Raw genomic sequence first — 53085 nt, forward strand, 5'->3', positions numbered from 1 at the left:
ACGTTGCGACCAGGTGCAAGAGGTGCAAGACCAACGTTGGGATGCTTCCTCAGTTCCAACCTCTTGAAGCCCCGGTTGCAGACAAGCGACAGGGTAAGCACGAAACGGATCGGGGCAGATCGCCGGTTCGCAACATTGCCGAGGGGAGACCTCCCGCAGGGGAGGCGTCACCAGGCCCGTAAGGGCAACTTTTCAGGAGAGATTGCCTTGGCAGTCTTTGTGTTGGACAAGAGCGGCAAGCCGCTCATGCCGTGCAGTGAGAAACGAGCGAAGCTGCTGTTGGCGCGCGGCCGCGCGCGCGTGCACCGCGTGATGCCTTTCGCCATCCGCCTGGTGGATCGGCGACAGGCGGACAGCGTCCTGCAACCGGTCCGTCTTAAGCTGGATCCAGGTAGCAAGGGCACTGGGGTGGCCATCGTACGAGAAGTTGAGTCCGGCGGTGCCGAGCCGGCTCGGCATGCTGCCGTGCTGTCTCTCGCCGAACTGATCCACCGCGGCGCGCAGATCAGCCTGAGCCTGACCGCACGGCGGGCCATGCGACGTGGCAGGCGTGGCCGCAAGACTCGCTATCGTGCCGCTCGTTTCGATAACCGGCGCAAGCCCGTAGGCTGGCTGGCGCCGAGCCTGCAACACCGTGTGCAGACCACGATGGCTTGGGTACGCCGTTTCCGGGCGCTCGCGCCGATTACCGCCGTCAGCACCGAACTCGTCCGCTTCGACATGCAGGCGCTGCAAAACCCGGAGATCTCCGGCGTCGAGTATCAGCAAGGCGAACTGGCCGGCTACCAGGTCCGGGAGTACCTGCTGGAGAAATGGGGCCGGCAGTGCGCGTACTGCGATGCCCGCGATACGCCGCTGGAAATGGAGCATATCGATGCCCGGGCAAGCGGTGGCTCCAACCGGGTCGCCAACCTGACGCTGGCGTGCGTGCCTTGCAATCGGAAGAAGGCCGCACGTCCGCTCTCTGATTTCCTGCGCAAGGACCCGGAGCGTCTCAGACGCATCCTGGCCAAGGCAAAGTCACCGCTTCGCGACGCTGCTGCGGTCAATTCGACCCGGTGGGCTTTGTACAACGCGCTGAAGAGCATGGGGCTTTCAGTGGAGACGGGTTCTGGCGGCCGGACGAAGTACAATCGCCGACGATTCGATCTGCCAAAGACGCACGCGCTGGACGCCGCGTGCGTTGGGGTGATCGACTCGGTTTCGGGATGGCAAAAGCCCACGTTGGCGATCAAGTGCACGGGCCGCGGCGCTTACCAGCGCACGCGACTCACCGCATCCGGCTTTCCTCGCGGCTACCTCATGCGCAGCAAACGCGCCTTCGGCTTTCAGACCGGCGATATGGTGCGGGCCGATGTCCCGTCCGGGAAGAAGGCTGGCAGGCATTTTGGGCGGGTGGCGATTCGCGCCACCGGCTCCTTCAACATTCAGACCGCCGAAGGCGTCGTCCAAGGTGTTTCTCACCGCAATTGCAAGATCATGCAACGCGGCGACGGATATGGTTATTCACTCGTAGCGCCATCCACGAAGGAGAGCGGGCACAGGGACGACGCTTCGCGTCGCGCGCTATCCCTCACCGGCCTGAAGGCCGATGTTTCCCGCGCGAACTGATGAAGGTCAGTGGGTTCACATTCCTGCGGAATGGCACGACCCTGGGATACCCCTACGTGGAAAGCTTGCGCGGCCTCCTGTCGGTATGCGATGAGGTCGTTGTTGCGGTCGGGGCCAGCGAAGACGACACCTTGGAACGCGTGCGCGAGATTGGGGATCCACGCATTCGAATCATCGAAACGGCGTGGAACGAGAGGATGCGTACGGCAGGGTATGTTTATGCGCAGCAAAAAATGGTTGCGCAATTCAACTGTACCGGCGACTGGGCCTTCTACCTGGAGGGTGACGAGATCATTCATGAGGCAGACGCGCCGACGATCCGCGCCGCCATGCATGAACACCTTCATAACCCCGAAGTTGAAGTGCTCGTCTTTGAATACCACCACTTTTACGGTTGTCCGGATTTTGTGGCCAAAAGCCCGGCCTGGTATCGCCACGCGCCCCGGATCATCCGCAACAACATTCGCAGCCTGGCTCCAGACGGACTGTTCTGGATGGTAATGGAGGGGAATCGGCGCAATCGCTATCCCCGTGGAGCGATGGTCGGCTGCCCGATCTACCACTACGGTCACGTGCGCAGCATCGAGAGGATGCGAGAAAAGAGCCGGCAGGTCTCGCGGTACTGGGACCACACGCCGAAATTCAAGGATTACAGCCAGATTGATTCAACGACTCTCCAGACCTTCAGCGGGACCCATCCCAAGGTGGTCCAGGATTGGCTCGCCGAATATGCTGAGCAAACCTTTCAGCCGGACGCGACATACCGACTCAGTCGCCGCGACTTGCGGCATCGTGCATTGGCAAGAATCGAGCGACTCCTTCGGCGGGACTTGACCAGGAAACACTATAACCTGGTTGCCTAAAGCGACTTAACGCATCCGGCTGGAGCGAAATATGATTTTATTCAACGCGGGAACACTTTGTTTGCCTGGTGGCGTGGCACCTGGCGTGCCATGCGCGTTTGTATCGTAATCGACGCGCTCTTGCCGCCGGTCCAATACGGCGGCACCGAGCGGGTGGCCGTTTGGTTGGGCCGCGCCCTGCACGAACTCGGCCATCGCGTATGCTACCTCGCCCATGCCGGCTCGCGGTTGGACTTCGCTCCGGTCCTGGCCTGGAACCGTGCCACGCCGCTGCATACTCAGATCCCCGCCGACACCGATATCGTGCACAGCCATTCTGGCTTGCCTGAGGACTTTGGGCTATCTGCGTGCCAGACCATCCACGGTAACACTTCGGAGGCGAGACGCTTCCATCCGAACAGCATCTTCGTATCGGAGAGCCATGCGCGCAACCACGGCGCTACGGCCTTCGTCCACCATGGGATGGATCCGCGCGGCTATGCGCAGCCAGATTTTGCGGCGCGCGGCGGCCCCTTCGTGTTTCTGGCCAAGGCCGCCTGGAAGGTCAAGAACTTGACGGGCGCGATCCGCACCGCAAGGCTTGCCGGCGCGCCGCTGGAAGTCCTGGGCGGGCACAGGCTGAACTTCAAGATGGGCTTTCGGCTCACGCTGGATCCAAACACACATTTCCACGGCATGGTGGATGACCATGTGAAGAGCCGCTGGCTACGTGGCGCGCGTGGGCTGCTACTCCCCGTGCGTTGGCCGGAGCCCTTCGGCATCGCGACGATCGAAAGCCTCTATTTTGGGGTGCCGGTCTTTGGGACACCCTATGGCTCATTGCCGGAACTGATTGGTCCCGAGGCGGGGTCGCTGGCCGTCTGCGCTGACGAGTTAGCCGAGGCCGCGCGCCGCGCCGACCGCTTTGACCGGCGCGCGCTCCATGCCTACTGGGCAGCACGCTTCACTGCCGAGCGAATGGCGCGCAAGTACGTGATGTACTACGAGAAGATCCTGGCTGGCGAGCCTTTGCACTCCGGCGTGGTCGAATCGCCTTCGGTCAGGGGCAGTACACTGCTGCCGTGGAGAAACTGAGGTTAAGGACATTTTCCGTACGAACGGTCAAGGAGTTGACCACAGCCAGGCGCCGCACTGTTAGCGGCAGCGGGGGCTTTTTTGCGTTCTTCAAGGAATAAACGTGCCATTCATCATCGCCGGCCTGGCACTGATCGGTGCCCTCATCTACGGTGCGGTCCGGCTATACATTGCAGTAGACGCGGCATTTGGCTGGGTCGCAGGTACCGCCGCCGTGGTCGTCTACGCGGCGCTGCTCGCTGGATTTGTCGTAAGCCTGGTGCGTCGCTATCGTGCGATCCACGGTGTCAAGGTCAGAGGGGAGCGCATCCTGTCGTTGGAAGGGACGTGGGGATCGCTCCGGGTCGACCCTGAGCGAAAGCGGGGCTCCCTGGATATCGGTGGCCAGCAGACTCGATTTATCTTTGCGGATATTGCAGGCGCCAGCCCGTTGGAAAGCGGCGGCAAGTGGATGCTTGAATTGCGTCTTGAGCACAATGCGCAAGCCAGTTGGACTATCCCGACGGCGAATCGCAAGGAGGCGATGCGCTGGGCGAAGATATTTGATCTGGCCGCGATTCAAAAGCTCTGAAAGGCAGGATGTGAAAGTCGGTTGAAGGCAAGAGAAGTTCCAGCGCCCAGCGCGCCGCCCAACATGCAGTTCGTGCGGCTGTTCGCTCAGTCTTGGTGGGAGATCGTACATACCGCGCGGATCCGGTGCCTTCAAACTAGCACGTGTCATTCTGCGTTCCGCAGTGCACCATGACATGGTCGGGGACACTAAGGGGTTGCGCAGCCAACCACACACGCGCCGCATCAAGAAGCGGGAGCACTAGATGAAAAGAAATTTTCCGGGCCTGGATTGTCTGCGTTTTCTGCTTGCCTGCTATCTTGTTCTGTTTCACACGCTTTTGGGATATCCCGGTGTCGAAACGATTCCGCTGACTGGCATCTTTAAATTCGGCGGATATGTGACCAGCACCTTTTTTATTTTATCCGGATTCATTCTGGCACATGTTTATATTGGATCGAGTATAGGAAAGGAATTAAAAGTTCCAGCGTCGATATTCATCCGTAATCGATTTTTCAACATTTATCCCATACACATTATTACACTGCTTCTGACAATCGGGTTGATGTCTTTTGGCTCCCATATGTACGAGGTTGATCTGAGCTGGGTGGATTCGACGCCACCAGCAAGCCATACGATGAGCCCGGTAGAATTTGTAGTCAATTTAGTAATGCAAGTCACGTTGCTTCAGGCGTGGAATCCGTTTTACGCTGCCTTCAACATCCCAGCGTGGTCCTTGTCAACGCTGTTCTTCTTTTACTTATCCTTCCCGGCGCTCGCACCCCGGTTGCTCCGTATGCGCCGAAAGTACACGGTACTTCTTGCTCTGTGGGCCGCTTGCCTGTTGCCGGCACTAGGCGTGGCGATGCTTGCATCTTACGAGCCATGGGCAATCGGGACACTTCACACGAATCCACTGGTACGGCTTCCCGAATTCCTGGCGGGGATTGTCGCGTACGGTATTTTCACCGAAAATGATGAGCGAATCACCTTTTTCGTGGCTCGCCATTGGCGCATCGCAATACTAACGCTTGCAGCAATTTTCGTCGGCGCGGCTTATCTGTTCGCGATTAGTCCAATATTTTTCCGGGTCCTGCTTCATAACGGGATGATGATGCCTACTCAAATCGCGTTGATTCTCGTCTGCACGAGCATGCTGCGAGAAGCATCGCAACGAACGGTAAATTGGACCAAGCGGCTGGGCAACGCGTCGTTGTCAATATTCGCCATCCAATGGCCGCTTTTCATCCTGTTTATAAAAGTTCAAAAAATTCTCGAAATACCATACCCGCTTCTGTCCTGCGTTCATAGGGCGCACGAATGTGTTCAGGCAGTGAACGCGGCTCCGCCACGGCTTTATTACTATCCGGTCTATCTGCTCCTGGCCCTTCTCGCGTCCATCGTTTTCCAGGAGAGGGTTATCGCCCCGCTGAGAAGCATTCTGCGTCGAGTGTTTGGCCCCCAGCAGCGCGTCACGGCCCTATCGTCACCATTTGCTTCCCAGCGGGCTTCAAACGCGCGCGTTAAAGAGGTAGACGTGTAATGGCGGCGCCGTCACTTGGCCTCGTTGGCGAACGGGCGACAGCCCCGGACCTGCCGAGAATGTTCGACTGGATTGGTTTCCAGGTCATCAGCTAACGGCCTGGGGCAAGATTGGCAGGCGTTACTACGTGGAGCCAATATGAACAAGGGGTTACAACGCAAAACGCTGTAACCCCTTGATTTAAATGGTGGGCCTCCCGTGAGTCGAACACGGCACCAACGGATTATGAGTCCGCTGCTCTAACCAGGCATGAGCTAGAGGCCCAGGAAATCAGACCGGCATCATACCGATTAACTACCTTCGAGGAAACTCTTAAGCTTATCTGAGCGGCTCGGATGACGCAGCTTGCGCAGTGCCTTGGCTTCTATCTGGCGGATCCGTTCACGGGTGACGTCGAACTGCTTGCCGACTTCTTCCAGCGTGTGATCGGTGCTCATTTCGATGCCGAAACGCATGCGCAGCACCTTGGCTTCGCGCGGCGTGAGCGAGTCCAGCACGTCCTTGACGACGTCGCGCATGGAGCCGTGCAACGCCGCTTCGGCCGGGGCCAGCGTGTTGGTGTCTTCGATGAAGTCGCCCAGGTGGGAGTCGTCGTCGTCACCGATCGGCGTTTCCATGGAGATCGGCTCTTTCGCGATCTTCATGATCTTGCGGATCTTGTCTTCCGGCATCTCCATCTTCTCGGCCAGCGTTGCCGGATCCGGCTCGTTGCCGGTTTCCTGCAGGATCTGGCGCGAGATGCGGTTCATCTTGTTGATCGTTTCGATCATGTGCACCGGGATACGGATGGTGCGCGCCTGATCGGCGATCGAACGGGTGATGGCCTGGCGGATCCACCACGTGGCGTACGTGGAGAACTTGTAGCCGCGGCGGTATTCGAACTTGTCCACCGCCTTCATCAGGCCGATGTTGCCTTCCTGGATCAAATCGAGGAACTGCAAGCCACGGTTGGTGTATTTCTTGGCGATCGAGATCACCAGGCGCAGGTTGGCCTCGGTCATCTCGCGCTTGGCTTCGCGGGCGCGCTTCTCGCCCTCGCTCATCTTGCGGTTGACGTCCTTCAGTTCCTTCAGCGGCAACACCACGCGCGATTGCAGGTCGATCAGCTTTTGCTGCAGCTCACGCACGGCCGGCACATTGCGCTCGACGGTGACGCTGTACGGCTTGCCGTCGGCAATGATCGAGTCAATCCATTCGAGGTTGGTTTCATTGCCCGGGAAGCGGGCGACGAAATCCGCGCGCGGCATGCCGCACTTGTCCACCACGATCTTCAGGATGGAGCGCTCGAACTTGCGCACTTCGTCCACCTGGCCACGCAGCGTGTCGCACAGGCGTTCGACGTTGCGCGCGGTGAAGCGGATGGTCATCAGTTCATTCTGGATGGCTTCCTGGGCCTTGACGTAGGCCTTGGACTTGTAGCCTTCCTTCTCGAACGAGCGGTGCATCTTCTCGAACTGCTCGGCGATGATGCGGAATTTCTCCAGCGCGCCCAGCTTCAGTTCTTCGAGCTGGCGCGCGGAGGCCGCCAGGCCGCCTGCGTCGTCGTCCTCGTCTTCGTCCGACCCTTCCTCGTCCGACTCTTCTTCGTCTTCCTCGGCCGCCGCCGCGACAACCGGCGCCGGGGGTGCCACGGGAATTTCCTCGGCGTTCGGGTCGATCAGGCCGTCGACGAACTCATCGATCTTGATCTCGTCGCTGGCAACGCGCTCGGCCAGCGCCAGTATCTCGGAGATCGTGACCGGGCATGCCGAGATCGCCATCACCATGTCTTTCAGGCCGGCTTCGATGCGCTTGGCGATTTCGATTTCGCCTTCGCGCGTAAGCAGTTCCACCGTGCCCATCTCGCGCATGTACATGCGCACGGGATCGGTGGTGCGGCCGAATTCGGAGTCCACCGTGGACAGCGCAGCCTCAGCCTCTTCCTCGGCTTCTTCCTCGCTGGTCGCCGACGGGGCGTTGTCGTTGAGCAGCAGCGTTTCCGCGTCCGGCGCCTGCTCGTAGACGGCGATGCCGATGTCGTTCAGCGTGGCGACCAGCGTGTCGATCGATTCCGAATCGACCATGTCGTCCGGGAGGTGATCGTTGATCTCGGCGTAAGTCAGGTAACCGCGCGACTTGCCCAGCTTGATCAGCGCCTTGAGCTTCTGGCGGCGCGCCTCCAGTTCTTCCTCGGTGCCCTGCTGGGTCGAGGCGAACTCCTTGAGCAGGGCCTTTTCCTTGGCCTTGCGGTCGCGCGCCTTCTGCTTTTCGGACTTGGGTGCGGCAGCGGGCGCTGCAGCGGGGCTCTCGTCTTCGTCAAGCTCTTCAGTCACGTCGTCTGTCGTGCTGTCGTCTTGCTGCGCTCCGGCCTTGGGCTTGCGGCCACGCTTCTTCGTCTCCAGCTTGACTGCCGGAGCGGCGGGACGCTCGGATGCAACGGGGGCGGAAGTGGTGGCAGCCAGGTTGGCCTCGGACGCGGGCGCGTCTGACTTGGCGTCTCCCGTCCTGGCACTTGTCGCTGCCGCCTGCTTGCTCTCGACTTCGGTATTCTGCTGTTTCGCCACGGTAATACTCTTGCCTTTCACAGGTACAGACGCGGCGTTGTTGCCGCTTGTATTGGCGCTATCGCCGCTCTCGCGTGCCGAAGTTGAGGACTTCAAGTTCTCGGATATGCGAGTCCCGGTGGGAGTAGACGCAGCAGACGCCACGGCGCTCCGCGCAGTCTTGGCTGGCACAGGCTGGGCTGGCGCCTTGACAGACGCGGCCGTCTTCGCAGCCGCCGTTGTTTTCGCGGACGCCTTGCCGCTCCCTGTTTGGGGAGCTTTAGTGGAAACCTTTTCGGTTGCTTTGGCCTTTGCCATTGGCACGCTCACTTTCACCAGAACGGGAGAGAAAGATTTCGCTATCCAAACCGGCAATTGTAGCACGTCACAATTAGCCGGCTTCCCAACAGGTGAGGCTTTCACCTGATAAATCAAGGCTTAAGCTCAAGCAGGCCGAGCCAAACCCTCACTTATATATCACGACGGCAGCGTTGTCCGAGCTGCCGGACAGTCAACTCACGTCAACCCAACTGGCGCCGGCGGTTGATCTCGCCGACCAGCCAGCGCATCCGGATCTTGCCCGCCTCGTCCGCCGTTCCCATGACCACCGCCTGCTGCAGGCTGGCGAGTTCGCGCTGCAACGGCCCCGCCAGCAGCTTGGTGATGGCCGCATCGAACTCCTGTTCCGCCGGTTCCTCGTCGATCTCTTCTCGCAGTACCGCCGCGCGCACATTGGCGTAGGCCTCCGCATACGGCGACTGCGCGAGATGCTCGCTAAAGGCCGCGAAGTTCACTTCGCCCTGCAACTCGTCACACGCGGACACGAGGTGCGCCAGCACCTCCGCGTCGGCCTGCTCATCTTCCAGCAATAGCGCTCGACTATCGGCGTCGAGCCTGCTCGAGAGCTGCGGATAGCACATCAGCAATTGCAGCACGCGCTGTTCCAGCCCCGTGGGCGCCTGGCGCTTGGCTCGCGGCCGCGGCTGGGCGAAGCGGCCGACCCGCACCGGGTCGCTGGCCAGCCCGCAGACCGCCTCGATCTCGGCAGGCGTGGTGCCGGTGGCGTCGGCCAGCTCGCGCACGATCTGCAGGCGCAGGCCTCCACCGGGCATGGCCTGCAGCAATGGCTTGGCCTCGTACTGGGCGCGGGCGCGGCCTTCCGGCTGGCGCAGTTCCTGGCCTTCCGTGACCACCTGCAGCAGGAATCGCGACAGCGGCATGGCGTCGCGCACCTGAGCGGCGAAGGCATCGGTGCCCTGCTCCCGCACATAGCTGTCCGGATCGTGCTCGGTGGGCAAGAACAGGAAACGGATGGTCTTGTTGTCCGCCACATAGGGCAGGCACGCCTCCAGGGCCCGCCGCGCCGCGCGGCGCCCGGCGGCGTCGCCGTCGAACGAGAACACTACGGCGTCGGTCTGTCGCAGCAGCTTCTGCACATGCACCGGGGTGCAGGCCGTGCCCAGCGTGGCCACGGCGTTGGCAAAGCCGAGCTGGGCCAGCGCCACCACGTCCATATAGCCTTCGACCACCAGAACGTAGCCGGTTTCCCGGATCGCATGGCGTGCCTCGAATAAGCCATATAGTTCGGTACCTTTGCTGAACAGCGGGGTTTCCGGCGAGTTCAGGTACTTGGGCTCGCCCTGCCCCATCACCCGTCCGCCAAAACCGATCACCTGGCCCTTGGTGTTGCGAATGGGGAACATGATGCGGTCGCGAAAGCGGTCGTAGCGCCGCGGCTTGCCGTCGGCGTCGCGCTTCTCGGCGCTTTCGATCATCAAGCCGGATTCCACCAGCGGGCCGGCGATGGCGTCGTCGCGATAGCTGCCGAACACCGATTCCAGTCCCTGCCAGTCGTCAGGTGCATAGCCCAGGCCGAATTGCGCCGCGATCTCGCCGGACAGCCCGCGGCCCTTGAGGTACTGGATCGCCTGGGGCGCGCTGCGCAGTTGACGCCGGTAGAACTCGGTGGCGCGCGTCATGGCGTCGGAGAGCGCGAGCGAGCGAGCCTGTTGTTCGGCGCGCTGGGCCGGCGGCAGCCGGTCGCGGTCCTCGGGCACGGACAGGCCGACCGATTGCGCCAGTTCGCGCACAGCGTCCGGGTACGACTGCCCGGAGTATTCCATCAGGAAGCCGATGGCCGAGCCATGCGCGGCGCAGCCGAAGCAGTGGTAGAACTGCTTGGTCGGCGAGACCGTGAAAGACGGCGACTTCTCGTTATGGAAGGGGCACAGCCCCATGAAGTTGGCGCCGCCCTTCTTCAACTGCACATACTTGCCCACCACATCGACTATGTCGACACGGTTGAGCAGGTCCTGAATGAAGGATTGCGGAATCACCCGGCTTGTCGTCCCTTGGCCGAGCCCCCCGTGGAATCGGGCGGCAGCGATGTTGTGTTGTGAAATGCGTGACCGGCACTGCGCTTTCCGGCCTCATGACACTACATTGTAGTGCAGACGCAACGGATTGCATTCAGCGCCGGCGAGGGTGTCGGACAAAACATGCTTTATACAACACTCGCGGCGGCAACTAAATCAGCTGCGGCTGGCCGCGGCTCAATGCGCCGTCAGCGCGGCCTTGACCAGGCCGGATACGACAGTCATGTCGGCGCGACCGGCCAGCCTGGGCTTGAGCACCGCCATCACCTTGCCCATGTCCTGCGGACCGGCAGCGCCGCTTTCCGCCACCGCGGCCTGCACCTCGGCGGCGATTTCGGCATCCGACAGCGCGGCGGGCATATAAACCTTGAGCACCTCGATTTCAGCGCTTTCCTTGTCCGCCAGGTCAGTGCGGCCGGCTTGGGTGAACTGGGACAGGGAGTCTTTGCGCTGCTTGATCAGCTTTTCGATCACGGCCATCACGGCGGTGTCGTCGAGTTCGATGCGCTCGTCCACTTCCCTCTGCTTGATGGCAGCCAGGAGCAGGCGGATGGTGCCGAGGCGCTCGGTTTCGCGGGCCCGCATGGCGGCCTTCATGTCTTCAGTGATACGGGCTTTGAGGGACATGGCAATGTTTCCAGGAAAGGGTGGGCGGGACGTTGCTGGCCAAGCGAGGCAAGCGCGGCCATCGGGCCGCCAATGCAAAAACCCGCCGGAGCCTTGCCCACAGCGGGTTTTGATGCAGCAGCGAAGGGCGCGGTCAGTACAGCTTCTTCGGCAGCATCTGGCTGCGGATGCGCTTGTAGTGGCGCTTCTCGGCGGCGGCCTTCTTGCGCTTGCGCTCGGCCGTCGGCTTTTCGTAAAACTCACGAGCCCGCAATTCAGTAATCAAGCCGTTCTTCTCGATGGTGCGCTTGAAACGACGCATGGCGACTTCAAACGGCTCGTTTTCTTTAAGGTGGATCGTGGTCATCTTGCTGATATAAGTAGCAGCTGTTGGCGATTTTACGAAAGCTACAAGTGTAGCACACGGACTGTCAAGCCGGCGCGGCAAGAAATTTCGCCGTGCCGCCTAGGCCACTCCCACCGTCGTGGCCCGTGCGTTTTCCGCAACGGCCTGGCCGGCTGCCACGCCGGAGGCCCAGGCCCACTGGAAGTTGTAGCCGCCGAGCCAGCCGGTCACATCGACCACCTCGCCTATGAAGTAGAGGTTGGGCACCGTCCTGGCCATCATCGTGGCCGACGACAGCGCCCGGGTATCCACGCCGCCGAGCGTGACCTCGGCCTTGCGGTAACCCTCGGTCCCAGCCGGGGTCAGTTGCCAGCCATTCAGCGCGGCCCCAAGCCGGCGCAGTGCCTTGTCCGGCATATCATGCAGCGGTTGGGCGCCATTCAGTCCGGCAGCCGCGCACCAGGCATCCGCCAGGCGCGCCGGCAGGCGTTCGGCCAGCAGGTTGGCCAGGTGCTTGCGGCTGCTGCCCTTTTGCTCCAGCAGCCACTCGCTGGCGTCCTTGCCGTCGAACAGGTCGATGGCGATGGGCGTGCCCGGGCGCCAGAAGCTGGAGATTTGCAGCACGGCAGGGCCTGACAAACCGCGGTGGGTCCACAGCAGGTCCTCGCGGAAGGCGCCAGCCGTCTTGCCGTTGCCCGTCACGATATCGACCTCCATCGAAACGCCAGCCAGCGGCACGAACGGCGCCCAGCCCTGTCCGTCGAAGGTCAGCGGCACCAGCCCCGGGCGCGTCTCGATCACGCCCAGCCCGAACTGGCGGGCAAGGCGGTAGCCCAGGTCGGTGGCGCCGATCTTGGGAATGGAAAGCCCTCCGGTCGCCACCACCAGGGCACCCGCGCGGATTGGACCGCTGGCCGTCATCAGCAGGTAATCCTCGCCCTCGCGCCTGACCTCGTCCACGCTGCAACCGGTGCGCCAGTGCACATTGCCCGCGCCGCATTCCGCGCGCAGCATGTCGATCACCTGCTCGGCGCTGTCATTGCAGAAGAGCTGGCCGCGATGCTTCTCGTGCCAGTCGATCTCATGGCGCCGCATCAGGTCGAGGAAGTCCTGCGGCGTATAGCGGGCCAGCGCCGAGCGGCAAAAGTGTGGATTGCCAGACAAATAATTGGCCGGCCCCGCCTGCAAGTTGGTGAAATTGCAGCGCCCGCCGCCCGAAATGCGGATTTTCTCCGCCAGTTTGGTGGCATGGTCGATCAGCACCACGCTGGCACCACCCTGGCCGGCTACCGCCGCGCACATCATGCCGGCGGCCCCGGCGCCAAGCACCGCCACATCGAAGCGCCCTGCGCGCGCGCCGGCCTGGCCGGTCTGCGCGGTCTGCTTGCTGCCCATGTTTTTCTTGCCTACCGATTGCCTGCTGAAGAAGCGGCGATTGTAGCGAAAAGCAGGGCGATCGCCGCTGTGCTACCCTGCTGGCCTCACGCCCGGCTGCCGGCCCGATGGTCCGCCGCCCGCGCCAACCCCTTGATTTGCCGGCTGCCCCTGGCACCGGCCTAAGCTTCTCCCATGCTTGTTCTCGGCATCGAATCCTCCTGCGACGAAACCGGCCTCGCCCTCTACGACACCGAGGCCGGGCTGCTGTCCCACGCCCTGCATTCGCAGATCGCCATGCACCGCGACTACGGCGGCGTAGTGCCTGAACTCGCCTCCCGCGATCACATCCGCCGCGTGCTGCCGCTGTTGCAGCAGATCCTCGACGAAGCCGGCCGCACCCGCAAGGACATTGACGCGATTGCCTTCACCCAGGGGCCCGGCCTGGCCGGCGCCTTGCTGGTGGGCGCCTCGGTGGCCAACGCGCTGGGCTTCGCCCTCAATGTCCCGATGCTGGGCGTGCACCACCTCGAAGGCCATCTGCTGTCGCCGCTGCTGACGCCCGATCCGCCGCCCTTCCCCTTCGTCGCCCTGCTGGTTTCCGGCGGGCATACGCAGCTGATGGAAGTCCGCGGCATCGGCGATTACGCCCTGCTGGGCGAGACCCTGGACGATGCCGCCGGTGAGGCCTTCGACAAGACCGCCAAGCTGCTCGGCCTGAGCTACCCCGGCGGCCCGGAGGTATCGCGGCTGGCCGAGTTCGGCACGCCCGGCGCGTACGCCCTGCCCCGCCCGATGCTGCATTCGGGCAACCTCGATTTTTCCTTCGCCGGGCTCAAGACGGCGGTGCTGACGCAAACCCGCAAGCTGGGCAATGTGTGCGAGCAGGACCGGGCCAACCTGGCGCGTTCCTTCGTCGACGCCATCGTCGACGTGCTGGCGGCGAAGTCGATGGCCGCGCTCAAGCAGACCGGTCATCGCCGGCTGGTGGTGGCCGGCGGCGTAGGTGCCAACCGGCAGTTGCGCGAGCGCCTGGACCAGTTGGCCGCGCAGAAGAACATCGAGGTCTACTACCCCGACCTGGCCTTCTGCACCGACAACGGCGCCATGATCGCCTTTGCCGGCGCGATGCGGCTGCAGGCCGCGCCCGAACTGGCGCAGCACAACTACGGCTACGGCGTGACGCCGCGCTGGGAACTATCGGATATTCGCCTGCCGGCGCGCTAGGCTTCCCGCGGCAACCAACCAGACAACAAAAAAGCCACCTCAGCGGTGGCTTTCTCGGTGCCTGCAAGGCCGGCTTATCGCGCCGTGCGCTTGTCGCGCTCGATCACGGCATAGGCGCTGTGATTGTGGATGGACTCGAAATTCTCGGCCTCCAGCACATACGCCACGATGCGATCGTCCGCATTCAGGCGCATGGCGATATCGCGCACCAGGTCCTCGACGAACTTGGGATTCTCGTAGGCGCGCTCGGTGACGTACTTCTCGTCCGGACGCTTGAGCAGGCCCCACAGCTCGCACGAGGCTTCTTCCTCGGCCATGCGCACCAGGGCTTCCACAGGCAGGTCGGCCGCCAGCTCGACGTTCATGGTGATATGCGAGCGCTGGTTGTGCGCGCCGTACTGCGAGATCTTCTTGGAGCACGGGCACAGGCTGGTGACCGGCACCAGGGCCTTCAGGAAGACCTTGGTGGCGCCGTCGCGCACTTCGCCGATCAGCGTGACTTCATAATCCATCAACGATGGCACGCCCGACACCGGCGCGATCTTGTTGATGAAATACGGGAAGGTGACTTCGATGCGCCCGGCCTCGGCTTCCAGCTTGACAAGCATCTTGTCCAGCAACGTACGGAAGGTTGCCAGTTCGAGCGGCTCGCGCTCATCTTCCAGCAAGGCAACGAAACGCGACATGTGCGTGCCTTTTTGGTCGGCAGGCAGGTGCACATCGAGATTGAAGATACCGACCGTGGCCAGCACGCCGGCAGGCGTCTTCAGCGACAGCGGGTAACGCACGCCCTTCACGCCCACCCGCTGGATCGGGATCAGGCGGGTATCGAGGCTCGACTGCACGTCGGGCATCACAAAGGCCGGATTGATGTCATTCATATCGGTCAGGTTTCCTCTACGGTCGCGGCATTTTTCGCAGTCAACCTTGCCGCGCAACGAGTGTGAAACCGCGGGCGAGGGCAAGCGATGCCGTCCCGCAGCTGCGAACACAAAACCTGCGATTCTAAGGGAAATCGTCGGTTGCTGCCCATGAGCGGGCCGATACCCGCACGGTCCGTGCGGATGATGCCGCAACAAAAAAGGGGGCATCGCCGTCGTGCCCACCAGAAACGGGCACGACGGCGAGACGGCAAGACGGATCAGGCCGCGCGCGTGGCGACCGCCGCCTTGGCGAGGTTGAAGCGTTCGCGCACGGCGTGCTCGATGCCCTTGGCGTCCAGCCCGCATTGCGACAGCAGGAAGGCCGGATCGCCATGGTCGACGAAGCGGTCGGGCAGGCCTAGCTGCAGCACCGGCACCGCGATGCCGGCTGCGGCCAGCGCTTCGAGCACCGCGCTGCCCGCGCCGCCCATCACGCAGCCTTCCTCGACGGTGACGAGATAGTCGTGCTCGCTCGCCAGCTTCTTCACCAGTGCTTCGTCGAGCGGCTTGACGAAGCGCATATTGGCCACCGAAGCGTCCAGCGCCTCGGCCGCGCCCAGCGCCGGATGCAGCATCGAACCGAACGCCAGGAAAGCCACGCGCTGGCCGGCGCGCGCGCCGCCCGTGCGGCGCATCTCGCCCTTGCCGACCGGCAGCGCGGTCAGCGCGGCCGCGGTCGCCACGCCGGTGCCGGCGCCGCGCGGGTAGCGCACGGCGGTCGGGCACTCCTGCTGGAAGGCCGTGGTCAGGAGCTGGCGGCACTCGTTCTCGTCGGCCGGCGTCATCACCATCATGTTGGGGATGCAGCGCAGGAAGGCGATGTCGTAGGCGCCGGCGTGGGTGGCGCCGTCGGCGCCGACCAGCCCGGCGCGGTCGAGCGCGAACACCACCGGCAGGTTCTGCAGCGCCACGTCGTGGATCAGCTGGTCATAGCCGCGTTGCAGGAAGGTGGAATAGATCGCCAGCACCGGCTTGAGGCCTTCGCAGGCCAGGCCGCCCGCGAACGTCACGGCATGCTGCTCGGCGATGCCCACGTCGTAGTAACGATTGGGGAAGCGCTTTTCGAACTCGACCATGCCCGAGCCTTCGCGCATGGCCGGCGTCACGCCCACCAGCTTGGGATCGGCGGCAGCCATGTCGCACAACCATTCGCCGAACACCTGGGTGTAGGTCTTGCGGGCCGGCTTGGCCGACGGCCGGATGCCTTCGGCCGGATTGAACTTGCCGGGACCGTGGTAGAGGATCGGATCGGCTTCGGCCAGCTTGTAGCCCTGGCCTTTCTTGGTGACCACGTGCAGGAACTGCGGGCCGCCGCCTTCCAGTGCGCGCTGGCGGATGTTCTGCAGCGTGGGCACCAGCGATTCCAGATCATGGCCGTCGATCGGGCCGATGTAGTTGAAGCCGAATTCCTCGAACAGCGTGGCCGGCACCACCATGCCCTTGGCATGTTCCTCGAAGCGCTTGGCGAACTCCAGCACCGGCGGGGCCACCGACAGCACGCGTTCGATGCCCTTCTTGGTGGCGGCGTAGAACTTGCCGCTCAGCAGCCGCGCGAGGTGGTTGTTGAGCGCGCCGACCGGCGGCGAAATCGACATGTCGTTGTCGTTGAGCACCACCAGCAGCGGCAGGTCCTTGTAGACGCCGGCGTTGTTCATGGCTTCGAAGGCCATGCCCGCCGTCATCGCGCCGTCGCCGATCACGGCGATGGACACGCGCTTCTCGCCCAGCGTGCGGGCGCCCAGCGCCATGCCCAGCGCGGCCGAGATGGAGGTGGAGGAATGCGCGGTGCCGAAGGTGTCGTATTCGCTTTCGCTGCGGCGCGGGAAGCCCGAGATGCCGCCCCACTGGCGCAGCGAATGCATGCGGTCGCGCCGTCCGGTCAGGATCTTGTGTGGATAGCTTTGGTGGCCAACGTCCCACACCACACGGTCGTCCGGGGTATGGAAAACGTAGTGCAGCGCGATGGTCAGCTCGACCGTGCCAAGATTGGACGACAGGTGGCCGCCGGTTTGCGACACCGATTCAAGCACGTAGGCGCGGAGTTCGTCGGCCAGCGTCTTGAGCTGGCGGCGGTCCAGCCTGCGGAGGGCTGCGGGGTCGTCAATAGTTTTGAGCAGTGCGTAGGTCATGATGTCCGTTCGGCGGCCGGATTCTTGTGCCCGGTTGTCGGTTTTCCTGCTTATCAATGAATTCGGTTCGCGTTCAATTCGAGCGCAGCACGATGAGATCGGCCAGTTCGCGCAGCCGTGCGGCGCGCGCGCCGAACCCAGCGAGCGCTTCGTGCGCCGTGGTCCGGAGCTGCTCCGCGAGCTGGCGGGCAGGCTCGAGTCCCATCAGCGACACATAGGTCGGCTTGTCGTGGGCGGCGTCCTTGCCGGCGGTCTTGCCCAGGGTGGCGGTATCCGCGGTGACGTCGAGGATATCGTCCACCACCTGGAACGCCAGCCCCACGGCCGCGGCATAGCGGTCGAGCGCGGCCAGGCCTGCCTCGTCCACCGTCCCGCAATAGGCACCCATGCGCACGCTGGCCCGCAACAAGGCACCGGTCTTCATGCGGTGCATCGCCTCGAGTTCGTCCAGCGACATGGCCAGGCCGACGTGCTGGAGGTCGATGGCCTGCCCGCCCGCCATGCCTACCGAGCCCGAGGCCCGGGCCAGCTCGGCCACCAGGCGCATGCGCGCGGCGGCGTGGAGCGAGGCCAGCGACGCCGACTCGGCCAGCACCACGAATGCCTGTGTCTGGAGCGCGTCACCCACCAGCAGCGCCGTCGCATCATCATAAGCCTTATGCACGGTGGGACGGCCACGACGCAAGTCGTCATCGTCCATGCAAGGCATATCGTCATGCACCAGCGAGTAGGCGTGGATCATCTCCACCGCGCTGGCGGCCGCGTCGCAGGCCTCGGGCGCCGCGCCTGCCACTTCGCCGGCTGCATGCACCAGCAAGGGCCGCACCCGCTTGCCACCGCCGAGCACAGCATACCGCATGGCTTCGTGCAGCGTGCAAGGCACTGTGTCGGTCGTGGGCAGCGCGGCGTCGAGCGCAACCTCGGTCCGGGCGCCCTGGGCGCGCATCCAGGCGGCGAAATCGCCGGCTTCGGCAGTCTGGCGCGGGTTGCTCATTCCGATTCTCCCGGCATGCCGGCTTCCGCGGGCATGGGCTTGAGGACGTCTCCATCCAGCACTTTAACCTGCTGCTCCACGCGCTCGAGCATCTGCTGGCAGAACCTGACCAGTTCAGCCCCGCGCTTGTACGCCGCCAGCGAATCTTCCAGCGGCAATGCGCCACCTTCCATGCTTGCCACCAGCGCCTCGAGTTCGGCCATGGCGGCTTCGTAGGAGGCGGGCGGCGCGGAGGCGGACCGCTGGTCGGTCGCGGCTGGATCGGGCTGGGCCGGGGAGCTCGTAGTCTTTGGCATTGCGGACATGGGATCTGGGGAAGCTGGGATTTTACGCCAAAGCGAGGCAATGCCCGCATCCTTGCAACCGGCGTCGTCCAGTCCGTTGCCCGAAAGTGACTTGTGCGCTCGGGTCGTCTTTCCGAATGCGCCCCGAACGGCACCCCCATGACGACCCGGGTCGACTTTTTCGCTAAAAAGGCAAAAAAATCAGTCCCTTAACTTTTTGCCTCGGGTACAATCCGCGGTTCGTCGGCGCGCACTAAATCCACTGGCCCGGAAGCAGACCAGGGCGCGGCTGACTGTCTTTCCCATATCGATTTCTTTTCGATGGTTGGGTTGTTCACTGCTTTCGCCTGTCATAGGGAGTGGGGATAATGTCCAATCTCAGCACCACGCTGAAACTGGTGCCGGCTGATACGCAGCTGCCTGTCAACGTCTACATCGACGAAGGCCTGCATCAACAAGAACTGGAACTTCTGTTCAAGAAGGGCCCTGGCTATGTAGGCCATGAACTGATGATCCCCGAGCCGGGCGATTATCACGCGCTCGCGGCAGAGGATGAGGGCCGCATCCTGGTACGGAATGCCGACGGGATCGAGCTCATGTCCAACGTCTGCCGCCACCGGCAGGCCATCATGCTCAACGGCCGCGGCAATGCGAAAAACATTGTCTGCCCCTTGCACCGCTGGACCTACGACCTGAAGGGCGAACTGCTCGGCGCGCCGCATTTCGCCGAACAGCCGTGCGTCCACCTGAAACGCTCGCCGCTGCAGAACTGGAACGGCCTGCTGTTCGAGGGCGAGCGCGACGTGCGCGCCGACCTGGCGCGCCTGGGCGTGGCCGAGGACCTGAACTTCGAAGGCTACCTGCTCGACCACGTCGAGGTCCACGAGTGCAACTACAACTGGAAGACCTTCATCGAGGTCTATCTGGAGGACTACCACGTCGTCCCGTTCCATCCGGGCCTGGGCAGCTTTGTCTCCTGCGACGACCTGAGCTGGGAGTTCGGCGACTGGCACAGCGTCCAGACGGTGGGATTGCACGCCGGCCTCAAGCGCCCTGGCAGCCCCACTTACCAGAAGTGGCATGACGCCGTGCTGCGCTTCAACAACGGCGTGCTGCCCAAGTATGGCGCGATCTGGCTTACCTACTACCCCAACATCATGGTGGAGTGGTATCCGAACGTGCTGGTGGTATCGACCCTGCACCCGCTTGGACCGAACAAGACGCGCAATGTCGTGGAGTTCTACTACCCCGAGGAAATCGTGCTTTTCGAGCGCGAGTTCGTCGAGGCCGAGCGCGCCGCCTACATGGAGACCTGCATCGAGGACGACGAGATCGCCGAGCGCATGGATGCCGGGCGCCGGGCACTGGCCAAGCGTGGCGTCAGCGAGACAGGTCCCTACCAGTCGCCGATGGAAGACGGTATGCAGCACTTTCATGAATGGTATCGCCGCGCCATGTCCTTTTCCGGCTGACCGGCTGACCGGCGGGGCAAGGCTTTGCGGGCCGAAATGGCGCCCCACCGGACAAGACGGACCGCCCAGGCGGTCCGTTTTGTTTGGTGCGGTGCAATCGCGCTGCTACAATCGCCGCTTCCGGTGTGCGCCCGGCGTCTCGCAGCCCGCCGGCCGTTCGCTTCGCGCGAAGCCTTTCGCGATGCTGCCCCCTTGCTCCAGCTTTGTCCGTCCTGGGGCGCGGCTTGCGCGCTGCTCATTCTTCCTTTCGCCCCGCCATGCAATCGCTCTGGATGCTGTTCGCCGCCTTCGCCTTCTCGTTGATGGGGGTAGGCGTCAAGCTGGCGTCCGAGTTCTATGCGACCGGGGAACTCGTGTTCTACCGCAGCCTGATCAGCGTGATCATCATGTGGACGGTGCTGGCCTCGTCGGGCACCTCGGTACGCACGCCGCACATGGCCATGCATATCAAGCGCAGCCTGTTCGGCGTGACCGCCCTGCTGCTGTGGTTCACCTCGATCACCATGCTGCCGCTGGCCACGGCCATGACCCTGAACTACATGTCGCCGGTCTGGATCGCGCTGATCCTGGGCGCCGGCGCCGCGCTGGCGGGCACCGCCGGCGGCGCCGACCGCAAGCTGATCGGCGCCATCCTGATGTCGTTCGCCGGCGTCCTTTGCCTGCTGCAGCCGTCGGTCGGCCATAGCCAGCTCACCGGCGGCCTGATCGGCCTGATCTCCGGTATCTTCACCGCGCTGGCCTATGTCGAAGTGCGCCAGCTCGGGCAGCTGGGCGAGCCCGAGGGCCGCATCGTGTTCTATTTCTCGGCGGTCGGGATGGTGGTCGGCCTGGCCTGGATGCTGTACGTCGGGCCGAGTGCTCACACCTGGCGCGGCGCGGGCCTGCTGCTGGCCATCGGGATCCTTGCCACCCTGGGCCAGACCGCGATGACGCGGGCCTACAAGCGCGGCAACACGCTGCTTACCGCCAACCTGCAATACGCAGGGATTGTGTTCTCCAGCCTGTGGGGCATGATTATCTGGCGCGACCAGCTCAACTGGCTGTCCTGGGCGGGCATGGCGCTGATCATCGCCAGCGGCATCGCCACCACCCTGAACCGGGCCCGCGAAGGCTCCGACAAGAAGCCGACCGCCGATACCCCGGTCAAGTCCGCCGAGGCGGAAGTGCACCCCGAGGTGTAGCATCGAAGGTGGCGAACGGTGCTCACCCACACCGCGGCCGCACTGCTCTCCCAACCCAAGGTTATGCCATGTTCACCACCCTGATCTCCAGCCAGGACCTGCGCGCGCTGCGCGAAGACAGCGGCCGCCACAGCGTCGTGATCGACTGCAGTTTCGACCTGGCCAACCCGGCCGCCGGCCGCGAGGCCTATCACGTGGGCCACCTGCCCGGCGCCTTTTACCTGCATCTGGACAACGAGCTGTCCGGCGAAAAAACCGGCAGCAACGGCCGCCACCCCCTGCCCGATCCCAACACGCTGGCCGCGCGCCTGCGTGCGCTTGGCGTGAATGAAGACACGCAGGTCATCGCCTACGACGCGCAGGGCGGCATGTATGCGGCGCGCGCCTGGTGGCTGTTGCGCTGGCTGGGCCACGGTGCGGTCGCGGTGCTGGATGGCGGCAAGAATGCGTGGGTGGCGGCTGGCCTGCCGCTCGAGGCCGGTAATACGCCGGATCCCGAAACGCCCGGCAGCCTGACGCGCAAGGCCTCGCTGGTGGCCACGGTGGATGCCGGCGCGGTGCTGGCCAACCTGGCAAACCCGACGCGTTTGCTGGTGGATGCCCGCGCGGCGGATCGCTTCCGCGGCGAGAACGAAACGCTGGACCCCGTCGGCGGGCATATACCGGGCGCGGTCAATCGTTTCTTCAAGGACAACCTGGAGGGTAACGGCAGCTTCAAGCCGGCCGCTGCGCTGAAGCAGGAGTTCGGCCAAGTGCTGGGCGGCACGCCGGCCAGCCAGGCGGTCATGCAATGCGGCTCGGGCGTCACCGCCTGCCATAACCTGCTCGCGCTGGAAGTGGCAGGCTTGCCGGGTGCCGCGCTCTATCCGGGCTCCTGGAGCGAGTGGTGCGCCGATCCGGCACGGCCAGTGGCCAGCGGCGCCTGAGCGGCGCCCGAGCGCCGGCGGCTCGCGCCGTCCTGGCCTGATTATCTGGCGGTAGCCGCCACGCCGTGCGCGTGCCCGCGGCCATGCGCCTCGTGCACGCCATTGGTGATGAAGAAAATGGCGCAGATCCCGGTGGTCACCAGCGCCACCTGGATGATCGACTCGCGCCAGTGCGGCTTGCGCTGCATCTGCGGCATCAGGTCGCTGACGGCGATATAGACGAAGCTGCTCGAAGCAATCACCAGCACGTAGGGAATCCATCCGCTCATCTGGTCGAGCAGGAAGTACCCCACCACGCCGCCCGCGATGGCCGCCAGGCTGGACAGCAGGTTGAAGGCAAAGGCGCGCGTCTTCGAGAAACCCGCGTTGAGCAGCACGATGAAATCGCCCACTTCCTGCGGGATCTCGTGGGCGGCGATGGCCAGTGCGGTGACCAGGCCGATATGCGGATCGGCCAGGAAGGCGGCGGCGATCACGATGCCGTCGGCAAAATTGTGGAAGGTATCGCCCACCAGGATGGTCAGACCACTGCGGCCGGCCTCCTCCCGGTCGTGACCGTGATGGTGGTGGTGCCCGTCGCCTTCGTGATGGTGCGAGTGGCGCAGCAGCGCGACCTTCTCCAGCAGGAAGAAGCCCAGCAGCCCAGCCAGAAGCGTACCGAACAAGGCACGCGGATCGGCGCCCGATTCGAAGGCCTCGGGCAGGGAATGCAGCAAGGCCGTCGCCAGCAGCACCCCGACCGAGAAGCTCACCATGCGCTCGACCACGCGCGAGGCTACCGTCAGCGACAGCAGCGCCGCGCCAAAGATACTGCCTACCCCCGAGATCGTGGCGGCAAGCAGGATGTAGACAAGCGTGGAATCGATGATGGGCTCCCGGGATCGGCTATCCGCTCACGGCGAGCAGCATCGACCTTTAACGCAACACTGTTGCAAGAAACGAAGGCCGCATTGTACGTAGGATGAAGCCGGTTTTGCAAATCCGGCGGAACAAATCGAACTTGTCCGCGGGACCGGGTCCCGCGCCAAATGTGTATTGCACCCTACACGCCGTGTTCCTTGAACCACGCCAGGCAGCGCTGCCAGCCATCCTTGGCGTCGGCCTCCCGGTAGCTCGGACGGTAGTCGGCATTGAAGGCGTGGCCGGACTCCGGATAGACCACGAAGGTGGAAGCCTTGGCAAAGGGGTCGTTCGATGCGGCCAGCGCCGCCTTCATCTTCGTGACCTGTTCCTGCGTGATGCCGGTGTCCTTGCCGCCGTAGAGGCCCAGCACCGGCACCTTGAGCTGGCCGGCCAGGTCGATCGGGTTCCTGGGCTTGAGCGGGGTCGGCTCACCGACCAGCTGGCCGTACCAGGCCACGCCCGCCTTGACCTGCTGGCTGTGCGCGGCGTACAGCCAGGTAATCCGGCCGCCCCAGCAGAAGCCGGTGATGGCCAGCCTGCTGGTATTGCCGCCGTTGGCCTTGGCCCAGGCCACGGCAGCGTCGAGATCGCCCATGACCTGCCCGTCCGGCACCCTGGAGATCAGCTTGGCCTGCAGTTCCTGGATGGTGCCGAAGCTGCTGGGGTCGCCCTGGCGCGCGAACAGCTCCGGCGCGATGGCCAGGTAGCCCAGCTTGGCGAAGCGCCGGCAGATGTCGGCGATGTGCTCATGCACGCCGAAGATTTCGCTCACCACCAGCACCACGGGCAGGTTGGTCTTGCCCTCCGGCTGGGCGCGGTAGGCGGGCATATTGAAGCCGCCCGAGGCAATGGTGACCTCGCTGGCGGTGAGACCGGCGAAATCGGTCTTGATGGCCTGCGCCATCACGGGCATGGCGGCCGCGGCAAATGCCGAGCCCAGCGCGGTCTTGACGAAGGCGCGGCGATCATAGGACTGGCCGGGTACGAGGCTCTCCACTTCTGGCTTCAGCATGCGGTCTCCTGTTTGGTCTGGATGGCGAATCTGGTGGCGAATCTGGATGGGCGAGGCGCGGGGCGGCCCATCTCCCGGCCGCCGTCGCGAGATCCGATTCTAAGCAAACATGGAGTCCAGCGCACGCGGCCGGCGGGAGGGGCGAACCTTGCCCTCCGCCGGCACGCCTCAGTGCAGCTTGACGCGCGGGCTGGTCTTGCTGCGCAGCCAGTGGGTCACGGTATCCAGCCACATGCCGACGGGCCCGTGCAGCGCCATGACATGCATGCGGTACAGCGAGCTGTACATCACCCGCGCCAACAGCCCTTCGATAAACATCGAGCCGCCGATCAGGCCGCCCATCAGGCTGCCGACCGCGCTGAAATGCCCCAGCGACACCAGCGACCCGAGGTCCTTGAAGGCAAACGACGGCAGCGGCTTGCCCGCCAGCCGCGCGCGCAGCGCGTTGTAGAGGAACACGGCCTGCTGATGCGCGGCCTGGGCGCGCGGCGGCACGGCGCCCTGTTTCTCGGGCCAGGGGCAACTGGCACAGTCGCCAAAGGCGAAGATATCGGGATCGGCTTCGCTTTGCAGCGTGGGCTTGACCACGATCTGCCCCATCCGGCTCACCGGCAGGCCCAGCGTGGAGAGCACCGGCGGCGCGGTAATGCCGGCGGCCCACACCGTCAGGTCGGCGTCGATGCGCTTGCCGCCGGCTGTCAGCACCGCATCCGCGGTGACCTCGGTGACGCGCTCGGCGGTAAGGACCTCGATATCGAGCTTGTGCAGCAGCTTGGTGGTCTCGGTGGAAACCCGCTCGGACAGCGCCGGCAGGATGCGCGGGCCAGCCTCGATCACGCGGATGCGCACATCGCGGCGCGGATCCAGCTGATGCAGGCCGTAGGCGCTGAGCACATGGGCGGTATTGCGCAGTTCGGCGGAGAGTTCGACGCCGGTGGCGCCGGCGCCGATGATGGCGACATCCACGCGCGGGCGGCCGTCTTCGCCCACGCGTGCGCGTCCGTTCTGGGCGCGCACGCAGGCCGAGATCAGCCTGCGGCGGAAGCGCTCCGCCTGGTCCACGGTGTCGAGCGCGATGGCGTTCTCGGCGGCGCCGGGCACGCCGAAGAAATGCGTCACGCAGCCGATCGCCAGCACCAGCGTGTCGTACGGCAGTTCACGCGCGGGCAGCAGTTCCGTGCCGTCGAGGTCGACGCAGGCCGCCACCGAGACGGTCTTGCGGGTCCGGTCGACGCCGGTCAGCTCGCCCTGCTGGAACTCGAAATGATGCCAGCGCGCCTGCGCTACGTATTCAAGCTGATGGGTGTGGGGATCCATGCTGCCGGCGGCGACTTCATGCAGCAGCGGTTTCCAGATATGTGTGGGGGAGCGGTCCACCAGTACCACCTGCGCGGCTCCGCTCTTGCCGAGCTTGTCGCCCAGCCGCGTGACCAGCTCCAGACCGCCTGCTCCTCCTCCGACTACGATGATGCGATGCGCCCTTCCCTCTGTGCTCATGATCTACCCAGTGTCGTCGATGTTCTTCTGCGGGGCCTGACGTGAGCCGGTGACCTCGTCTTTGCGCCAGTTTGCTGCACAGCAGCAAAACTGGCAAGACGCCAATCACCGATTCAGCGGTCGCTTCAATCGAAACCAGGATGCAGGAATACCCCGGCGGGGGCAATCCGGGAACGGCCCGAGGGCCGCTCCCCGCGCCTGGCGGGCCTCAGTGGGCCTCCTCCCAGTTGCTGCCGGTGCCGACCTCGGCCACCAGCGGCACGCGCAACTCCGCCACGCTGCACATCAGTACCGGCAACTTGACCTTGACCACCTCCAGCTCGGCCTGCGGCACTTCCAGCACCAGTTCATCGTGTACCTGCATCACCTGGCGCGTACCCAGGCCGTCGCGCTCCAGCCAGTTCTGCACGGCGATCATGGACAGCTTGATCAGGTCGGCGGCCGTACCCTGCATCGGCGCGTTGATCGCGGCACGCTCGGCGGCCTGGCGGCGCGGGCCGTTGCCGCCGTTGATGTCCGGCAGCCACAGCCGGCGGCCGAACACGGTTTCGACGAAGCCTTGCTCGCGTGCGGTCTGCCGCGTTTCTTCCATGTAGCGCGCCACGCCGGGGTAGCGCATGAAATAGCGGTCGATATAGTGCTTGGCCGCTTCGCGCTCGATACCGAGGTTGCCGGCCAGGCCAAAGGCGCTCATGCCGTAGATCAGGCCGAAATTGATGACCTTGGCGTAGCGGCGCTGCTCGCTGCCGACGGCATCCGGGCTGACGCCGAAGATTTCGGCCGCGGTGGCGCGGTGCACGTCCTCGCCCTCGGCGAACGCGCGCATCAGGTTCTCGTCGCCCGAGATATGGGCCATGATGCGCAGCTCGATCTGCGAATAGTCGGCCGATACGATCACGTTGCCGGGCGCGGCGACAAAGGCCTCGCGGATGCGCCGGCCCTCTTCGGTGCGCACCGGGATGTTCTGCAGGTTGGGCTCGGTCGAAGCCAGCCGGCCGGTCACCGCGGTGGTTTGTCCATAGCTGGTATGCACGCGTCCGGTGGCCGGGTTGACCATCTTCGGCAGCTTGTCGGTATAGGTGGACTTGAGCTTGGCCAGGCCACGGTAATCCAGCAGCAGCTTGGGCAGCGGGTAATCCCCGGCCAGCTTCTGCAGCACGTCTTCGTCGGTGGACGGCGCGCCGCTGGCGGTCTTCTTGACCACCGGGAGCTTCATCTGGCCGAACAGGATCTCGCCGATCTGCTTGGGCGAGCCCAGGTTGAAGGGCTGGCCCGCGGCTTCATAGGCGGCCTGCTCCAGCTCCAGCATGCGCTGGCCAAGCTGCGCGCTCTGCGCGCCCAGACGGTCCGAATCGATCAGCACGCCATTGCGCTCGATCTTCCGCAGCACCACCGAAACCGGCAGCTCGATCTGTTCGTAGACGTAGCGCAAGCCCGCCAGGGCCTCCACCTGCGGATACATATTGCGGTGCAGGCGCAGCGTGACGTCGGCATCCTCGGCGGCGTACTCGGTGGCGCGCGCAAGGTCGATCTGGTCGAAACCGATCTGGCTGGCGCCCTTGCCGCAGACCTCCTCGTAGGTGATGGTCTTGAGGCCCAGCAGGCGCTCGGCCAGGCTGTCCATGCCGTGGTTGCGGTGGGACGCCAGCACATAGCTCTGCAGCATGGTGTCGTGCGCGATGCCACGGAAATTCACGCCATGGTTGGCGAACACATGCGCGTCGTACTTCAGGTTCTGGCCCACCTTGGCGCGCGACGGGTCTTCCAGCCAGGCGCGCATGCGCGCCAGCACGAACTCGCGCGAGAGCTGGCCGTTGGCTTCCAGGCCCACCACGTCGGGACCGCGGTGCGCCACCGGGACATAGCAGGCCTCGCCTGGCTCGATCGACATGGAGATGCCGACGAGCTGCGCCTGCATCGGGTCCAGCGAGGTGGTCTCGGTATCGATGGACACCAGCGGCGCGACTTCGATGCGGCGCATCCAGGCCTCGAGCGCCGCTTCGTTCGCCACGGTTTCATAGCGGATCTGCGCGGGCGCGGGGGCACTGTCGAACAGGCCGCCCTGGACCGGACCCGCCTCTGCCGGCGCGGCACCGCCGGCAGCAGGCTGCGCCGCGCTGGCGCGCGCCTGGGCGCGCGGGTTGGGCAGGCTTTCGCCGCTCGCCTCGCGCAGCCAGGTCTTGAAGCCGTAGCGCGCAAAGAAATCGATCAGCTTGTCCTTGTCCTCGCCGCTTTCCCTGAGCTGGTGGAAATCGGCCAGCGAGCTCTTCAGGTCGCAGTCGGTCTTGACCGTCACCAGCTCGCGCGCCTTGGGCAGCCACGCCAGCGTGTTGCGCAGGTTTTCGCCCACCACGCCCTTGATGCTGGCGGCGCTGGCCATGACGCCGTCCAGCGTGCCATATTCGGCAAGCCATTTGACTGCGGTCTTGGGACCGACCTTGGGCACGCCGGGCACGTTGTCCACCGCGTCGCCGATCAGCGAGAGATAGTCGACGATGCGCGCCGCCGGCACGCCGAACTTGGCCACCACGCCGGGCGGGTCGAGGACTTCGCCGCTCATGGTGTTGACCAGGGTGACATGGTCGTCGACCAGCTGCGCCAGGTCCTTGTCGCCGGTGGAGACCACCGTGCGCATGCCTTCGGCGGTGGCCTGGCGGGCCAGCGTGCCGATCACGTCGTCGGCCTCCACGCCCTCCACCACCACGATTGGCCAGCCCAGCGCGCGCACCGCCTCGTGGATCGGCTCGATTTGTCTTGCGAGGTCCTCGGGCATCGACGGGCGATGCTCCTTGTAGGCCGGATAGAGGTCGTCGCGGAAGGTCTTGCCCTTGGCGTCGAAGACGCAAGCGCTATACTCTGCCGGGAAATCGTTGCGCAGCTTGCGCAGCATGTTGATCATGCCGTAGATTGCCCCTGTGGGCAGGCCCTCCCCGTTCCTCAGATCCGGCAGGGCGTGGTACGCGCGATACAAATAGCTCGACCCATCGACGAGCAAGAGTGTTTTTGGACTATCCGACATTCCCATGGACTCAAAATTGACTGGTGCCGCCGCAGGCGGTGCGAACGCCGCCCCCCTCTCCGACGCAGCCGGCGCCGATAACCCGGCGGCGGCCCTCAAGCAGGCCGCGGAAGGCAGGATTACCACCGCGGCCGATATGGACGTGAACGTGACGGTCAGCGCCGCTGGCGATGGCCCGGGCGATACCGCCCCCGCCGCCGGCATCCGCGCCAACCCGCGCAAGATGATTCCCAGCCTGCGTGCGCTGGCCGACGAAGACCGCGCGACAGCAAAGAAAGCGCGCGCCTCGTGGCAAATGTTCACGATTATGGCAGAGTTCATCGAGGCGACCGAGTACCTTTCGGAGATCCGCCCGGCGGTCTCGATCTACGGCAGCGCGCGCCTGCGCGAGGATTCTCCCTACTACCAGCGCACCATCGAGATCGCCCGCCTGTTCTCCGACGCGGGCTTCGCGGTAATCTCGGGCGGCGGCCCGGGCATCATGGAAGCAGCCAACAAGGGCGCGCACGCGGGCAAGTCGGCCAGCGTCGGCCTGAACATCGAGCTTCCGCACGAGCAGCAAGGCAATCCCTACCAGGACATCGCCATGCGCTTTCGCCACTTCTTCACGCGCAAGGTGACCTTCGTCAAGAATTCCGACGCCTTTATCGTGATGCCGGGCGGCTTCGGCACGCTCGACGAACTGGCGGAGGTGCTGACCCTGGTGCAGACCGGCAAGTCCCGCGCGGTGCCGGTGGTGCTGTTCGGCAGCCGCTTCTGGAAGGGCCTGCTCGACTGGTTCCGCTTCACCCTGCTTCCGATGGGGCTGATCGCCGAGCACGACCTCGACCTGATGAAGATCGTGGACGAGCCGCACGAAGTGCTCGAAGCGGTCTATGAGTACTATGAGCAGCGCGGCGGCGACAACCCGATCCCGCCCAAGGAAGAGATGTTCTACCTGTAAGCGGGGCTTGCGCCGGGGGCCGCCAGGCACCCCGAGGCGGCTTGTTGCACAGCCGCCGGGCAGACCTGCCGTTTCCGCAGTGGTGCCAGGCCCCCCGCCCTGCACAGGTGCCCGCCGGGTCACCGCAAAGGGCCCGGCGCGGACAGGAATTGCTAGAATGGAACCCTGACACACTGCCAAAGCCCGGCGCCGCCGGGCTGCAACGCCATTCGCGGTGCAGCATGCCCAGAGGGTGCTGCACTGCAGAGGAGCCTTCAATGACCTCCCCCTCCCTCCTGGCCACCGCGCGCGCGGAAGAGCCGGAGCCGTCCCCGGCCGCGTCCCGCGCGCTGGTTTTTGCAGCCTTGCTGGCGCTTTGCGCCCCCGCCTCGGTGATGGCGCAGCCGGCCACCGAACAGGCTGGCGGCGCGCTGACCCAGCAGGAGCTGAACCAKATCAACAACCGGCCGATCACCACGCCTGCCAAGACCCAGTTGAACCAGCCGCGCGAACCGAGCTTCCAGCTCAACGAGCGGGATGGCACCCAGGTCCGTGAATACAAGAACAAGGGCCAGGCCACCGATATCGAGGTCAAGTCCGGCCTGGGCACCAAGTACCAGATGAGCAAGCCGGAAGACAGCTCGCCGAAGATCCGGGACCACGACACGAACCGCGTACCGTCGGTCAAGGTGTTGCAGTTCTGAATGCCGGGCGCAGGCCATCCGGGACTGGACGTCCGGCGTCCCGATATTCGCTTTCCGTATCCTGTGTTCTGATTTCTGATTTTCTGATTTCCCACGACCCCGCCAGATGATCACGGCGGGGCCGCGCCGGCGCTTCCGGCATCCATGCCGCGAAAGCCAAGCATGCTTGCGCCCGTCGCCATCCGTTTCGATTCAAAAAAAGAGTATGGCCGTATTCACCACGGTCTCGCAGGACGAGATCGCCAGTTGGCTCCTTGATTACAACCTGGGCGAAATGCGCAACCTGCGCGGCATTGCCTCGGGCATCGAGAACAGTAATTTCTTCCTGACCATGGAGCAGGATGGCATCACGCGCGAGTATGTGCTGACCATCTTCGAGCGCCTGACGTTCGCGCAGTTGCCGTATTACCTGCACCTGATGGCGCACCTGGCCGCGCACGGCATCCGTGTGCCGGCGCCCATCCCGGGCCGCGACGGCGAGATCCTGCGCCCCCTCAAGGGCAAGCCGGCCACCATCGTCACGCGCCTGCCGGGCAGCTCGCAACTGGCGCCGGGCGCCGGGCATTGCGCCGCAGTGGGCGACATGCTCGCCCGCATGCACCTTGCCGGCCAGAGCTACCCGCGCCAGCAGCCGAACCTGCGCAGCCTGCCATGGTGGCAACAGACGGAGGGCGAGATCCTGCCGTTCCTGGATGCCCGCCAGCAAGCGCTGCTGCGGCAGGAACTGGCCCACCAGGCTGCCTTCTTTGGCGGCGCCGCCTATGCGGGCCTGCCCGGCGGTCCCTGCCATTGCGACCTGTTCCGCGACAATGCGCTGTTCGAGGACGACCACGCCGGCCACGAGAAGCTGGGCGGGTTCTTCGACTTCTACTTCGCCGGCAACGACAAGTGGCTGTTCGACCTGGCGGTCACCGTCAACGACTGGTGCATCGACCTGGCCACCGGCACGCTCGACGACACCCGCGTCCAGTCCTTGCTGCGGGCTTATGATGCGGTGAGGCCGCTGGGACCGGTCGAGGCACAACACTGGCGCGACATGCTGCGCGCCGGCGCGCTGCGCTTCTGGATTTCCCGGCTATGGGACTTCTATCTGCCACGCGAGGCCGACATGCTGCAACCGCACGACCCTACCCATTTCGAACGCATCCTGCGCCGGCGCATCGAAGCCGCCGCGCTGCCCTGGACCTGACCGTCATGCAATTACTGGAAGTCTCCGCCAAGGAAGGTTATGTCTGGTTCCGCCAGGGTGTCTGGCTGTTCCGCAAGAACCCGCTCGCCTTCCTGATGCTGTTGTTCGTCTACCTGATCGCCGCGCAGTTGGCGGTGTTCGTGCCACTGATCGGCATCATCGCGCTGCTGGTGGTCACGCCCGGCCTGTCGGTCGGCATCATGACCGCCTGCCGCGAGGTGATACTGAACAAGCGCGTGCTGCCCACGGTGCTGTTGGCCGGTTTCCGCAGCAATGGCAAGCTGGCCAGCCGCAACCTGCTGGTGCTGGGCGCCATCTATGCCGGGCTGGTGTTCGTGCTGAGCCTGATCGCTGGCAGCCTGGTGGATCTCAGCACGCTGGTGCCGATCCTGCTCAAGGAGGAAGCGCCGTCGGGCGAGTCCGTGCGCCAGCTCTACTTTGCGCTGACGATCGGCGCCGCGCTGTACACGCCGATTGCCATGCTGTTCTGGTTTGCCCCCTTGCTGACGGCATGGCACAACGTGCCGCCGGTCAAGGCGCTGTTCTTCAGCTGGACCGCGTGCTGGCGCAACCGTGGCGCGTTCCTGGCCTATGGCGTGGTGTTCGCGGTCTTGCTGGTAGCGGTGCCTTTCTTCCTGGAGGCGTTGTTCGGCGCCTTGGGGGCGGAAGCGGTGCTGTCCTTCCTGGTCACGCCCTATTCGCTGCTGATGCTGGCCATCATGTATTGCTCGTTCTACGCCACCTACCGCGGCTGCTTCAACGTGGTCCCGGACGGCGCCGCGGCCAACACGGACCTGGCTACCTGAAAGCCGGCGGCGGGGGCCGCCCCGCCGTGCTCCGCGCCCTGCGCCGCCTGGCCGTTCAATCGATCGGGTCCAGCTTGGCCACCGACAGCACCAGCCACTTGGCGCCGTGGCGCTTGAACTTGATATTGGCGCGGGCCCCCTCGCCCTCGCCTTCGAGCCCGGCGATCACACCCTCGCCAAACTTGTTGTGGAAGACGCTCTGGCCGATACGCAGGCCTGCGCCGGCCTGGCGCCTGGCGTCGGCATAACCGTTGCCGGTGTCCATGCCACCGGTAGGCTGGGTGCCCGAGTAAGGCACGTCCTCTGCACGCTTGAACCAGTCGCGGCCCCAGCCGCCCTCGTTCTGCTGGCGGCGCTGGGCACCGCCGCCACCACTGTAAGCCTGCGCCGGCGGCGTCAGCCACTTGAGCGATGCGTCAGGCAACTCCTCGAAGAAGCGCGAACGCACGTGGTAGCGCATCTGCCCGTGCAGCACGCGGCTTTGCGCAAACGAGAGATAGAGCCGTCTGCGCGCGCGGGTGATCGCCACGTACATCAGGCGGCGCTCTTCCTCCAGCCCGTCGGCTTCCGTGGCGCTGTTCTCGTGCGGGAACAGGCCTTCTTCCAGCCCGGTGATGAAGACCGCGTTGAACTCCAGCCCCTTGGCCGCGTGCACCGTCATCATCTGCACGGCGTCCTGGCCGGCCTGGGCCTGGTTGTCGCCGGCTTCCAGCGAGGCATGGGTGAGGAAAGCCACCAGCGGCGTCATCACCACCGGCAGGGCCTCGGGATCCAGCACCTGCTGGGCCTGGTCGCCGTCGGCCAGCGCGGGCAGCCGCGCGCCCTCGTGCCCGACCGGGATCGCGCTGGCCAGCACATCCAGCCCGTAGCCCTCTTCCTTGAGGAACGCCTGCGCCGCGGTCACCAGTTCCTGCAAGTTTTCGATACGGTCCTGGCCTTCCTTCTCGCCGCGGTAGTAGTTGATCAGGCCGCTGGTGTTGGTCACGTACTCGACCGTTTCCGGCAGCGTCATGCGGCGCGTCTCGGCGCGCATCTGTTCGATCAGCCGCACAAAGGCGCCCAGCGTGCTGCCGGCCTTGCCGGCCACATAGGCCACGGCCTCGGCGAGCGAGCAGTTGTACTGGCGCGCCGCATCCTGCAGCGACTCCAGCGAGCGCGCGCCGATGCCGCGCGCGGGGAAATTCACCACGCGGCCGAAGGCGGCGTCGTTGCGCGGGTTCTCCAGCAACTGCAGGTAAGCCAGCGCGTGCTTGACTTCGGCACGCTCGAAGAAGCGCAGGCCACCGTACACGCGATAGGGGATGCCCGACGAGAACAGCGCGTGCTCGATCACCCGCGACTGCGCATTGCTGCGGTAGAGGATGGCGATCTCGGAGCGGCTCATGCCTTGCGCGATCAGGTCGCGGATCTCCTCCACCAGCCAGGCGGCTTCCTGGCCGTCGGAGCCGGCCTGGAACACCCGCACCGGCTCGCCGTGGCCAGCGTCGGTGTGCAGGTTCTTGCCCAGGCGGCGCGCGTTGTGGGCGATCAAATGGTTGGCCGAATCCAGGATGTGGCCATGCGAGCGGTAGTTCTGCTCCAGCTTGATCATGTGCCGCACCCGGAATTCCTGCTCGAAATCCCGCATATTGCCGACATTGGCACCCCGGAAGGCATAGATGCTCTGGTCGTCGTCGCCCACCGCGAACACCGCCGCCGGGTTCTGCGTGCCATAGCCCGCCAGCATCTTGAGCCAGCGGTACTGCAGCACGTTGGTATCCTGGAACTCGTCCACCAGCACGTGACGGAAGCGGTGCTGGTAGTGCTGGCGGATCGCATCGTTGTAGCGCAGCAGCTCGTAGCAGCGCAGCAGCAGTTCGGCGAAATCGACCACGCCTTCGCGCTGGCACTGCTCGTCGTAGGCGGCGTAGAGGTCGACGAAGCGGCGGTTGAAGTCGTCGTTGGCCTCCACGTCGGCCGGGCGCAGGCCTTGCTCCTTGGCGTTGTTGATGAAGTACTGCAGGTTCTTGGCCGGGTACTTCTCATCGTCGACATTGAGCGACTTGAGCAGGCGCTTGAGCGCGGAGAGCTGGTCCTGGCTGTCGAGGATGGCAAAGGTCTGCGGCAGACCGGCGTCGCGGAAATGCGCGCGCAGCATGCGGTTGCACAGGCCGTGGAAGGTGCCGATCCACATGCCGCGGGTGTTGATAGGCAGCATCGAGGTCAGCCGCGTCATCATCTCCTTGGCGGCCTTGTTGGTAAAGGTCACCGCCAGCAAGCCGGCGGGCGACACCCGGCCATTCTGGATCAGCCAGGCGATGCGGGTGGTCAGCACGCGCGTCTTGCCGCTGCCCGCGCCAGCCAGGATCAGCGCCGGTTCGTCAGGCAAAGTGACGGCGGCTAGTTGTTCGGCATTGAGATTGGCAAGCAGGTCGGACATCGGGAGGCCTTGTGGAGTGCCCCGAATTATACCGGGGTACCCGCCCGCTTCCGCGGCGCATCCCGGCGCGCGGCGCCATGAAGGAAAAGCAGCACAATGCCCAGCCTTCCGTCCCCTCCCGCGCGGCCGGCAAGCAAAGCCTGAAGCGCAAAATGCTGTGCAGGCGCCCGCCCCGGGGCCGAAATCGCGCGCCTGCCACCCGCCTCCCCTATAATTTGACGTTTTCCCGGCGCGTTGCCCTCTGCCCGCCTGGCCCGCAGAATCCCAAGTAATCATCGACATCCGAGCATGACCGCCCAAGACCAGTCCCTTGCCAAGAGCTTCGAACCCGCCGCCATTGAGGCCAAGTGGGGCCCAGAGTGGGAGAAGCGCGGCATCGCGAAGCCGACCTTTGATCCGGACCGCCCGGACTTCTGCATCCAGCTGCCGCCGCCGAATGTGACCGGCACGCTGCACATGGGCCATGCTTTCAACCAGACCATCATGGACGGGCTGGCCCGCCACGCCCGCATGGGCGGCGCCAACACGCTGTGGGTGCCGGGCACCGATCACGCCGGCATCGCCACCCAGATCGTGGTGGAGCGCCAGCTGGAAGCGCAAGGCGTGTCGCGCCACGAACTCGGCCGCGAGAATTTCATCGAGAAGGTCTGGGCCTGGAAGGAAGAGTCCGGCTCGACCATCACGCGCCAGATCCGCCGCATGGGCGCCTCGATCGACTGGAGCCACGAGTACTTCACCATGTCGCCCGAGATGTCCAGGGCGGTGACGGAAGTGTTTGTGCGCCTGTATGAGCAGGGCCTGATCTACCGCGGCAAGCGCCTGGTCAACTGGGATCCGGTGCTGGGCACCGCGGTGTCCGACCTGGAAGTGGAAAACGTCGAGGAAGAAGGCTCGATGTGGCATATCCGCTACCCACTGGCCGAACCCGACACCGTGCACGGCCTGACCCACCTGACAGTCGCTACCACCCGCCCCGAAACCATGCTGGGCGACGTGGCCCTGATGGTGCACCCGGAAGACGAGCGCTACGCCCACCTGATCGGCAAGTCCGTGCACCTGCCGCTGACCGGCCGCGATATTCCGGTGATCGCCGACGACTACGTCGACCGCGAATTCGGCACCGGCGTGGTCAAGGTGACCCCCGCTCACGACTTCAACGACTATGCCGTGGGCCAGCGCCACAGGCTGCCGCAGATCTCGATCCTGACGCTGGACGCGAAGATCGTCGCCGACGCGCCTGCCGCCTATGCCGGCCTCGACCGCTTCGAAGCACGCACCCGCATCGTCGCCGACCTCGACGCCCAGGGCCTGCTGGCCGAGATCAGGAAGCACAGGCTGATGACGCCGCGCAGCGAGCGCACCGGCAGCGCCATCGAGCCGATGCTGACCGACCAGTGGTTCGTCGCCATGAGCAAACCGGCGCCGGAAGGCACCTTCAACTCGGGCCGCTCGATTGCCGAAGTGGCGCTGGAGGCTGTGCAGAGCGGCGAGATCAAGCTGATCCCCGACAACTGGAACAGCACCTATAACCAGTGGCTGGAGAACATCCAGGACTGGTGCATCTCACGCCAGTTGTGGTGGGGCCACCAGATCCCGGCCTGGTACGACGAGGCCGGCAAGTGCTTCGTCGCCCGCACCGAGGGAGACGCCCTGGCGCAGGCGCGCGCGGCCGGCAGCACCGGCGCGCTGCGCCGCGAGGACGACGTGCTCGACACCTGGTTCTCGTCGGCCCTGGTGCCCTTCTCGTCGCTCGGCTGGCCTGCCGAGACGCCGGAGTTGAAGCATTTTCTACCGTCGTCGGCACTTGTTACCGGCTATGACATCATCTTCTTCTGGGTGGCGCGCATGGTCATGATGACCAAGCACTTCACCGGCAAGGTACCGTTCCACAGCGTGTATGTGCACGGCCTGGTGCGGGACTTCGAAGGCAAGAAGATGAGCAAGTCCGAAGGCAACACGCTGGACCCGGTCGACCTGATCGACGGCATCGACATCGACACCCTGATCAGGAAGCGCACCACCGGCCTGCGCCGTCCCAAGGACGCGCCCAAGATCGAGAAGAAGACCAAGAAGGAATTCCCCGATGGCATTCCCGCGTTTGGCGCGGATGCGCTGCGTTTCACCTTCGCCTCGCTGGCCACGCTGGGCCGCAACATCAACTTCGACACCGGCCGCTGCGAAGGCTATCGCAACTTCTGCAACAAGCTGTGGAATGCCACGCGCTTCGTGCTGATGAACACCGAAGGCCACGACTGCGGCATGGGTCCGTGCAGCAATGACTGCGGCCCCGACGGCTACCTTGACTTCTCGCAGCCGGACCGCTGGATCGTGTCGCTGCTGCAGCGCGTCGAGGCCGAGGTGGAGAAAGGCTTCGCCGAGTACCGCTTCGACAATATCGCCAACGCCATCTACAAGTTCGTCTGGGAAGAGTACTGCGACTGGTACCTGGAACTGGCCAAGGTGCAGATCCAGAACGGCACGCCCGCGCAGCAGCGCGCCACCCGCCGCACGCTGTTGCGCGTGCTGGAAACGGTGCTGCGCCTGGCCCACCCGATCATCCCCTTCATCACCGAAGAGCTGTGGCAGAAGGTGGCCCCGCTCGCCGGCCGCGCCAAGGGCGACGGCAGCGAGATGCTGGCGCTGCAAGCCTACCCGCTGCCGGCCATGGCCAAGATCGACGAAGCCGCCGAGCAGTGGACCGCGCAGCTCAAGGCCGTGGTCGATGCCTGCCGCAACCTGCGCGGCGAGATGAACATCTCGCCGGCGCAGCGCATTCCGCTGTACGCCGAGGGCGACAGCGCCTTCCTGACGTCGGCCCAGGCCTATGTGCAGGCACTGGCGAAACTTTCGGAAGTCAGGGTATTCGAAAACCAGGATGCCCTGATGGCTGAAGGTGCCGGCGCACCGGTTGCCATCGTCGGCGGCAACCACCTGTTGCTCAAGATCGAAATCGACGTCGCCGCGGAACGCGTGCGGCTGTCCAAGGAAATAGAGCGCATCAGCGCCGAAATCGGGAAATGCCGCGGCAAGCTCTCCAACGAGAGCTTCGTCGCCAAGGCACCGCCTGCTGTTGTCGCGCAAGAAACCCAGCGCCTGTCGGAATTCGAACAGACACTGGTCAAGCTGCAGGATCAAATGCAGCGATTGTCGGCATGAGCTTTGCATTACCAGCAGGGCATGTACACCGAAACGATAAGGAAAACCTGATATGGAAACCCGCGTCACCAAGGCTGTCTTCCCAGTAGCTGGTCTAGGCACCCGCTTTTTGCCGGCTACCAAGGCAAGCCCGAAGGAAATGCTGCCGGTGGTCGACAAGCCGCTGATCCAGTACGCCGTGGAAGAAGCCATGGCCGCCGGCATCACCGAGATGATCTTCGTGACCGGCCGCTCCAAGCGCGCCATCGAGGATCATTTCGACAAGGCCTACGAACTGGAAGCAGAACTCGAGGCGAAGAACAAGCAGACCCTGCTCAACCTGGTGCGATCGATCAAGCCATCGCACGTGGAGTGCTTCTATGTGCGCCAGCCCGAGGCCCTCGGCCTTGGCCACGCCGTGCTGTGCGCGGAGAAGCTGGTGGGCGATGCACCGTTCGCCGTGATGCTGGCCGATGACTTGCTGGACGGCGAGCCCCCGGTGATGAAGCAGATGGTGGACATGTACGCCCACTACAACTGCTCGGTGCTGGGCGTGGAGGAAATCGCGCCCGAGCAGAGCCGCTCCTATGGCGTGGTCGCCGGCCGCGAATGGGACGAGGGCGTGATCAAGGTGTCGGATATCGTCGAGAAACCCGCCCCCGAGGACGCGCCGTCCAACCTGGGCGTGGTGGGCCGCTATATCCTGACGCCGCGGATCTTCGACCATATCCGCAACCTCAAGCCGGGTGCCGGCGGCGAGTTCCAGCTCACCGATGCGATCCAGTCCCTGCTCAGCCAGGAACAGGTGCTGGCCTACCGCTACAAGGGCGTGCGCTACGATTGCGGCAGCAAGCTGGGCTACCTGAAGGCCACCGTGGAGTTTGCGCTCAAGCACCCGGAAGTGATGGACGAGTTCGGCGCCTACCTGCGCGCGCGCACCGAGACCGTCTGAAGCATGGCCAACCCTGCTGGGTCGTCGCCATAAAAAAATGCCGTTCAGCGCTTGACTGAACGGCATCACCGCCATAGCGGGCCATTGCTCCAGAAGGAAATGCTGCCAGCCCGGAAGGGTCTTGCCCCCGGTTGCGCCATGGCACCTACTCCCTCAAGCCAAGTGCCCGCAGCCAAGCATCGACTTGACCGAAGGCGTCCTGCTGCCATTGCTCAGGGCTGCGGTCACCGAGCACATTCGTTTCTTCGACGAAGCGGCGCACACATGTCGGCCCGAAACCATCCGTGGTATCAAACTTGCCGGCAATGAAACCGTAGCCCGCCGCGCCGCTCGCATGATCGAGCAGCGGCCGACATTCTTCGGCGAGCACCTCTGGACCTCCGGGATAGTTCCGGATGCAGTAGTAGATGCCGTAGGCGTCCTTCTGTTTGTAACGTCCCTCAATTGCGTGCCCTTTCATAGCCAAAAGGGCCGGGATCGAACAAACCGCGATTTCGACGCGGTTCATACCACCAGCGGGCATTGGACCGCTGATCGCCACCAGTTGGTAGAAGCGAAGGGCCAGATCGGCACCGTCCGCTCTTTGCACCGCAAAGTCACTGATCAGCGGCGGCACGTTCTTGACGATCTGGGCGTCGCGGGGCATCAGGAAATCGACAATGATGTCAATCGGCGTGCCGCCATCTTCGGTGGGAACCTGGCGAACGAGCTGAAAGCGGCGAAGCTCGCGACGCTGCTGATAGCCATGCCCCTGTAGCGCTTCGATCAACGTAGCGTATTCGCCGTCACCCAAGGCACCCGCATCCAGGCCAAGGTCCACGTCGAGCGTGCCGACATGTGGCATATCCTCGTGCCAACGAGCAGCCACGGTACGGCGCCGCCAACGATGGCGAATTTGCCCTTGAAGCTCCCGAGAATCTGGCCGATTTCGATCAGCACCGTTTTAACGGCCGTCGTCGTGCGGTCATCGTAGTCGGCGGCGGACTGCGGCTCGCCCGGAGTCATTTCGGCCATATCAGCCTTTCTCGCCTTAGATGATCTGCAGCCTCTCGCCCACGTTCGCCGGCGTTGGCAAGATCAAGATAGGTTTGGACCGGGCTGGTGCAGATTGCTCCAGGCGCCGGTTCCTCCGTGTCGCGCAACAAGCCAGAATCCTTGAGCAGGGTTACCACTGCGTTTTCTCCTTTGGAAATCGCGGACAGCTTCAAGGCTGACTGCAGTCGTTCGAGACCTGCCTCGTCCGCATAGAAATACTGTGTTCCCGTCCGGCCATACGGAGCGAGCCAATGCGCCGCCGAGAAGGACGCAAATGCCGCTAGACTGGCCTCGCCACCCGAGCGCAGTACTCGCCGCGCAGCTTCCTCAAACGCACTGCCGTGCAGGGTTGTATAGAAGGCCAGGCGCTTCCCAACTGGCGGCTCATAGGCGGCGCGCCATTCATCCAGCAGTACGTCAGGCTCGGATAGAAACAGACCTTCTTCAGATACTTGCGCCCACTCCCGATCAAGCAAGCCGACACGAACGTTGCTAACGTGACCAAGGCTGACGGCGGCGGCCTGCGCAAGATCCGTGACGCGCCACGCCTGACGGGGGTTGCGAAGCATCACGCGCAACACTTGCGCGGACTTGGGTTTGAACAGCGACCTGAGTTCACGCCGATCGGCAACGGGTTTGCTCGCGACTTGGCGCTCGATAAAGATGCTGTCGAAGATCAGGCGCGCATTGCCTTCGAGGTCGAGAAAGCCCACATCTTGCTCACGGCACAGCGCTTGAGCTTCAGGGGACAGATAAGGCGCAATGAAAACAGGTGTTGCATCTTGCGCTTGATGAACCATGTAATTACGCAGTTGAAGCAAGGCCATACGGACATGGCGTGGCTGGCCAATGGACTTCACTTCGCAGACCAACGCGTGACGCCTGCCAGACACGTCGATATGTACCACGATATCCACCCCTTGGTCGGGTCCGGACGCCTCGTGCTCAATGTCCAAGAGCTTGATTGCAGGCACTTGCCCCAATAGCAAACGAAGCGCCTGCGTTGCCTGGCTCTCTATGTCTTTCATCAAATGATCGGGTTTCAGCATTTGTTGAAAATAGCATTTTCAGTGAAAACGTCAAGGTATGTTTCACTAAAACCAGCATTTTCGGCGTTTGCTGAAATGAGTTATTCTGGTGAAAATTTGTCCGACTCAGTGTGGATGTAGTCAAATAAAAAAGCCGCGGACGCGGCTTTTTTTATCGTGCGGACGAACCGGCCTTGGTGGACCTTAGCGCCGGCGCATGTAGAACACAAACACCTTGTCGACTTCCTGGTGCGACAGCAGCACGTTGCCGGTCTGCTTGGCAAAGGCCTGGAAATCGCGGGTGGCGCCGGGATCGGTGGCAAGCACCTTGAGCACATCGCCACTGGCCATGTCGGCCAGCGCCTTCTTGGTACGCAGGATCGGCAGCGGGCAGTTCAGGCCCCGCGCATCCACTTCTTTCTGGAACTCCATTCCTCGCTTCCTCTCTTCCTTGGTTCTGGGCTTTCAGGGCCTGTGAGGGCCATGCCTGCCTCTATCTACGCTGTCTGTGGCCGGTATTGTAGCGAAACCCCCGGTACCCCGAAGCCCTCGCGCCGGCGCGGGTCGGGAATGTCCTCTCCGGTCTGGCGATCGAAGAAACGCACCGGATGCCCGCGCGAGGCCAGCCAGTCCGCCACCGCGAAGCCCGTGCCCGCCGACCAGATCCGCATATCCTCGGGCGCCACCAGCTTGTAGTCGGCCAGTTCCTCGGACAGCGCGATCTCGCCGCTCGCCTGCACATGGTAGGCAATGATCAGCTCGTTCTTGCGCATGAACTCGTAGACGCCGATCAGCGATACCGCGTGGGCGTCGAGATTGGTTTCTTCCTTCAGCTCCCGGGCCACGCCCTGCTCCGGCGTCTCGTCACGCTCCAGGAAACCGGTCACCAGCGCGAACATCTTTTCCGGCCACGCGGCATTGCGCGCAAGCAGCAGCTTGCCTTCATATTCCACCACTGCGGCCAGCACCGGCAGCGGGTTGTTCCAGTGGACGAAGCCGCACTCTGGCTGGATGCAGGCATCGCGCTCGCGGCCGGAATGCGGCAGCAGCTCCAGCGGCGAGCCGCATTGCGGGCAGTATCGATAGACGGGCATGCGAGGGCTCCTGTTATCCTGTTGTTGCGATTTTATGTCGCGCGGCGCTCAGGCGCCGCAGGCAATACGCATATCGGCGGCCAGCGCCTCGACGGTCTCCGGCTTCAGGTCCCACGAGCACATGAAGCGGCAGCCACCGGCACCGATAAAGGTGTAGAAGCGCCAGCCCTTGGCACGCAGGGCCTCGATCGCCGGCAGCGGCAATTCGGCAAAGACCGCGTTGGACTCGGTCGGGAACATGATGCGCACGCCGGGAATGGCGGCGATGCGCTCGTGCAGCAACTGCGCCATGGCATTGGCATGGCGGGCGTTGCCCAGCCACACGTCGTTTTCCAGCAAGCCCAGCCACGGCGCCGAGATAAAGCGCATCTTGGAAGCCAGCTGCCCCGCCTGCTTGACGCGGTAGGCGAAGTCCTCGGCCAGCCTGCGGTCGAAGAACACCACCGCCTCGCCCACCGGCAGGCCGTTCTTGGTGCCGCCGAAGCACAGCACGTCGACACCCGCGCGCCAGGTGATCTCCGACGGATGCACGCCCAGCGAGGCCACTGCGTTGGCAAAGCGCGCGCCGTCCATGTGCACGCGCAGCTGGCGGCGCTTGGCGATGGCGGCGATGGCGCGCACTTCCTCCACCGTGTACACCGTGCCGACCTCGGTGGACTGCGTCAGCGATACCACCTTGGGCTTGGGGTAGTGGATATCGGAGCGGCGCGTCACCAGCGCTTCCACCGCGTCGGGCGTCAGCTTGCCGTTGGCGCCAGGCGCGGTCAGCAGCTTGGAGCCGTTGGAGAAGAATTCGGGGCCGCCGCACTCGTCGGTCTCGATATGCGCCAGCTCATGGCAGATCACCGAGTGGTAGGACTGGCACAGCGCCGACAGCGCCAGCGAATTCGCCGCGGTGCCGTTGAAGACGAAGAAGACCTCGCAATCGGTCTGGAACAGGTCGCGGATACGATCGCAGACCTTCTGCGTCCAGGAATCGTCGCCGTAGGCCTGCTCGTGGCCGCTGCCGTTGGCTTCGAGGAAATACCGGAGCGATTCCGGGCAGAAGCCGGCGTAGTTGTCGGAGGCGAAATGCTGCATTGGGGGAAATCCGTGGCGGGTGGCGAGGCGAGTGCCGTGAGCGTTGGGGCTCGTGGCCCCTGGCCCTTGGCTGACAGCGTTGAAGCTGACTCCGGTGTGGCTTGGTGGCTGATCGCGGCTTACTTCTTGTCAGCCCACAGTTCGCCGCCGGTGGCCCAGTTCTCGCGCTTGATGTCGGTAATGATGATATCCACGGCCGAGGCCGAGCAGCCGAGCGTTTCGCAGGTAACGCGGGTGACTTCTTCCACCAGCTTGCGCTTTTGCTCGATGGTGCGGCCTTCGAAGAGTTCTACGTGGTAAGTCGGCATGGCTTGTTTCCTGTTGTCCGGGTTCTGGCTGTCTTGCTGTGTCGAGGATGCGCCTTACGTCAGTTACGTCAGTTACATCAGTTACGTCAGTCGCGGTACGAAGCATCGATTCTATCGAGTTTGCGCAGCAACGCTGGCCATTCCATTTCCCCCTCCAGCGCGCCGCCGTCGTATAGCTGCCCGGAAACCCGCTCCGCCAGCGCGTGCGGCGGCTGCACGACCTGGCCACCGGCCTGCGCGCCAAGCTGGATCTCGCAGGCCTTGATGAGGGTTGCCATCAGCACATAAGCCTCGGCCACCGTCCGGCCCACCGTCAGCGTGCCGTGGTTGCGCAACAGCATGGCGGGATGCTGCCCGAGCGACGCGGTCAGCCGTGCACCCTCGGCGGGCGTGAAGGCCAGCCCTTCGTAGTCGTGGTAAGCCAGCCGGCCGTAGAACCGCAGCGCGTGCTGCGACAGCGCCAGCAGGCCGCAGGCCTGGGCCGATACCGACACGCCCGCGCTGTTGTGCAGGTGCATCACGCACACCGCGTCGGGGCGCGCGGCGTGCACCGCGCCGTGCAGCGCGAAGCCGGTGACATTGACCGGATGCGCGCTCTCCCCCACCACCTCGCCGCGCCCGTTGATCTTGACGAGGTCGCTGGCGCGGATCTCGTCGAAGGCAAAGCCGAAGGGGTTGATCAGGAAGTGATCGGGCTCGCCTGGCACGGCGGCCGAGAGATGCGTGTAGATCAAGTCGTCCCAGCCCTGCAGGGCGCACAGGCGGTAAGCCGCTGCCAGGTCGGCGCGCATGCGCAGCTCGGCTTGCGTGACAGGCTGGGTGGCGCCCGAGGCACGGGCGGGCTGCAAGGCAAAGGACATGAACAGTCTCCTGCGCCGCCCCCGGCGCCGGGGCGGCAAAGGCGATACTGTAGCGCAACCCATGGGCGGCGTCAGGGCATGGCGGGGCTACCCCGCCATGCCCCTCACGCCGCCGCTTGCGATGGGCCGGCGATGTGCCCGGCAAGATGTGCCCGTTCGCCTACACTGGAAGTGGCGCCGCGATTGCACTCCTCGCGCCGGCGTCACTGCCATGAAGCATGCCCCGATGCACATTCGATGGCTTGTCGCCGGCCTCCTGCTACTGCTGTTAGCCGTGGCGGCGTCGGTAGCCACACCCGTCACTGCAGCCAACGCGCAGTCCACCGCGCCATCCGCCGCCAGCCCTGCCAACACCAGGGCGCCGGTGGTCGTGATTCCGCTCAAGGGCGCGGTGAGCCCTGCCAGCGCCAACTTCATCCTGCGCGGGATGACGCACGCGCGCGAGGCCGGCGCGCAATTGATCGTGCTGGAAATGGACACGCCGGGCGGGCTGGACCTGTCCATGCGCGAGATCATCCAGGCCATCCTGGCCTCCCCGGTGCCGGTGGCCAGCTATGTCTATCCGGGCGGCTCGCGCGCGGCCAGTGCCGGCACCTACATCCTCTATGCCAGCCATATCGCGGCAATGGCGCCGGGAACCAACCTGGGCGCCGCCAGCCCGGTACAGATCGGCATCGGCGGGCCGCAAAAGCCGGAAGCTGCCCCGGCCTCGGCACCCGCCAGCGCCCCGCCGCAGGACACCATGGAGCGCAAGCAGATGCAGGACGCCTCGGCCTATATCCGCGGCCTGGCGCAATTGCGCGGACGCAATGCCGAGTGGGGCGAGCGCGCGGTGCGCGAGGCGGTCAGCCTGTCGGCGGATGAAGCCGTGGCGCAGCATGTGGCCGACCTGGTGGCGCTTGACCTGCCCGCCCTGCTGCGCGCCGTGGACGGTCGCCGCATCCAGGCAGCGGGCGCGGAGCGGGTGCTGCACACCGCGCAGGCGCCGGTGCAGGTGCTGGAGCCGGACTGGCGCGACAGCTTCCTCGCCGTGATCACGGAACCGAGCGTGGCGCTGATCCTGATGATGGCTGGCATCTATGGCCTGATCTTCGAATTCTCCACGCCGGGCATGGTGGTGCCCGGCATAGGCGGGGCGATCTGCCTGCTGCTGGCGCTGTTCGCGCTGCATATGCTGCCGGTCAACTACGCGGGACTGGGGCTGATCGCGCTGGGCATCGGTTGCATGGTGGCCGAGTTGTACCTGCCGACCTTTGGCGCGCTGGGCGTCGGCGGCATCATTGCCTTTATCTTCGGGGCGGTGATGCTGATCGACACCAATGTGCCCGGCTTTGGCATCCCGCTGTGGCTGATCGGCAGCCTCGCCCTGGCCAGCGCGGTGTTCCTGTTCGCGGTCTGGACGCTGCTCTGGCGCGCGCGCCGCATGCCGGCGATCAACGGCGGCGACGCCATGATCGGCACGCCCGGCGTGATGCTGGAAGAACTCCGGGACGACGGCTGGGCCGAAATCCGCGGCGAACGCTGGCAGGTGCACAGCGCCACGCCGCTGGCGCGGGGGCAGCGCGTGCTGGTCATCGGGCGCCACGGGCTGCTGCTCGAGGTACGCGCCACAGGTGCCGAAGGCGCGGCCCCGATTCAATCATCCACCCAAGGAGCATGATCATGGCATTCGGATTCAGCGCAGGCGGTCTGGTCTTCCTGATAGCCCTGCTGATCGTTTCGTCCATCCGCGTGCTGCGCGAATATGAGCGCGGCGTCGTGTTCATGCTGGGGCGCTTCTGGAAGGTCAAGGGGCCGGGGCTGGTGATCCTGATCCCGGCGGTGCAGCAGATGGTGCGCGTGGACTTGCGCACGGTGGTGCTGGATGTGCCGCCGCAGGACGTGATCTCGCGCGACAACGTGTCGGTCAAGGTGAGTGCGGTGGTGTACTTCCGCGTGATCGACCCGGAGCGCGCCATCATCCAGGTGGCGAACTTTCTCGAAGCCACCAGCCAGCTGTCGCAGACCACGCTGCGTTCCGTGCTGGGCAAGCACGAGCTCGACGAGATGCTGGCCGAACGCGAGCAGCTCAATATCGACATCCAGAAAGCGCTGGACGCCCAGACCGATAGCTGGGGCATCAAGGTGTCCAATGTGGAGATCAAGCACGTCGACCTCAACGAATCCATGATCCGCGCCATCGCACGCCAGGCCGAGGCCGAACGCGAGCGGCGCGCCAAGGTGATTCATGCCGAAGGGGAACTGCAGGCTTCGGTGAAACTGCTGGAGGCGGCGCAGATGCTGGCCAGGGAGCCGCAGGCGATGCAGTTGCGTTATCTGCAGACGCTGACGCAGATTGCCGGGGACAAAAGTTCGACGATCGTGTTTCCGTTGCCGATCGACATCCTGACGCTGGTGGGGAAACTGAGTCGCGAAGCCACGTGAAAAAAGGCGCCGGGGCGCCTTTTCGAGGTTGCGGGGAAACTTGAATTCCCGCGGTTTGATCCCCTCTCCCGCCTGCGGGAAAGGGGGCGGGGGAAAGGGCTTCGTGCTACGCCATGGCGTTGCGTCAGACCTTGCCCGCCACCCACTCGCCCACGCCAGCCAGCGCCTTCGGCAGATTCGCCGGTTCGGTGCCGCCAGCCTGCGCCATGTCCGGACGGCCGCCGCCCTTGCCGCCGACCTGCTGGGCGACAAAGTTGACCAGCTCGCCAGCCTTGACCCTGGCGGTAGCATCGGCGGTAACGCCGGCGATCAGGCTGACCTTGCCGTCGGCCACGGCGCCCAGCACGATGGCCGCGGTGCCCAGCTTGTCCTTGAGCTTGTCCATGGTCTCGCGCAGCGTCTTGACGTCGGCGCCGTCGAGCTGGGCGGCCAGCACCTTGATGCCCTTGACGTCGATGGCCTGCGACGCCAGTTCGTCACCCTGCGAAGCGGCCAGCTTGCTCTTGAGGCGCTCCAGTTCCTTCTCCAGCGCGCGCACCTGTTCCTGCACCTGGCCGATACGCGGCACCAGTTCGGACGGCTGCGCCTTGAGCGCGGCGGCGGCTTCGTTCAGCTTGGCGTCCAGCGCCTGCAGGTAGTGCAGCGCGTTGTCGCCGGTGATGGCTTCGACGCGACGGATGCCCGCTGCCACGCCGCCTTCCATCACGATCTTGAACACGCCGATATCGCCGGTGCGGGTCACGTGGGTGCCGCCGCACAGTTCCTTGGAGCTGCCGATCGACAGCACGCGCACGTCGTCGGCGTACTTCTCGCCGAACAGCGCCATGGCACCGCTCTTGACGGCGTCATCGAACGGCATGACCTCGGCGCCGGTGGCCGCGTTCTGCAGGATCTCGGCGTTGACGATCTGCTCGACGCGGCGGATCTGCTCGTCGGTCATCGCGGCGTTGTGCGAGAAGTCGAAGCGGGTCTTGTCGGCATCGACCAGCGAGCCCTTCTGCTGCACGTGGCTGCCCAGCACTTCACGCAAGGCCTTGTGCATCAGGTGGGTGGCCGAGTGGTTGCGCACGGTGCGCGCGCGGCGCTGTGCATCCACCTGCGCGGTGACGCTGTCGCCCACCTTGAGCGCGCCGCCAGCCAGGGTGCCCTGGTGGCCGAACACGTCGGCCTGCACCTTGGTGGTGTCGGCCACGGTGAAGACGGCGCTGCCGCTCTTCAGTTCGCCCTGGTCGCCGGCCTGGCCGCCGGACTCGGCGTAGAACGGCGTGTTGTCGAGCACCACCACGCCGGTCTGGCCGGGCTGCATGGTGTCGACCGCGGCGCCGTCCACATACAGCGCGGTGATCCTGGCGCCGTCCACGCCCAGCTTCTCGTAGCCGTGGAAGGTGGTCTTGTCGCCCTTGTACTCCAGGCCGGCAGCCATCTTGAACTTGCCGGCGGCGCGGGCCTGCTCGCGCTGGCGGTTCATGGCCGCGTCGAAAGCGGCCTCGTCGACGCTGATTTCCTGCTCGCGGCACACGTCCTGCGTCAGGTCGAGCGGGAAGCCGAAGGTATCGTGCAGCTTGAAAGCGAGTTCGCCGTCGAGCACCTTGCCGCCCTTGAGCTTGAGGTCGGCCAGCGCGGCCTCGAGGATGGACATGCCGTTCTCGATGGTCTCGAAGAAGCGTTCCTCCTCGGCCTTGAGCACTTCCACCACGCGCGGCTCGGCCTCGGTCAGCTCCGGATAGGCTTCACCCATCTGCGCCACCAGGTCGGCCACCATCTTGTGGAAGAACGGCGTCTTCCGGCCCAGCTTGTAGCCGTGGCGGATGGCGCGGCGGATGATACGGCGCAGCACGTAGCCGCGGCCTTCATTGCCGGGGATCACGCCATCGACGATCAGGAAGGCGCAGGCGCGAATGTGGTCGGCGATGACCTTGAGCGAGTTCTGGTTGAGGTTATCGGTATGGGTCTCGCGCGCGGCAGCCTTGATCAGCGCCTGGAACAGGTCGATCTCGTAGTTGCTGTGCACGTGCTGCAGCACGGCGGCGATACGCTCCAGGCCCATGCCGGTGTCGACGCAGGGCTTGGGCAGGCGCGGCATATTGCCTTGCTCGTCCCGGTTGAACTGCATGAACACCAGGTTCCAGATTTCGATATAGCGGTCGCCGTCTTCCTCGGGAGACCCCGGGGGGCCACCCCACACTTCCGGGCCGTGGTCGTAGAAGATTTCCGAGCAGGGGCCGCAGGGGCCGGTGTCGGCCATCTGCCAGAAGTTGTCCGAGGCGTAGCGCGCGCCCTTGTTGTCGCCGATGCGCACGATGCGCTCGGGCGGCACGCCGACTTCCCTGGCCCAGATGTCGTAGGCCTCGTCGTCTTCCGCGTACACCGTGACCCACAGCTTCTCGGCCGGCAGCTGGTAGACCTTGGTCAGCAGTTCCCAGGCGTACTGGATGGCCTCGCGCTTGAAATAGTCGCCAAACGAGAAGTTGCCGAGCATTTCAAAGAAGGTGTGGTGGCGCGCGGTGTAACCCACGTTCTCCAGATCGTTGTGCTTGCCGCCGGCGCGCACCGAACGCTGCGACGAGGTCGCGCGGGTGTAGGGGCGCTTGTCGGTGCCCAGGAACACGTCCTTGAACTGCACCATGCCGGAATTGGTGAACAGCAACGTCGGATCGTTCCCCGGCACCAGGCTGGACGAGCGGACCACGGTATGGCCCTTCGATTCGAAGTACTGCAGGAACTTGCTGCGGATGTCGGAGACTTTCATGTTCTGGGCAGGGCGTCCCGCGGCGTGGCAGGTCGCTGTCGGTCAAGATGGAGGATTTGCAAACCGTTGATTATACGGGGAAGCCTGCCTGCGCGGCACGCCGCGGGGGATTCGGAACACCACGCGATCCGGGCAGCTGCCGATGTGCTTCCAGCGGCCCGCCAGTGGTAAAGTGCAGGCAGTCCCAGCCGGACGCCCCCGAGCCTGGCCGCGCGCCAGCGACCGATTGCCCGCAAGCCGCCGCCCGACCAGACGGCGGAGCCGCCCGGCCTTCCCTTGCCCACCCCTTGCCGGATCCGCACACATGGGAGCTTTAAGCCACCTCCGCGTCCTCGACCTGACCCGCGTTCTCGCCGGGCCCTGGTGCGCCCAGAACCTTGCCGACTTCGGTGCCGATGTGATCAAGATCGAGCGCCCCGGCGCCGGCGACGACACCCGCACCTGGGGCCCGCCCTGGCTGCAGGACGACCAGGGCCGTGACACCGCGGAAGCCGCCTACTACCTGGCCGCCAACCGCAACAAGCGCTCGGTCACCTGCGACATCAGCACGCCCGAAGGCCAGGAACTGGTGCGCGCGCTGGCAGCCCGCAGCGATGTGGTGCTGGAGAACTACAAGGTTGGCCAGCTGAGCAAGTACGGCCTGGACTACGACTCGCTCAAGGCAGTCAAGCCCGACCTGATCTATTGCTCGGTGACCGGTTTCGGCCAGACCGGCCCGTACGCGGCGCGCCCGGGCTACGATTTCATCATCCAGGGCATCGGCGGCTTCATGAGCCTGACCGGCGAGCGCGACGACCTGCCCGGCGGCGGCCCGCAGAAGGCCGGCGTGGCCATTTCCGACCTGATGACCGGCCAGTACGCCACCATCGCCGTGCTGGCCGCGCTGGCGCACCGCGAGCGCACCGGCGAGGGCCAGTACATCGACATGGCCCTGCTGGACGTGCAGGTGGCCATGCTGGCCAACATGAACAGCAACTACCTGGCCAGCGGCGTGGCGCCCAAACGCTGGGGCAACGCGCATCCCAATATCGTTCCCTACCAGACCTTCCAGGCTGCCGACGGCTGGATCATCGTGGCGGTGGGCAATGACGGCCAGTTCCGCAAGTTCGTCGGTGCCGGCGGGCTGCCCGAGCTGGCCGACGACCCACGCTTCGCCACCAATCCGCAGCGCGTGGCGCATCGCGACGTGCTGGTACCGATCATCGCCGAGATGGTCAAGCCGCGCACCCGCGCCCAGTGGATCCTCGACCTGGAAGCCGCCGGCGTGCCCTGCGGCCCGATCAACACGCTGGACGACGTCTTCGAGGATGCCCAGGTCAAGGCGCGCGGCCTGCGCGTAGACCTGCCGCACCCCAGCGCCGGCGAGGTCAAGCTGGTGGGCAGCCCGATCAAGATGAGCGCGACGCCGCCCGAAACCGTGCGCCACCCGCCGCTGCTGGGCGAGCACACGGAGGCGGTGCTTGGCGAGATGCTGGGCTACACGCCTGAGCAGATTGCCGCGCTGCGCGCCAAGGGCGTGCTGTAAGGCATTGTCCGCCTGTGCCGCCCAGCGCGGCGCAGGCCGGAAATTGCAGTCGCGGTGAACATAGCCGTAGCGCAACAAGCAAAGAAACTGACCCCGCGCGCGCCGCCGCAGGGGCATGTCCAACCACAAGAGGAGTTTGGATGCTGACCGACGCCCTGTTGGCCTTCCTGCACTTTGCCTTCATCTTCCTGCTGATCGCCCTGATGACCGCCGAGGTAGTCGTGCTGCGGCCCGGCATGACCCCGGCCACGCTCAAGCGGCTGTCGGTCTACGACCTGCTCTATTTCCTCTCGGCCATGGCGGTGCTGGCCACCGGGTTGTTGCGGCTGTACTACGGCGCCAAGGGCGCGCAGTTCTACCTGCACAACCCATGGTTCCACGCCAAGATCACCGTGTTCGTGGTGATCGCCCTGTGCTCGCTGCCGCCCACCTTCGCCATCCAGCGCTGGCGCCGTCAGGCGCGCAGCCTGCCGGACTTCGTGCCGATGCCCGCCGAACTGAAGTCCGCGCGGCGCTGGGTCATGATCGAGGCCCACCTGCTGATCCTGCTGCCGCTGTGCGCGGTGATGATGGCGCGGGGCATTGGCATGAAGTGAGCCCGTCGGCCGCCGGCTTGCAAACCGGATAAACAGTCAGTCGCCAGGCGCCCCCGCCCCGGCGCGCCCAGATTTCCAATCCCGACCTACGCACTCCCATGTTCAAGCAAAGACTCGCCGCGGCATTGTTCGCCGCAGCCATGCCCGTAGCTGGCATCCTTGGCGCATTCGGCGCGGCGCCGGCCGCCGCCGCGCCCGCGGCCGCCTACCCGACCAAGCCCATCAGGTTCGTGGTGCCCTACCCGGCCGGCGGCCCGCTCGACACCGTGGCTCGCGCCATCGGCGACAAGCTCAAGGACAGCCTGGGCCAGCCCGTCGTGGTGGAAAACCGCCCCGGCGCCGGCGGCAACATCGGCGCCGACTACGTGGCCAAGCAACCCGCCGACGGCTACACCATCGTGATGGGCGCGGTGGCGACCCACGCCATCAACCCGAGCCTGTTCACCAGGATGCCGTACGACGCGGTGAAGGACTTCAGCCCGATCACGCTGGTGGCCGACGTGCCCAACGTGCTGGTCATGCATCCGGGCAAGGCCGCCGAGTTGCACATCACCAACCTGCGCGAGCTGGTCGAATACGCGCGCAAGCACCCGGGCCAACTCGACTATGCCTCGGGCGGCAACGGCAGCGCCGGCCATTTGTCGGGCGAGTTGTTCAAGAGCCTGGCCAAGGTCAGCATGGTCCACATTCCCTTTAACGGCGCCTCGCCCGCGCAGTTGTCGGTGCTGTCCGGCCAGACCGACATGATCTTCGACAACCTCGCCTCGGCCTCGGCCAATATCAGGGCCGGCAAGCTCAAGGCATTCGCCGTCACCACCGCCATGCGCGCCGCCGCCTTCCCCGAGCTGCCGACCATTGCGGAAGCCGGCAAGGGGCTGGGCCTGGAAGGCTTCGATATTTCCACGTGGTTTGGCGTGTTCGCGCCGGCCAACACGCCCAAGGAGATTGTCGATCGCCTCAACCATGAGATCGTGGCCATCCTCAAGACCGACGACATGAAGGCCAGGCTGGCCCGTATCGGCGCCCAGCCGGCACCGACCACGCCGGAGCAGTTCGGGGCCCTGGTGCAGCGCGAGTTGAAGAAGTACGCACAGATCGTCAAGGTGTCTGGCGCCAAAGTGGATTGATCCGCCGTTCAGTCAGACTTGCTCATTCCTGCTCAAACAGGAACAATGCTGACTTCCTGCTTCGTCGAGGCTGGTTTCGTCCCGGTGTTGCCACCAGGACCAGAGCCTTCCTCTCCACAGGCTGACACCGTGGAACTCACGGCGTAACTTCTCAAGTTGATCGCCGCATTCACGTCGCGGTCATGCGGGGTGCCGCAGGCCGGGCAAGTCCACGCCCGGACCGAAAGCGGTAGCGCATCCATCTTGTGTCCACAGCACGAGCACGTCTTGCTGCTGGCAAACCAACGGTCCGCCACCACCACCACCACCACCACGCCCCCGCGCATCGCCGCCTTGTACTCCATCTGCCGGCGGAACTCGAAGAAGCCCATGTCGGCCACCGAGCGTGCCAGATGCCGGTTCTTCGTCATCCCGCGCACATTCAGGTCTTCGATGCCGATGGTATGGAACCGGCGTGCCAGGTCGCTGGTGAGCTTGTGCAAGGCATCGGACCGAATGCAGGAGATCCGGGCATGCAGCCGGGCGAGCCTGGCTTTGGCCTTCTTGCGGTTGGCCGAGCCCTTGTGCTTTCTGCTCAGGCTGCGCGATAGGTGCCTGAGGCGGACCAGCAGCGCTTTGTGAGGCTTCGGGCCGGGTATCGGAGGTTCTCCCGTCGAGAGCGTTGCCAAGGCCGAGACACCCAGATCCACACCGACCGCGCC

The 53085-nt window shown here is 64.8% G+C and carries 42 protein-coding genes, 1 tRNA gene and 1 pseudogene; 20 read left to right on the top strand and 24 right to left on the bottom strand.

What is annotated here, in order from left to right; genetic code table 11:
• Window positions 1-207 precede the first annotated feature (207 nt).
• The 5 genes from iscB to AC1DQ3_RS30215 all read left to right on the top strand — a co-directional run bounded on the left by iscB (window position 208) and on the right by AC1DQ3_RS30215 (window position 5641).
• On the top strand, window positions 208-1611 hold the full coding sequence (gene iscB / locus AC1DQ3_RS30195; RefSeq protein WP_477123832.1) for an RNA-guided endonuclease IscB: 1404 nt from the start codon (window positions 208-210) through the stop codon (window positions 1609-1611).
• Between the two features lie 56 nt (window positions 1612-1667).
• Entirely contained in the window at window positions 1668-2474 is an 807-nt protein-coding gene (locus AC1DQ3_RS30200) for a glycosyltransferase family protein (RefSeq protein ID WP_477123795.1), read from the top strand.
• A 90-nt stretch (window positions 2475-2564) separates the two neighbouring features.
• Window positions 2565-3548, top strand: a complete 984-nt coding sequence (locus AC1DQ3_RS30205; RefSeq protein ID WP_477123796.1) for a glycosyltransferase — start codon at window positions 2565-2567, stop codon at window positions 3546-3548.
• A gap of 103 nt (window positions 3549-3651) precedes the next feature.
• Entirely contained in the window at window positions 3652-4119 is a 468-nt protein-coding gene (locus AC1DQ3_RS30210; RefSeq protein WP_477123797.1) for a hypothetical protein, read from the top strand.
• Between the two features lie 244 nt (window positions 4120-4363).
• Window positions 4364-5641 (top strand): acyltransferase family protein, encoded by a 1278-nt coding sequence (locus tag AC1DQ3_RS30215; protein ID WP_477123798.1) that lies wholly within the window; start codon window positions 4364-4366, stop codon window positions 5639-5641.
• 185 nt (window positions 5642-5826) lie between these two features.
• Here AC1DQ3_RS30215 and AC1DQ3_RS30220 read toward each other — a convergent pair.
• From AC1DQ3_RS30220 to AC1DQ3_RS30245, 6 genes are all read right to left on the bottom strand, one after another.
• A tRNA-Ile gene (locus AC1DQ3_RS30220) sits at window positions 5827-5905 on the bottom strand.
• Between the two features lie 26 nt (window positions 5906-5931).
• Window positions 5932-8481 carry an RNA polymerase sigma factor RpoD gene (rpoD, locus tag AC1DQ3_RS30225; RefSeq protein ID WP_477123799.1) on the bottom strand — a complete coding sequence of 850 codons (2550 nt, stop codon included), beginning with the start codon at window positions 8479-8481 and terminating at the stop codon, window positions 5932-5934.
• A gap of 203 nt (window positions 8482-8684) precedes the next feature.
• Window positions 8685-10499 (bottom strand): DNA primase, encoded by a 1815-nt coding sequence (gene dnaG / locus AC1DQ3_RS30230; protein ID WP_477123800.1) that lies wholly within the window; start codon window positions 10497-10499, stop codon window positions 8685-8687.
• A gap of 216 nt (window positions 10500-10715) precedes the next feature.
• Window positions 10716-11165 (bottom strand): GatB/YqeY domain-containing protein, encoded by a 450-nt coding sequence (locus tag AC1DQ3_RS30235; RefSeq protein ID WP_477123801.1) that lies wholly within the window; start codon window positions 11163-11165, stop codon window positions 10716-10718.
• A gap of 133 nt (window positions 11166-11298) precedes the next feature.
• Window positions 11299-11511, bottom strand: a complete 213-nt coding sequence (gene rpsU / locus AC1DQ3_RS30240; protein ID WP_035866409.1) for a 30S ribosomal protein S21 — start codon at window positions 11509-11511, stop codon at window positions 11299-11301.
• A 99-nt stretch (window positions 11512-11610) separates the two neighbouring features.
• A complete protein-coding gene (locus AC1DQ3_RS30245) occupies window positions 11611-12885 on the bottom strand; it encodes a BaiN/RdsA family NAD(P)/FAD-dependent oxidoreductase (RefSeq protein WP_477123802.1) in 1275 nt (424 codons plus the stop codon).
• A gap of 174 nt (window positions 12886-13059) precedes the next feature.
• Here AC1DQ3_RS30245 and tsaD point away from each other — a divergent pair, with 174 nt between their 5' ends.
• A complete protein-coding gene (tsaD, locus tag AC1DQ3_RS30250; RefSeq protein ID WP_477123803.1) occupies window positions 13060-14091 on the top strand; it encodes a tRNA (adenosine(37)-N6)-threonylcarbamoyltransferase complex transferase subunit TsaD in 1032 nt (343 codons plus the stop codon).
• Between the two features lie 74 nt (window positions 14092-14165).
• Here tsaD and folE2 read toward each other — a convergent pair whose 3' ends face one another.
• The 4 genes from folE2 to AC1DQ3_RS30270 all read right to left on the bottom strand — a co-directional run bounded on the left by folE2 (window position 14166) and on the right by AC1DQ3_RS30270 (window position 18433).
• Entirely contained in the window at window positions 14166-14972 is an 807-nt protein-coding gene (gene folE2 / locus AC1DQ3_RS30255) for a GTP cyclohydrolase FolE2 (RefSeq protein WP_477123804.1), read from the bottom strand.
• 260 nt (window positions 14973-15232) lie between these two features.
• Window positions 15233-17143, bottom strand: coding sequence for a 1-deoxy-D-xylulose-5-phosphate synthase (gene dxs / locus AC1DQ3_RS30260; RefSeq protein WP_477123805.1), 1911 nt, complete (start codon window positions 17141-17143; stop codon window positions 15233-15235).
• A 73-nt stretch (window positions 17144-17216) separates the two neighbouring features.
• On the bottom strand, window positions 17217-18137 hold the full coding sequence (locus AC1DQ3_RS30265; RefSeq protein WP_477123806.1) for a polyprenyl synthetase family protein: 921 nt from the start codon (window positions 18135-18137) through the stop codon (window positions 17217-17219).
• Window positions 18134-18433 (bottom strand): exodeoxyribonuclease VII small subunit, encoded by a 300-nt coding sequence (locus AC1DQ3_RS30270; protein WP_477123833.1) that lies wholly within the window; start codon window positions 18431-18433, stop codon window positions 18134-18136. The genes AC1DQ3_RS30265 and AC1DQ3_RS30270 overlap by 4 nt, the downstream gene beginning before the upstream one ends.
• Before the next feature lie 356 nt (window positions 18434-18789).
• On the opposite strand from AC1DQ3_RS30270, the gene AC1DQ3_RS30275 reads away from it, so the two are divergent.
• The 3 genes from AC1DQ3_RS30275 to AC1DQ3_RS30285 all read left to right on the top strand — a co-directional run bounded on the left by AC1DQ3_RS30275 (window position 18790) and on the right by AC1DQ3_RS30285 (window position 22000).
• Window positions 18790-19893, top strand: coding sequence for an aromatic ring-hydroxylating oxygenase subunit alpha (locus AC1DQ3_RS30275; RefSeq protein WP_477123807.1), 1104 nt, complete (start codon window positions 18790-18792; stop codon window positions 19891-19893).
• A 257-nt stretch (window positions 19894-20150) separates the two neighbouring features.
• Complete coding sequence (locus AC1DQ3_RS30280; protein WP_477123808.1) at window positions 20151-21074, top strand: DMT family transporter; 924 nt, start codon at window positions 20151-20153, stop codon at window positions 21072-21074.
• A gap of 68 nt (window positions 21075-21142) precedes the next feature.
• Complete coding sequence (locus AC1DQ3_RS30285; RefSeq protein ID WP_477123809.1) at window positions 21143-22000, top strand: sulfurtransferase; 858 nt, start codon at window positions 21143-21145, stop codon at window positions 21998-22000.
• 41 nt (window positions 22001-22041) lie between these two features.
• Here the strand turns inward: AC1DQ3_RS30285 and AC1DQ3_RS30290 are convergent, their stop codons facing one another.
• The 4 genes from AC1DQ3_RS30290 to polA all read right to left on the bottom strand — a co-directional run bounded on the left by AC1DQ3_RS30290 (window position 22042) and on the right by polA (window position 28431).
• On the bottom strand, window positions 22042-22869 hold the full coding sequence (locus tag AC1DQ3_RS30290; RefSeq protein ID WP_477123834.1) for a ZIP family metal transporter: 828 nt from the start codon (window positions 22867-22869) through the stop codon (window positions 22042-22044).
• 173 nt (window positions 22870-23042) lie between these two features.
• The gene (locus AC1DQ3_RS30295) at window positions 23043-23915 is read right to left on the bottom strand and encodes a dienelactone hydrolase family protein (RefSeq protein ID WP_477123810.1); all 873 of its coding nucleotides are present in this window, start codon (window positions 23913-23915) and stop codon (window positions 23043-23045) included.
• Window positions 23916-24083: 168 nt separating this feature from the next.
• The gene (locus AC1DQ3_RS30300; protein ID WP_477123811.1) at window positions 24084-25412 is read right to left on the bottom strand and encodes an NAD(P)/FAD-dependent oxidoreductase; all 1329 of its coding nucleotides are present in this window, start codon (window positions 25410-25412) and stop codon (window positions 24084-24086) included.
• 208 nt (window positions 25413-25620) lie between these two features.
• Complete coding sequence (polA, locus tag AC1DQ3_RS30305; protein ID WP_477123812.1) at window positions 25621-28431, bottom strand: DNA polymerase I; 2811 nt, start codon at window positions 28429-28431, stop codon at window positions 25621-25623.
• A 4-nt stretch (window positions 28432-28435) separates the two neighbouring features.
• Here polA and AC1DQ3_RS30310 point away from each other — a divergent pair, with 4 nt between their 5' ends.
• The 4 genes from AC1DQ3_RS30310 to AC1DQ3_RS30325 all read left to right on the top strand — a co-directional run bounded on the left by AC1DQ3_RS30310 (window position 28436) and on the right by AC1DQ3_RS30325 (window position 32052).
• Window positions 28436-29374, top strand: a complete 939-nt coding sequence (locus AC1DQ3_RS30310) for an LOG family protein (protein WP_477123813.1) — start codon at window positions 28436-28438, stop codon at window positions 29372-29374.
• A 257-nt stretch (window positions 29375-29631) separates the two neighbouring features.
• A complete protein-coding gene (locus AC1DQ3_RS30315) occupies window positions 29632-30057 on the top strand; it encodes a hypothetical protein (protein ID WP_477123814.1) in 426 nt (141 codons plus the stop codon).
• Between the two features lie 205 nt (window positions 30058-30262).
• The gene (locus AC1DQ3_RS30320) at window positions 30263-31246 is read left to right on the top strand and encodes a homoserine kinase (RefSeq protein ID WP_477123815.1); all 984 of its coding nucleotides are present in this window, start codon (window positions 30263-30265) and stop codon (window positions 31244-31246) included.
• A gap of 5 nt (window positions 31247-31251) precedes the next feature.
• A complete protein-coding gene (locus AC1DQ3_RS30325) occupies window positions 31252-32052 on the top strand; it encodes a BPSS1780 family membrane protein (protein WP_477123816.1) in 801 nt (266 codons plus the stop codon).
• 55 nt (window positions 32053-32107) lie between these two features.
• Here AC1DQ3_RS30325 and AC1DQ3_RS30330 read toward each other — a convergent pair whose 3' ends face one another.
• Window positions 32108-34471 (bottom strand): UvrD-helicase domain-containing protein, encoded by a 2364-nt coding sequence (locus AC1DQ3_RS30330; protein ID WP_477123817.1) that lies wholly within the window; start codon window positions 34469-34471, stop codon window positions 32108-32110.
• 288 nt (window positions 34472-34759) lie between these two features.
• Here AC1DQ3_RS30330 and AC1DQ3_RS30335 point away from each other — a divergent pair, with 288 nt between their 5' ends.
• A complete protein-coding gene (locus tag AC1DQ3_RS30335; RefSeq protein WP_477123818.1) occupies window positions 34760-37627 on the top strand; it encodes a valine--tRNA ligase in 2868 nt (955 codons plus the stop codon).
• A gap of 52 nt (window positions 37628-37679) precedes the next feature.
• Window positions 37680-38558, top strand: a complete 879-nt coding sequence (gene galU / locus AC1DQ3_RS30340; RefSeq protein WP_477123819.1) for a UTP--glucose-1-phosphate uridylyltransferase GalU — start codon at window positions 37680-37682, stop codon at window positions 38556-38558.
• 145 nt (window positions 38559-38703) lie between these two features.
• On the opposite strand, the pseudogene AC1DQ3_RS30345 reads toward galU, so the two are convergent.
• The 7 genes and pseudogenes from AC1DQ3_RS30345 to AC1DQ3_RS30375 all read right to left on the bottom strand — a co-directional run bounded on the left by AC1DQ3_RS30345 (window position 38704) and on the right by AC1DQ3_RS30375 (window position 43963).
• Window positions 38704-39572 (bottom strand): annotated as a pseudogene (locus tag AC1DQ3_RS30345) (hypothetical protein).
• The gene (locus AC1DQ3_RS30350) at window positions 39560-40642 is read right to left on the bottom strand and encodes a type IV toxin-antitoxin system AbiEi family antitoxin (RefSeq protein ID WP_477123820.1); all 1083 of its coding nucleotides are present in this window, start codon (window positions 40640-40642) and stop codon (window positions 39560-39562) included. The pseudogene AC1DQ3_RS30345 and the gene AC1DQ3_RS30350 overlap by 13 nt, the downstream one beginning before the upstream one ends.
• Before the next feature lie 183 nt (window positions 40643-40825).
• The gene (locus AC1DQ3_RS30355) at window positions 40826-41053 is read right to left on the bottom strand and encodes a sulfurtransferase TusA family protein (RefSeq protein WP_477123821.1); all 228 of its coding nucleotides are present in this window, start codon (window positions 41051-41053) and stop codon (window positions 40826-40828) included.
• Window positions 41054-41118: 65 nt separating this feature from the next.
• Window positions 41119-41715 (bottom strand): NUDIX domain-containing protein, encoded by a 597-nt coding sequence (locus tag AC1DQ3_RS30360; RefSeq protein WP_477123822.1) that lies wholly within the window; start codon window positions 41713-41715, stop codon window positions 41119-41121.
• A gap of 48 nt (window positions 41716-41763) precedes the next feature.
• On the bottom strand, window positions 41764-42795 hold the full coding sequence (locus AC1DQ3_RS30365; RefSeq protein WP_477123823.1) for a threonine aldolase family protein: 1032 nt from the start codon (window positions 42793-42795) through the stop codon (window positions 41764-41766).
• A 119-nt stretch (window positions 42796-42914) separates the two neighbouring features.
• A complete protein-coding gene (locus AC1DQ3_RS30370) occupies window positions 42915-43103 on the bottom strand; it encodes a 4-oxalocrotonate tautomerase (protein ID WP_035866483.1) in 189 nt (62 codons plus the stop codon).
• Window positions 43104-43189: 86 nt separating this feature from the next.
• Window positions 43190-43963 carry a class II aldolase/adducin family protein gene (locus tag AC1DQ3_RS30375; protein ID WP_477123824.1) on the bottom strand — a complete coding sequence of 258 codons (774 nt, stop codon included), beginning with the start codon at window positions 43961-43963 and terminating at the stop codon, window positions 43190-43192.
• Window positions 43964-44174: 211 nt separating this feature from the next.
• Between AC1DQ3_RS30375 and AC1DQ3_RS30380 the strand changes: the two genes are divergently transcribed.
• Together AC1DQ3_RS30380 and AC1DQ3_RS30385 are read left to right on the top strand one after the other, a co-directional pair.
• Window positions 44175-45623: an NfeD family protein gene (locus tag AC1DQ3_RS30380; protein ID WP_477123825.1), complete on the top strand. Its 1449-nt coding sequence runs from the start codon at window positions 44175-44177 to the stop codon at window positions 45621-45623.
• A 2-nt stretch (window positions 45624-45625) separates the two neighbouring features.
• Window positions 45626-46387: a slipin family protein gene (locus tag AC1DQ3_RS30385; protein WP_477123826.1), complete on the top strand. Its 762-nt coding sequence runs from the start codon at window positions 45626-45628 to the stop codon at window positions 46385-46387.
• Between the two features lie 124 nt (window positions 46388-46511).
• Here AC1DQ3_RS30385 and alaS read toward each other — a convergent pair whose 3' ends face one another.
• Entirely contained in the window at window positions 46512-49136 is a 2625-nt protein-coding gene (alaS, locus tag AC1DQ3_RS30390) for an alanine--tRNA ligase (RefSeq protein WP_477123827.1), read from the bottom strand.
• A 304-nt stretch (window positions 49137-49440) separates the two neighbouring features.
• Here alaS and AC1DQ3_RS30395 point away from each other — a divergent pair, with 304 nt between their 5' ends.
• The 3 genes from AC1DQ3_RS30395 to AC1DQ3_RS30405 all read left to right on the top strand — a co-directional run bounded on the left by AC1DQ3_RS30395 (window position 49441) and on the right by AC1DQ3_RS30405 (window position 52384).
• Window positions 49441-50661, top strand: a complete 1221-nt coding sequence (locus tag AC1DQ3_RS30395; RefSeq protein ID WP_477123828.1) for a CaiB/BaiF CoA transferase family protein — start codon at window positions 49441-49443, stop codon at window positions 50659-50661.
• A 140-nt stretch (window positions 50662-50801) separates the two neighbouring features.
• Window positions 50802-51257, top strand: coding sequence for a DUF2214 family protein (locus tag AC1DQ3_RS30400; RefSeq protein WP_477123829.1), 456 nt, complete (start codon window positions 50802-50804; stop codon window positions 51255-51257).
• Between the two features lie 98 nt (window positions 51258-51355).
• Window positions 51356-52384, top strand: coding sequence for a tripartite tricarboxylate transporter substrate binding protein (locus tag AC1DQ3_RS30405; RefSeq protein ID WP_477123830.1), 1029 nt, complete (start codon window positions 51356-51358; stop codon window positions 52382-52384).
• Between the two features lie 32 nt (window positions 52385-52416).
• On the opposite strand, the gene AC1DQ3_RS30410 is transcribed toward AC1DQ3_RS30405, so the two are convergent.
• Window positions 52417-53085 (bottom strand): RNA-guided endonuclease InsQ/TnpB family protein (locus AC1DQ3_RS30410; protein WP_477123831.1); only part of this gene is annotated, 669 nt, incomplete at its 5' end.

Source organism: Cupriavidus sp. 01T418 (assembly GCF_056398885.1).

Bases quoted from the DNA above. Each gene is read 5' to 3' on its own strand.
- AC1DQ3_RS30215 (WP_477123798.1), top strand. From the start codon at position 4,364: ATGAAAAGAAATTTTCCGGGCCTGGATTGTCTGCGTTTTCTGCTTGCC.
- tsaD (WP_477123803.1), top strand. From the start codon at position 13,060: ATGCTTGTTCTCGGCATCGAATCCTCCTGCGACGAAACCGGCCTCGCC.
- AC1DQ3_RS30205 (WP_477123796.1), top strand. From the start codon at position 2,565: ATGCGCGTTTGTATCGTAATCGACGCGCTCTTGCCGCCGGTCCAATAC.
- galU (WP_477123819.1), top strand. From the start codon at position 37,680: ATGGAAACCCGCGTCACCAAGGCTGTCTTCCCAGTAGCTGGTCTAGGC.
- AC1DQ3_RS30375 (WP_477123824.1), bottom strand. From the start codon at position 43,963: ATGTCCTTTGCCTTGCAGCCCGCCCGTGCCTCGGGCGCCACCCAGCCT.
- AC1DQ3_RS30355 (WP_477123821.1), bottom strand. From the start codon at position 41,053: ATGGAGTTCCAGAAAGAAGTGGATGCGCGGGGCCTGAACTGCCCGCTG.
- AC1DQ3_RS30405 (WP_477123830.1), top strand. From the start codon at position 51,356: ATGTTCAAGCAAAGACTCGCCGCGGCATTGTTCGCCGCAGCCATGCCC.
- AC1DQ3_RS30285 (WP_477123809.1), top strand. From the start codon at position 21,143: ATGTTCACCACCCTGATCTCCAGCCAGGACCTGCGCGCGCTGCGCGAA.
- AC1DQ3_RS30395 (WP_477123828.1), top strand. From the start codon at position 49,441: ATGGGAGCTTTAAGCCACCTCCGCGTCCTCGACCTGACCCGCGTTCTC.
- folE2 (WP_477123804.1), bottom strand. From the start codon at position 14,972: ATGAATGACATCAATCCGGCCTTTGTGATGCCCGACGTGCAGTCGAGC.
- alaS (WP_477123827.1), bottom strand. From the start codon at position 49,136: ATGAAAGTCTCCGACATCCGCAGCAAGTTCCTGCAGTACTTCGAATCG.
- AC1DQ3_RS30310 (WP_477123813.1), top strand. From the start codon at position 28,436: ATGGACTCAAAATTGACTGGTGCCGCCGCAGGCGGTGCGAACGCCGCC.
- AC1DQ3_RS30300 (WP_477123811.1), bottom strand. From the start codon at position 25,412: ATGAGCACAGAGGGAAGGGCGCATCGCATCATCGTAGTCGGAGGAGGA.
- rpoD (WP_477123799.1), bottom strand. From the start codon at position 8,481: ATGGCAAAGGCCAAAGCAACCGAAAAGGTTTCCACTAAAGCTCCCCAA.
- AC1DQ3_RS30270 (WP_477123833.1), bottom strand. From the start codon at position 18,433: ATGCCAAAGACTACGAGCTCCCCGGCCCAGCCCGATCCAGCCGCGACC.
- rpsU (WP_035866409.1), bottom strand. From the start codon at position 11,511: ATGACCACGATCCACCTTAAAGAAAACGAGCCGTTTGAAGTCGCCATG.
- AC1DQ3_RS30380 (WP_477123825.1), top strand. From the start codon at position 44,175: ATGAAGCATGCCCCGATGCACATTCGATGGCTTGTCGCCGGCCTCCTG.
- AC1DQ3_RS30275 (WP_477123807.1), top strand. From the start codon at position 18,790: ATGTCCAATCTCAGCACCACGCTGAAACTGGTGCCGGCTGATACGCAG.
- AC1DQ3_RS30245 (WP_477123802.1), bottom strand. From the start codon at position 12,885: ATGGGCAGCAAGCAGACCGCGCAGACCGGCCAGGCCGGCGCGCGCGCA.
- AC1DQ3_RS30400 (WP_477123829.1), top strand. From the start codon at position 50,802: ATGCTGACCGACGCCCTGTTGGCCTTCCTGCACTTTGCCTTCATCTTC.
- AC1DQ3_RS30325 (WP_477123816.1), top strand. From the start codon at position 31,252: ATGCAATTACTGGAAGTCTCCGCCAAGGAAGGTTATGTCTGGTTCCGC.
- AC1DQ3_RS30330 (WP_477123817.1), bottom strand. From the start codon at position 34,471: ATGTCCGACCTGCTTGCCAATCTCAATGCCGAACAACTAGCCGCCGTC.
- AC1DQ3_RS30360 (WP_477123822.1), bottom strand. From the start codon at position 41,715: ATGCCCGTCTATCGATACTGCCCGCAATGCGGCTCGCCGCTGGAGCTG.
- AC1DQ3_RS30280 (WP_477123808.1), top strand. From the start codon at position 20,151: ATGCAATCGCTCTGGATGCTGTTCGCCGCCTTCGCCTTCTCGTTGATG.
- AC1DQ3_RS30385 (WP_477123826.1), top strand. From the start codon at position 45,626: ATGGCATTCGGATTCAGCGCAGGCGGTCTGGTCTTCCTGATAGCCCTG.
- AC1DQ3_RS30365 (WP_477123823.1), bottom strand. From the start codon at position 42,795: ATGCAGCATTTCGCCTCCGACAACTACGCCGGCTTCTGCCCGGAATCG.
- AC1DQ3_RS30295 (WP_477123810.1), bottom strand. From the start codon at position 23,915: ATGCTGAAGCCAGAAGTGGAGAGCCTCGTACCCGGCCAGTCCTATGAT.
- dxs (WP_477123805.1), bottom strand. From the start codon at position 17,143: ATGACCTACGCACTGCTCAAAACTATTGACGACCCCGCAGCCCTCCGC.
- AC1DQ3_RS30370 (WP_035866483.1), bottom strand. From the start codon at position 43,103: ATGCCGACTTACCACGTAGAACTCTTCGAAGGCCGCACCATCGAGCAA.
- AC1DQ3_RS30350 (WP_477123820.1), bottom strand. From the start codon at position 40,642: ATGCTGAAACCCGATCATTTGATGAAAGACATAGAGAGCCAGGCAACG.
- AC1DQ3_RS30235 (WP_477123801.1), bottom strand. From the start codon at position 11,165: ATGTCCCTCAAAGCCCGTATCACTGAAGACATGAAGGCCGCCATGCGG.
- polA (WP_477123812.1), bottom strand. From the start codon at position 28,431: ATGTCGGATAGTCCAAAAACACTCTTGCTCGTCGATGGGTCGAGCTAT.
- AC1DQ3_RS30265 (WP_477123806.1), bottom strand. From the start codon at position 18,137: ATGAGCAACCCGCGCCAGACTGCCGAAGCCGGCGATTTCGCCGCCTGG.
- AC1DQ3_RS30335 (WP_477123818.1), top strand. From the start codon at position 34,760: ATGACCGCCCAAGACCAGTCCCTTGCCAAGAGCTTCGAACCCGCCGCC.
- AC1DQ3_RS30320 (WP_477123815.1), top strand. From the start codon at position 30,263: ATGGCCGTATTCACCACGGTCTCGCAGGACGAGATCGCCAGTTGGCTC.